We start from the raw sequence: 53850 nt of genomic DNA, 5'->3' as shown, positions 1-53850 counted from the left end.
TCTCGCCTCTGGCGATGGCCCTGGCCTGCTTGGCGCTGCGGAGAAGACGCTCACCGAGTTTGCTCATCAGATCCTCCGTCTCATCTTGGCGAGCTTAGCGGCGACTCCGGACCGGTAGTCGTCAGCCAAGCAGGAAAGTTCGGCAGCAAGCGCGTTGCGCTCCGCCTTGGTCAGATTGTCCCGCTCGCCCTTATCGATGAGGGCCAGAAGGAACACGGGCACGTCTTCACCACCATAGTAGTGGACCGTCCGGTAGCCGCCGCTCTTGCCTTGACCCTTACGCGCGAACCGGACCTTCCGGGCCCCGCCCGTTTCCTTCATGAGAGCACCGGCCTGCGGGTTGGCCGACAGCCACGCAACCATGTCCGCAATCTCGTCTTCAGACAGGCCGGCATCCTTGGCGTCGCTCTCGAAGTCCGGCGTGGTCAGGACGCATGTGCATGGACCGTAAATACGGCAATGCCGTAGCTTAGTCAAGCGCAATGTACGGCAGTGCCGCATACGGCGCGAGCATGATCGAAGAGCGTCTTACCATGCTCGATTCGCGCCCTCGGCCGCCGGCCACCCTCTCCGACCTCTGGCAACTCTACTGGTGCGCCTCGGAGATCATGGCGCTCACCGCCATCGAGATGCCGGGGGCAGTGATGCGGGAGATGGGGCGGTGACCGGTCTCACCTTCCACGGCGACGGACTGCTGGGGCGTTTCTCGAACCAACTGGGCGAGCTCGGCGCGAAGGCACCCATCGCCCTGGCCCGCGCCCTGAACCACACCGGCACCAAGGCCAGGACGCAGGTTATCAAGGCGCTGACCCAGCAGAGCGGCCTGAAGCGCTCCGTCATCGTCCGGGCCGTCAAGGTCAACAAGGCGACCGCCGCGGCCGAGCAGTTCGGGTATGTGGGCAGCCTGACCTACACGCTAACCACGCACGGCGGCGACATCAGCCTGAAGTTCTTCGCGCCGAAGGAGACCAGGGCGGGCGTCTCGGCCGCACCCCGCGGGCGTCGTCAACTCTTCGCCGGCACCTTCACCAAGGGCGGCCGCTTCCCAAACCGCAAAGGCCCCGTCATGGGTGGCCAAGTGTTCCGGAACGTCAGCCCCAACCACGATTGGCGGGGCAGGGCGCAGTTGCAAAACTCGGGCGTCTACATCCCGGACGAGATGCTGCAGGGTGCCACAGCCGCCACCTTCGAGCAGGTCATGGGCGCCGATCTCGAGAAGCGTGTCAGCCACGAGATTGGCTTCCTGATGGGGATGCCGGGGCTGTGACGATCCTGCTTCCAGGGAGCGAAGTCGTCGATTGCTGAAGGTCGCTCAGCCGGAAGTCGGCTGCAGAGTCAGTTTGCCCGTGAACGGGGCGTCCTGCTTGCGGGTGCTGGTGCAGGCATAAGGCTGGCTGCCCACCTGCATGGTCCGTAGGCGCAGCGTGCCCTGACCGTTCTGCTTCACGAGGTAGCCCTTCTCGCTCATGACGTGAACGAGATCGCCATCGGCGTGCAGCACGCGCCCGTTCTCGAACTGCTCGCCCATCGTGATGGTGACAGGCGCATCCACGTGGCTGACGACGTGAAGCTCTACGTTGGTGTTGGCCGGAAGCAGCAGTTCGGCGGGCGCGCAAACCGGCTTGCCACTGTCGGAGTTGATGGTCAGCTCCACCGGTGGCATCGCATTGGTTGCGGGTGGGGGGAGAGGCTTGCCCTCGGCAAGAGCGCTGTTGGCCGAGAGAACGGCAGCGATCACACCGATCCCGAGAGTTTTCTGTCGCACGATTGTCGGTCTCCACTTCATTGAGTGGTGACCAAGGCTTCATGCGGAAGCCCGTTCCGACACGCGACTCCGCGCCGCTGCCAGGCCGAGGATGAGCAAGTCGCAGATGCCGTCTCGACCGCGCGGCGCCCCTCTCGGTGTGGCATGCCCGCAACGAATGGAACCCGGCGGGTCCTTCCACCCCCACCCCACCCATTGCGGGCAGAGTTGCTCCCGACTTCTGGCTCGCTGCAGGTTTAATTTTCGAGGTTCGCAGTGGGCGTCAGCCGGCGGGAATGCGCCAAGATTATCGGGGTGTCCGAGGCGGCGATCCGGAAAGCCATCAAAGCCGGCCGCATCACCGCACACCCGGATGGCACGCTCGATCCGGAGGCTGTTCGGGAGGCCTGGATCAGGAGCACGGACCCGGCGCGTACCGCTGTGCGCACCGGTTCGCAGGGTGCGCACGCACCCCTGGTAGCACCAGATATCCAGGCGCAGGCCGCGGCGAAGGCTCAGCTTGCCACTACGCGGGTTGGCGAGATCCTGCTGGCCGAGGGTGTGGTCGTCGAAGGCGAGCTCACCTTCAACCATGCCCGGACGGCCGAGAAGATCGTTCAGACCTGGCAGCGGGACCAGGCACACGCAAAGGAGCAGGGTCGCCTCATCCTCGCCGAGGAAGCCGAGCGCCGCTGGGCCGACGAGGTCGTGCAGATGCGGGCCCGCCTGCTTGCTATCCCGGGCGAGTGCGCCTTCGAGCTCTCCCACCTGTCGAAGCACGACCTGTCGGTGATCGACCGGATCGTGCGGGACGCCATGACGGCCGCGGCCGATGTCCAGCCTGCTTGATCGCACCGCCCGCGCCGCGCGCGCCCGGCTCGTGCCGCCGCCGCGCCTGCCGCTGTCGCAGTGGATCGAGCGCCACGTTCACCTGCCGCCCGAGGTCGCGGCGCGCCCCGGGCCGGTCCGGCTCTGGCCGTTCCAGCGCGAGATTGCCGACGCGATCAGCGATCCGACCCTCGAGCGCGTCACCGTCCGCAAGGCGGCCCGCGTCGGCTACACCACGCTTCTAACAGGAGCCACGGCCAGCTACGTCGCCAACGAGCCGGCGCCGATCCTGACGTTGCTGCCAACCGACGACAGCTGCCGGACCTACATCGTCTCGGATCTCGAGCCGATCTTCGACGCGAGCCCGGTCGTGGCGGGCATCCTGTCCACCGCGGCGGACGAGACCGGCCGCAATACCATTCGCCACCGCCGCTTCCCGGGCGGCTCGCTCAAGATCGTCGCTGCGCGCTCGCCCCGGAACCTGCGCGCCCACACTGTCCGCATTCTCCTCATCGACGAGGAGGACGCGATGGAGACGACGAGTGAGGGTGATCCACTCGACCTTGCCATCAAGCGGACCCAGAGCTTCCCGAACCGCAAGATCGTCCGAGGCTCGACCCCGACCGGCGCCGACACCTCGACGATCTGCCGGGCCTACGAGGCGAGCGACCGGCGCATCTACGAGATCCGCTGCGTCGAGTGCGAGGAGTTCGCCGAGCCGCTCTGGTCGCACATCGAGTGGGAAAAGGAGCGGGACGCCACCGGCGTCGTGACGGCGCACCGGCCGCAGACCGCGGCCTGGGCCTGCCCGAACTGCGGCGTGCTGATCCCGGAGCGCTTCAAGGCCGAGATGGTCGCAAACGGGCGCTGGCGGGCAACCCGGCCTGAGGTGCAGGGCCATGCTGGGTTCGCTCTCTCGGCGTTGATCTCGCCGCACGTGAACGCGTCCTGGAGCGTTCTGGCGGCCGAGTACCTCGAGCTTCACCACGAGCCCGAGCGGCTAAAGACGTTCCACAACACGCTACTCGGCTTGCCGTGGTCGGAGAGCGTCGAGACCACGACGCCAGATGCTCTGGCCGCACGAGTCGAAGCCTTTGGCCTCAACGTCCGCACTCCGGACGGCGAGGCCCTCGACCTGCCCGAGGCCGTGCTGCTGCTGACCTGCGGCGTGGACGTGCAGCCCGACCGGCTCGAGGTCGTGATCTATGGGTGGGATCGCGAGGGCACCGCCTACGCGCTCGGCCACTTCGTGATCTGGGGCAACGTGTTGGAAGGGCCGGTCTGGCGCGAGCTCGACGAGCTGCTGCTCCAGCGCTGGAAGCATCCGCTCGGCGGCGCGCTCGGTCTCGAGGCGACGAGCGTGGATTCGGGCGATGGCGGCACGGTCGAGGCGGTCTACGCCTTCTGCTGGCCGCGCTTGTCGCGCAACGTGCTGCCGATCAAGGGCATCGGCGGGCGCCGCCCGATCATCGAGCGCTCCAAGGGGCGCGTCACGGGCGGAGCGCTTGGCGGCGAGGGCCGGCTCTGGATCGTCGGCGTCGACGAGATCAAGCAGATCCTGGCCACGAAGCTGGCGCGCTACCCGGATCAGATCCGGTTCTCGGCCAGCCTGCCGCTGTCCTGGTTCTCGCAGCTCTGCTCCGAGCGTCGCGTGATCCGCCGGGAGGGTGGGCGGCCCGTCCGCAGGTTCGAGCGCGTTCGCAACGAGGCGGCCGAGGCGCTCGATGCCACCGTCTACGCATTCGCGGCACGCTACGGTCTACCGGCCGTGGACTTCGAGGCGCGGGCCAGGAAGCTCGCCGATCGAAACGCGCCGAACACGGCTCGGCCGGCCATGCCCACCCGCATGGTTCGGCGCTCAAGCTACATGGGACGTTGAGCATGGCCGGGCAAACCCGCGAGGAAAAGCTCGCCGAGATCGAGCGGATCAACCGCACCCTGAACCGCGGCGTCACCGAGGTTCGGGAGGAGGATCGCACCATCAAGCGCGACCTCAAGCACCTTTACCGTCGCCGGGACGAGCTGCTCGCCGAAACCGGCGGCTTGGACGACGCCGGCCCTGTGCCGACGGGGCGGGTCCGGCAGGTCCGCATGATCGGCTCGAAGGGCTACTGACCCGTGGCCGGCAAGCGGAAGCAGCGCAAGGCGGAGGCCAGGGCGCGGCGCAATACAGCGCGCGCCACCTTCGCGCCAGGGCTCGGCTACGAGGGTGCGCGCACGTCGAGGCGCCTGCGCGGCTGGCTGGCCGAGCGCGTCACGATCAATGCCCTGCAGGCGCGTGGTGGCGATGTCCTTCGCGCCCGCGCCCGCCAGCTCGTGCGGGACAACGCCTACGCGGCGAGCGCCGTCGACACCTTTGTCGGCTCAGCGGTGGGAGACGGCATCACGCCGTCGCCCGTTCTGTCCGACCTAGGCCTCAAGGCCGCGATCAAGGAAGCTTGGCTCCGCTGGACCGACGAAGCCGACGCTGACGGCCTGACCGATTTCTACGGGCTGCAGGCGCTTGCGGCCCGTTCGATGTTCGTGGCGGGCGAGTGCTTCATCCGCTTCCGGCCACGCCGCGCCTCGGACGGCTTCAGCGTGCCGCTGCAGCTTCAGCTGATCGAGAGCGAGCAGCTCCCGCTGTCCTACAACGTCGAGCGCTCCATCGTCGGCAACGAGATCCGCCACGGCATCGAGTTCGACGCGATCGGACGCCGGGTCGCTTATCACTTCCTGCGGCGGCGCCCTGGCGAGGGCGAGCTCGCCTTTGGCTACAGCCCGACCGACATCACCGTCGTGCCGGCCTCTGAGGTGATGCACCTCTATCGGCCCCTGGAGGCCGGACAGATCCGCGGTCAGTCGCAGCTCACCCCTGCGATGGTTCGGCTTTACCTGCTCGACAGCTACGACGACGCCGAGCTCGACCGGAAGCGCGTTGCCGCGATGTTCGCGGGCTTCATCACCAAGAACGCCATCGGCGATCCGCTGCCGGTGCCGAGCCGCGGCGATGCGTTCGGCCTCACCGAAGACCCAGCCAGCAACGAGCCCGAGATCGAGACTACGCTGGCCGACCTCGAGCCGGGCACGCTCCAGGTTCTGAATCCCGGCGAGGACATCAGGTTCTCGAACCCAACCGAGGTCGGCGGCTCCTACGAGGCCTTCCAGTTCCGCAACCTGCTCGCCATCGCGGCGGCCTGCGGCGTGCCCTACGCTGCACTGACGGGCGACGCCTCCAAGGGCAACTTCTCATCCCAACGCAGCATCGAGCTCGAGTTCAAGCGCCGGGTCTCGCAGTTCCAGCACCAGACTTTGGTGTTCCAGCTGTGCCGGCCGGTCTGGGCCCGCTGGATCGCGACAGCGGCGCTGGCCGGCTCGGTGCCGGGGCTCACACCGACCGTGTTCAATCGCGACAAGCGGGCCCTGTCCACCGTGCGCTGGATGCCGCCGAAGTGGGATTGGGTCGATCCGCTGAAAGATCTCAGGGCGGACGAGCTCGCGATCAAGATGGGCATCATGCCCCGCTCGGATGCGATCGAGGCCCGCGGCGGCGACGCTGAGGAGATCGATACCCGCCGCAAGGAAGATCAGGACCGCGCCGACGGCTTCGGGCTCCGGCTCGACGGCGGCACGGTCGACGATCCGAACCCGGTTCCTGGGGCAGACGCGGCCGACGCCGCCTGAACGGAAGTTCACCATGGACTACTGCTACGGCCCCGGCCGCGACCTTCTGGTCGACGGCTGCATCGTGCTGCACGGAATGGTCGGCGGCTCCTTCTGGGATGAGGGGTTCACCGCCTCCGACGTGGTGCACTCCCTCGCCGCGCTCGGCCCGACCGCCGACGTCACCGTGCGGATCAACTCGAGCGGAGGCATCGCGCACGAGGGGCTTGCGATCCATGCCGTCCTGTCCGCGCACAAGGGTCGCGTGACCACTGTGGTTGAGGGGTTAGCGGCCTCGGCCGCCTCCATCATCGCGCAGGCCGGCGACGAGCGGGTCATGGCCGCCGGCGCCATGATGATGGTGCACGACGCGGCCGTCTGGACGGAGGGCAACGCCTCCGAGCACCAGAAGAGCCTCGCCTACCTCGAGGTCGTCTGCGCCAGCCTCGCGGCGATCTATGCCGACGCGACCGAGCGGCCCGTCGAGGAGATCCGGTCCGAGATGGCGGCTGAGACCTGGCTGACCGCAGAGGATGCCGTCGCCAAGGGCTACGCCGACCGGATCGGCGCGGCCAGCGACGACGAGCCCGCACCTTTCCCCTTCCGCGCCTACGCCAAGGCTCCGCAGCGTCTCGTTGCGATGGCCGACGCGCGCGGCTGGAGCAAACGACCGCTCCCCAATACTGCGACGGCCTCCGCTGCCGCAGTTCCGCAACCCGGCAACAAGGAGACCCCGATGCCGTCGACCAACGATCCGGCCGCGGGTGCTCCCGCCGCCCCGGCCACGCAGCCCGCTGCCGCTCAGTCGGCTCCGGCCACCGCTACGCCTCAGGCCACCAACGTCGTCAGCATCGACGATGCGCGCGCGGCCGGCCGCGCCGATGCCCTCTCCTATGTGCGGGAGATCAACGAGATCTGCACGCTCGCCGGAAGGCCCGAGCTCGCCACCGCCTTCATCGAGAAGGACGCGAAGCCGAGCGACGTCCGCAAGGAGCTGATCGACGCCCGCGCGTCGGCTTCCGCCGCTTCCACCGTCGCGACCCAGACCCTTGCGGGAACGGGCGCCGCCACCGCCGCCGGCTACGTCCCCGGCGGCCTCGCCGAGCGCATGAAGCGCGCCCACGCCAAGAAGGGAGCGTGATCCTATGCCCACGAACATCATCGAGCGCGATTACGCTAGCGACTGGCTCAAGCGGGAGGCGGACAGCCTCTACTCGCGCGACCAGGGCATCCTTCTGATCGGCCAGGGCGTGGTGAAGTCGGGCACCGTGCTCGGCCGCGTCACCGCCTCCGGCAAGCTGAAGGTCCGCACTCTCGCGGCCGCGGATGGATCGCAGAATGTGGCGGGCATCCTGCTCGACACGGTCGACACCACCAACGGCGACGAGCGCGTCGTCTTCATCGCCCGTGACGCCATCGTGGCGCACCAGGGCCTTACCCGCGGTTCGGACGTGGACACGGCAGCGGAGCGCGCGACGGAAAACGCCGCGCTCGCCGCGCTCGGCATCCTCGTGCGCGAAGGAGCCTGACCCATGCCCCTGATTGCAGATGTCTTCAACGGCGACGCGTTCAACGCGGTGGAGCTGACCTCCGCCGTCAACGTGGTTCCGAACACCTATGGTCGGCTGCAGGAACTCGACCTGATGCCGGGCGAGGGTGCGCCCACGACCAGCGTGGCAGTGCAGTTCGTCAATGGCGAGCTGAACCTGCTTCCGACCCGTGCCCGTGGCGGTCCGCCGTCGCTCGGCACCAAGGAGAAGCGGAACATCCGCTCCTTCGAGATCCCACACATTCCGCACGATGATTTCGTCCTGGCCAAGGATGTCCAGAACGTCGTCTCGCTCGGCGGCAACGTGCTGGAGAACGTTCAAGACATGGTGAACCGCAAGCTCGCCACGATGCGGCGCAAGCATGCGATCACCCTGGAGTTTCTCCGGATGGGCGCGCTCTCGGGTCAGATCCTCGATGCCGACGGCTCTCTGATCTACGATCTGTTCGCAGAGTTCGGGGTCACGCAGAAGACGATCAACTTCGACTTCGCGGGGACGAAGCCCGGCATCGCCGGCAAGTGCCGCCAGGTGACCGGCTATCTGGAGGACAATCTCCTCGGCGACGTCATGACCAGCGTGCACGCGCTGTGCAGCCCGGAGTTCTTCGACAGCGTCGTGTCCGACAAGGACGTGCAGGACGCCTACAAGTATTTCTCCTCGTCGCCCCAGGCCAACCCCCTGCGCGACGATGTCCGGCGCATGTTCCCGTTCCAGGGAATCATGTTCGAGGAGTACCGCGGCTCCGCCACGCAGCTAGCGGAGGACGGCAGCAAGGTGCGCCGCCGCTTCATCCCGGCGGGCGAGGCGCGCTTCTTCCCGCGCGGCACGACGGAGACCTTCTCGACCTACTTCGCCCCCGGCGACTTCATGGACGTGGTCAACACGCCCGGCCTTGAGGTCTACGCCCGACAGGCGATGGATCTGGAGTTCTGGCGCTGGGTGAAGCTGCACACGCAGTCCAACCCGCTCCCGCTCTGCAAGCGCCCGTCGCTGCTCGTCCGCGGCACCTCGGCCGCGTGACCCCCGCAACCCTGCGCCGCGCGGCCTGACCGCGCGAGCGCCACGGGAGAACAGCCATGAAGGTCAAGTACATCTTTGGCGACGAGAAAGGCGAGATCGCGCATCTCGGCTTCCATGAGGCTCAGGCGGCCCTGGTCGCCAAGGCAGTCGAGCCGGTCAGGGAATCGGTTCCCGACTTCCCGACCGGCTCTAATGAGACCGATGCCGTCGAGGCGAAGAAGCCCGACGACCCCGACTACGACGCCATGACCCGGCCCGAGCTCGACAAGCTCGCGGCCGAGCGCGGCGTCGACGTCTCGCAGGCCAGGAACAAGGCCGACGTGATCGCGGCGCTGAAGGCCGCGTAGCAGGCCATGGGCGCCTTCGCCGACCTCGACGATGAGATGCAGGATGCACTCGACGACGCCTATGGCGAGCGCATCCGCGTCCTGCCGCAGGCCTCGGCGGGCTGGCGGGGCGCGGCCGGCACCGACCCGACCCGCCCGGTCCGCGAGATCATCGGGCGCTACCGCTCGGCTCCGAAGCCCACCGAACTCGAGGGCAACCGGGAAGGCTCGAAGTTCCAGAGCATGACCCGGATCAACACGGCTTCGCAGACGGTCCGGATCTCGCCCGCGCAGCTCACGCTTCTGGGCTACGTGCCGGCGGCTGGCGACAAGGTCGTGCTGCTCGACCGGGTCGATGCCCCGACCTTCACCATCAGCTGCGCGCCGCCGGCGCGCGACAGTGGCGAGCTCCAACTCGAACTCGTCGCCGGAGGCTAGAGCGTGAGCATCATCGCCTACGCCATCCGGACCTGCCTTGGTGCGGCGCTCGTCGACAGGACGCTGGCCGAGGGCCGGGTCTACGACTCGGCCGTCCAGCCGATCGAGGAAATGGTCAACAAGCAGGGCGCCAAGCCCTTCATCGTGATCTCGACCGACGACGAGAAGCTCGAGGTCAAGGGCTGGGCCGCGCTCGACGCGCCGCGCACCATCAACATCGTCATCGAGGTTGCGGTCGGCGGCATCGTGCGGGTCGATCTGCCGGTCGAGGAAGGCGGCGGCCAGGCGCTGCGCCTCGACATCCCGCACACCGACGAGGGGCTGGAGACGGCCCTTAACATGATCGGCCGCCAGATCTGGCGCGAGATCCAGGTCGGTGGTGCCTGGTCGGACCTCCTGCGCGAGATCGCCTTCTGGCCGAAGGAGATCACGATCACCCGCGGCGCCAATGCCGAGCAGGGTATTCGCTACGCAGCGCGCCAGTACGTGATCCAGGCCGACACGATCGCCGAGCCGGACTTCGGCGCTGCGCCTGACGGGCCGATCGCCCGGCTGCGCGGCATGATGGCGGCCGATTCCCGTCTTGCGGCCGACGTACCGCTCCTCGAAGGCATGATCGTCGGCGAGCCGTTGCCCGAGTGGCGCCGACGGCAGGCCGATCTCGGTCTGACAGACGCCTCGTACCGCGCGCTAGGCCTGGGCCCGCTGTTCGCGCCGGAGGGCGAGCCACTGGCGCAGCGCATGACCATTGAGCGCCCGGACCGTACCACCGCCCTGGAAGCCGAGCCCTCGCCGTGAGCGACTTCGACGATCTCCTGCGGGAGGTGATCCGGCTGGGTCAGCGTCTAGCCGAGGTCGAGCACAAGAACACCAACATGCTCCGGGTCGGCACGATCGAGCAGGTCGACGGCAAGAAGGGCTACCAGATCAAGTTCGCTGAGGAGGATGGCAAGGCCGTCCCGAGTCCGTGGTTTCCGCACCCGGAGCAGGGCGGCGCCTACAAGACGTGGCGGCCGCTGACCAAAGGCCAGATCGTCTACGCCATCTGCCCAGACGGAGACCCGCGCCAGGGCTTCATCATGCCCAAAGGCGGTTTCTCGGACCAGAACCCTCAGCCCTCCGAGAGGACCGACGAGAACGTCGACACGTTCGGGGACTGGAAGATGACGCTGACCAAGGACGGCCACGTCATGTCCTGGGGCGAGAACAACAGCATCACTTTCGGCAAGGACGGTGTCGTCGAGAAGATCGGCGATCACGTCCGGCGCACCACGAAGGACGGGACCAAGTTCGAGAACGGCAAGGTCCAGCACGACGACCGCAACATCGGCAAGGACCACGTCCACAGCGGCGTGAAGTCGGGCGGCGAGAAGTCCGGCAACCCGGAAGCCTGAGCTTCGGAGATCTCCCATGAAGAAGACTGCTTACCGCGTCGGCGAGGGCGCCAACCTCGCCGCGTTCCCGCACGGCACGAAGGTCGGCGACATCGTCAAGCTGACCGAGGCGCAGGCCATGTACGAGCGCGACATGGGCCGGATCACGCCGGCTTCGGACGACGACGGCGGCTCGCCCCAGGCGAGCGATGAACCCAAGCTGCCCACGCTGGCCGACGAGATCGACAGGATCGAGCCGGAGACGGATGCTCCGCGCAAGCCCCGCCGGGCCCGCTGACGCCGTCATGACCTCTTGCGGCATCAGCCGGTTCACGGGCCGGCCGCTCTCGGATTGGGATCATGTCTTGCAGAGCGTGGACGTGATCTTCGAGACGGAGATCGGGGAGCGGGTGATGCTGCGCCACTTCGGCGGCGGCATGCGCCGGCTTCTTGGCCGCAAGCTGACGCCCGACCTCCTGGCGCTCGCCACCGCCGTGTTCGCGCTCGCCATCACGATCTGGGAGCCGCGGCTGCGCGTCGTGAAGGTGTCGGTGGCGCCCTCCGTCGAGGAGATCCGGCAAGGTGCCGTCTCCTTCGTGATGGAGGTGATTTATCGCCCGCGCGGGCACCTTGGCGACATGACCGAGGAGCCTGCCTTCATTGGCGTCGGCTTCACTGAGGCCGGGACGCTGCAGGCGACGAGGGTGGCGGCATGAACGCTCTGTCCTACGCGCCGACCGTCGTCTCGCTCTCCGATCTCGCTCCGCCCGACATTCTCGACGCGCTGAGCTTCGATGATGTCGTAGCCGAGATGAAGGCCGCCTTTGCCGCGCGCTGGGCAACGGTGCGGGCGAAGGATCCGAGCCTGCCGGCCTATGACGTCACGATGCTGGAGACGGATTCCGCCGTCATCCTGATCGAGGCCTTCGCCTATCGCGAGCTGCTGGTCCGGGCCCGGGTCAACGATGCCGCGCGCGGGTTGCTCCTCGCCTATGCGGCGGGCACGAACCTCGACCACCTCGCCGCCCTGTTCGGCGTGACGCGCCTCGACGGCGAGGGCGACGAGCGCCTCCGCCGCCGCGTGCAGCTCGCGCCCGAGACCTTCTCGACTGCGGGCGCGCAGGGCGCCTACATCTTTCACGCGCTGAGCGCGGATCTCGGCATTTTCGATGCCTGGGCCTACAGCCCGAAGGCCGGCCGCGTGAACGTGGTCCTGGCTGGGCCGGACGGCACGCTGGTCTCGGATGATGTCGTCGCCAAGGTCGTCGACTTGTTTCAGCGCGAGGACATTACCCCGCTCACGGACGAGGTCGCGGTCGTGCGCGCCGAGGTGCTGCGCTACGGCGTCGAGGCGACACTGCTGATCCCTCGCGGGCCGGATCCGGGCACGCTGAAGACGGCGGCCGAGGCTGCAATCCGGGCCTACGGCGCCTCGCGCTACAAGATCGCGCAGACGCACTACCGCCTCGGGCACGAGACTGCTGCCAAGGTGCCGGCCGTCGAGACCGTGCTGATGGGGGCGCCGCTCTCTGATATCCGCCCGACGGACAAGCAGATTGGCTATCTCGACCCCGCCGCCGTGACGCTGCGCACGCAGGTGCTACTGTGACGAGCGCCCGGCCTGGCGCCACGAAGCTGCTGCCGACGAACCACACGCCCTTCGAGGGCCGACTTGCGGAGACGAGCGCGCGCGTCAGCGATGTGCCGGTTCCGCTCGACACGCTGAGCCAGCCGACCGCCGTCACGGGGCGCTTCCTGCCGTTCGTGGCCTGGGGCCTCTCGGTCGATGTCTGGCCGGGCGCCGGCGACGACACTGCTCACCGCGCGGCTGTGGCCGCCTCGCTGCCGCTGCACCAGCGCAAGGGCACGCCCTACGCGCTCCGCCGCTACGTGGCGCTGACCGGCGCCGAGGTCACGAAGTTCCGGCGCCCGCCGGCCACCGCCCATCTCGGGCCGAGCTTCACAGCCGCGGATCGCGCCGCCTGGCTGACGCACTATCCCGAGCTGCGGATCTATCCCTACCGGGGCAAGGCGAAGCGCAAGCGGTCGTTCTTCCTGCGTGCGAGCTTCCTGACGGCCAAAGGGGCTGCGCAGCGCGGCCTGCTGCCCTCGTCCGCGGAAGATCGGGCCGGGCGCGTTGCTACGCTCTACGACCGCGGCGTTGAGGTGCCGCTGCGGGTCACGGTAACGACCCGGCTCGACGAGAGCCGGATCGCGATCGTCGAGGAGCAGGTGCACCTGCTGAACCTGCGGCCCCTGACAGCCTTCCTGGGTTACGAGGGACGGCGGCGCTTCCTCGGTGGCGGGGCGCAGTCGAAGACGGTGCGGCTTACCCATTCGGTCGCCTACGCGGCGGCCACTACCGGCCGCAAGCGCCTCGTCGTCTCGCCGAGCCAGACCCCGATTGATCCGACGCCTGTCGAGGTGCACGGTCATACGACGGCGCCGCGGGCGAAGCTCTTCCTCGGCAAGGGCCTGGGCCGCTTCCTCGGCGTCAACGCCAACCCGGCGCCATCAACCTCGTATCTCCGGGTCTACGATACGGTCTGGCTCTACGAGCCCGGCCGGCACGTCCCGCCCGGCCGAGGCCGCTTCTTCCTCAGCCGTACTCGGCTCGGACAGCCGCCTTTCACGGCCGACGTCAACGTCCGGATCACGCGCCCTGTCACGCCTCGCAAGGCCTTCGTGGGCCCTCGCCAGTACCTCAACCGCAAGCACCTTCTGCCGGCTGATCGCAGCCGGCTCGACGAGGCCTTGCGTGCCATCCGCTCGGCCCGGTCGCTGCGCGATCAGGTCTACGTCGACCTCGACCATCACGCCATCCTTAGCCCCGGCCCGAACCTGCTTTGCGGGGATGCGGTCTGCGGCGATCAAGTGGAGATCAGCCGATGAGGCGCGTTGCCCTACAGGACTACCAGGAGCTCACGGGCGCCGACGCCTCGAACATCGGCATCTTCGCGCAGGGTCACGTTGACGCGGCCGTGCGTGACGGCATCGGAGCCGGCAACTACTACGTCGACTGCGATGTCGTGCAGAACGGTGCGGCGGCGATCACCGTGGCGCCCGGCCGGGTCTATCTGGGCGGCAAGATCTATTACCGCGATGTTGCCACCGGCTACACCCTGACCGCCAATCTGCCGGTTACGACACAGAAGATCGCCACCGTGCTGATTTGGGGCACCGAGATCGACACCGATCTGCAGCCGCGCGACTTCATCGTCAGCGAGGCGACCGGCGAGGCCGAGGCGCGCACCGTGCCGCTGGAGCGCCGCCGCGCCCTGCAGATGGACGTCATCTTCGGCGCCGAGAGCCCGAACCCGGTACGCGGCGCGGTCGGGACTGGCCTCGTGGCGGTCGCCGACATCTTGCTCACGCCGACCGGCATCGAGCGCATCACGATGCTGGCGGAGACCGAGCTCCAGTCGGCCGAAGCCCTGCGAGTGCGCGCGGACGTTTCCGAGGCCTTCCAGGAAGGCGCCGGCAAGCGCATCGAGACGCTCGCCACCGACATCGCCAACCTCGCCGAGGGCCAGAAGGGCATCCCGTCCGCATCGACCCTGCGGTCGCTCTTGATGGACGTCGCGCGCCTGAAGCGGCTGGAGAAGATCCCAACCGTGCAGGTCGGCTACGGCTTCGACTACTTCCAGGACGATGATGGGTCTGATCCGGCGCATCCGTCCTGGCTCGCGCTGCGGCAGGAGGGCGTGCGCTTCCCGCCGGCCGCCATCGTCATCGCCCAGATCCGTCCGCTTAATCCCTCCGAGCCGAAGATCACCAAGACGGGTGACTTCATCCTGCCGGCCTATACCGAGGAGAAGCGGATCTCGGTCGTCGGCAACGATGCCCAGATTTCGGCAGCAGACAATCAGTATCAAGTCACGACGATGGTGCAGCGCAGTGTGTCGCGCTCGGCGACGAGCTACGGCACCAGCTATACGACATGCACCAACCGACCGGAGTTCTACACCGGCACTTATAACGCCACGTCGCAGGTGCTTACGAAGAACGGCGAGACCTTCGCTGTCGCCTTCACCGGCAAGGATTGGGGTGCGGAGACCGGCACGGCGGGCGATCACAGAGAGGTGCGTCTGACCCAGTTCTGGACCGACACCTGGACTGAGACCTATTGGGATGCCGTCGTCACGACGGAAGGGCTGAACGGCTCACAGTGTGCGCAGACCTTCCTCAACAATGCGGCCGGCTGGCTTACCGGCATCAACCTTTTCCTTTCGAAGGCCGCCTCTGCCGGCTCTGTGAAGCTCGTCCTATGCGAGACGACGGCTTCGGCCTCACCTGATCTCACCAAGGTTATCGCGGTCTCGGAGGTGCCTGCGGCCAATCTGAAGACCTATCCGGCCGCGACCCGCTTCGCCTTCCCGCCGCGCTATCTCGACCCGGGCAAGCGCTACGGGCTCGTCGCAGTCACGAGCGGGCAGCACTTCTTCTGTCAGGTCTCGAACAACAAGTACGCGCAGGGCTCCTTTTTCCAGGGCTCGGACGGCGGCTGGTTTCAGGGCTCGCTCACGCTCGACCTCGCCTTCGAGGCGATCTATGCGAAGTTCGCGACCACCCGCGTCGAGGTCGATCTCCAGCCGCTCTCTTGCCAGAACGGCATCTCGAACCTGAAGACGCTGATCGCCGGCAAGGTCCCGGACGGCACGAGGCTTACCCTGGAGGTGAAGCCCGCCACCGGCAACGCCTGGTTCCCGATTGCGCCCGACACCGGCATGACGCCCTTCAACGGCTTGCCGCCGCTGATGCAGTTCCGGGCGGTGTTCATCGGCACCACGGATCTGATGCCCGGTATCGACTTGGCGCAGTCGGAAACGTGGGCATGGCGCCCGCGCACTGATTTCACCTGGATCTCGAAGCTGTTCACGCTGCCGGCCGGCGTGACCACGACGAGCGTCAAAGTGGAGTTCCGGCTGGAGAACTTCGACCCGGCCCATCACACTTTCACGCCGACGATGATCGTGGGCGCGAGCAATATCAACCCGTCGAGCATCGTGAAGACGGTCGATGGCTACGACCCGAAGGCGTTCGTCTGGACCTGCACGTTCCCGATCGCGGCCACGAACAGCTTCCGCTTCAAGAGTGTGGGCGTGACGGACGCGGCCGCCAACACGTTCATCATCTCGACGGACTTCTGGTTCGCAGCCTGACGGCTGCGCGCCTGCCCCTACCGCATCCGGAGCTGGTCCCATGCCCCTGCCGAAGACCATCAAGGCCGACGCAAAGTATGCGGTCACGGTCACCCGTCCGGTCCAACTGCCGGACGGCACCTATATCCTGCCCTCGCACGACGAGATCTTGCTGTCAGGCGAGGTGCTGAATGCGATCAAGGATCAGGTCGCCGACGCGGTGGAGCGCGCCTGAGATGGCCGACGCCGTCGACTTCGACGCCGAGTATCGGTTTTTTGACGGCAAGACGCGCCTTAATGCCGAAGAACTGACGCGGCGGTTCCTCTCGCTGCACATGCGGACCGTTGCGCTTGAGCAGCGCGGCCTGACTTTCGACGCGCTCGTCGCGGAGGGGATCGGCGTCGCGCTTCAGCGCATCACGGAGGGGATCAATCCCCTCGTTCTCGACGCGCAAACGAAGCTCGAGATCATCCGCGCGGCGCTCGAGGAGATCGAGTCGACCGGCGTCCCGGCCGACCAGGTAACGGAGACGCTGACGCGCGTCTTCGTCAGCCGGACGCAGCGCGACAATATCGACACGGCCGCGCAGCAGGCCGACCTTGACGCTCTGAGTACCGGTCTGTCGGCGGGTATCACTGCGGCACAGACGGCGGCCAACAACGCGCAGACGGCGGCCGACACGGGCGGAAAGCTCACCAGGGTGAACCGCACGGGCAATACGCAGCTCGTCGCGGCCGACCGCGGCAAGCTCATCGATATTACGGGCACCGGCAACATCAGCCAGACCTTCGACACGCCGGCCAATCTCAAGGCTGGCTGGTGGGTCATCCTCCGCAACGGCACGAGCGGCTTTATACAGATCGGCAACAACGTCTCGGACGGTGTGGTGTCGTTTTGGCGCATGTATCCCGGCGAGGAGCGCCGCTTCTCCTCAGACGGCTCCACGATGGTCTCCGAGCTGCTCAAGGGCGGCTCAATGATATTCACATCGTCGGACACCTTCTATTGGGGTCCGCATATCAAGTGGTGCCTGGCCGACCTGATCGGCGGCGGCCAGGGCGGAACCCAAGGTTCCTATAGCGCGGCCGGCACGGGCGGCAGCGGCGGCAGCGGCGGCGGTCGCTGGTTCGGAGCCGTCCCGGTTCAGACGGCTGGCGTGGGCTCAACTATCACGGTTGGGTCTGGCGGGACCGGCTCGACCGGCGGAGATGGTACCGCGGGTGGATCCGGTGGCAATACAGGCTTCCTCAATCACTTCGCTTACGGCGGCTTTACCACCAGCACACCCGGCGGGGCCATGGGAGGCGGAACGTCCGGTGCGCTCGACGCGGGCGGCCTTGGCGGCGCCGGCAGCACCGGAGCCGGGGCTGGCTCTGCGGGCGGAACCTCGAAGCTGGCCGGCGCAGGCGGTGGCGGTGGAGGCCCTGGCCAGAGCGCTAACAGCGGAGCTGGCGGGACAAGCGGCGTCAATGGGACGGGGCCGCCTGGCGTGGCCCCGACCACGACGACGCCCAACAGCGGCGTCAGCGGCATCGTGCAGCCGAACGGTATGGGCGGCGGAGGATCCGGCGGCGGCGGGACAAGCGCCGTCAGCACCCGCGGCGGCAGGGGCGGCAACGGCGCCGCGCCCGGCGGTGGCGGAGGCGGCGGCGGCGGCGTCCAGACCAATGGCGGCTTTGGCGGCTACGGCGGCGATGGCGGGCGCGGCGAAGTCCGCATCTATTACGGGTGAGATCCATGCGAACCGCAGTCATCGACCCTGCGACATCGCGCGTCGTCAACACCATCCTGGCCGCCGAGGGATTTGTCCTCGACGGCTTCCGTCTCGTCGCCAGCGAGACCGCCTCGATCGACGATCTGCACGACCCGAAGAAAAACACCTTCGGGCCGCCGCCGGTCCCGCTCGACGAGCGCAAAGCAGCGCTCAAATCTGCGATCGACGCGCGGGCCGGGGCGGGGATGCGGGCCGGCTACCCGCACGATTTCGGGGGCGCCTACGGCGTCCAGGTCCTGCAGAACCGCGACACTAAGGACCAGACCAACTGGCTCTCGGTGGCATCCGTTGCCAACACCTTGATCGCACAAGGTCAGGCCAACGCCCCCCTTGGATCGCTCCGCACGGAGGCCAACGTCAACGTGCCTGTCACAGCCGCGCAGGCCGCTTCGGTCCTGACCGCGATGCAGGCCTACCTCGGCGGCTTCATCGCCCGCGCTTGGGCGCTCAAGGACGCCGTGGCCACAGCTGACGAGACGGAGCTCACCGCCATCGACATCAACGCCGGCTGGCCGGCCTAAGGGGCGCCCATGTCCTCCGAAGTGAAGCGCCCCACCGAGACGATCCGGGTCACTGATGTGTCGAAGATCCTGGTGACAGAGATCGTGGCCGACAACGGTCAGCAGCTGCGCGCCATCCGCGTCTGGGGCTCGGCCGGCGCAGAAGGCCTGCCCATCCTCGGTTTGCAGGCCGCGGCCGACACGTCCGACGCGATCAAGATCACCACGCCCGAGATCAAGTTCTGAGGGCCGGCGCTGGATGCGCCGCCTCGATCTCTCTCCTCCATCCACCTCGACACCTCCGGCTGCCCTCTCGGGCCGCGCCGTGCATCTCCCTGCCTGAGAGGATTCATCCATGGCCACCGCACCCGTTTTCGGCACCATTGACCAGCGTTTCTCGGACGAGCCGGTTGCGCTCGGCCCGGTCGACTTCTCCAAGATCGCCTTCGTTTCGACCTCGACCGGCGCGGACGACACGCTGTTCCCGGCCGGCACGGCTGGCGACGCCTCATCGTTCAAAGCGGTCCGGTTCTCCTCCTCGGATGTGACCTTCACGTCGAAGCTCGGCACCGGCTACCTCGCCGACGCGGTGGCAGCCGTGAACGCGCAGATCGCACCCGGTTCGCAGGCCGCCGACATCACTGTGATCCGGTGCGCCGAGGGCACCGGGGGCGATACGGCCGCGAAGCTCGTCACGACGCAGGCCAACATCGTCGCCGGCCTGCAGGTGCTGAAGGCGGCTCCGTCCAGCATCAACGCCACCCCGCGCCTCGTCGGCTGCCCGGGCTACACCGCGCAGCGCACGGGCACCGATGCCAACCCTGTCGTCGCGGCCCTGCCCGAGGTGCTCTCGGCGTTGCTCGCTATCGCCGTGGTCGATGTGGATGACAGCAACCGCGATGCCGCGATTGATGCCCGCGAGACGATCGGCTCGGACCGCATCATGCCGGTCGGCGTCGCGGCCCGCGTCTTCGATACCGACGGCGCGACCGTCATCACCCGGCCCATGGCGCCCCGCATCCTGGGTCTGATCAGCCGGGCCGACTTCCAGAACGGCGGCAAGCCGTTCGAACCCTTCGCCAACCGGCAGATCCACGGACTGGTGGGCGCCTCGCGCGACATCGCCTTCGATCTGCGCGACGGCTCGGTCGAGGGCCAGCAGCTGCTCGCGGCGGAAGTCTCGATCGTGGTGCGCGGCGAGGTTGACGTTGACGGCGCCATCGCGGACGGCGGCTTCGTTTTCATCGGCACGGACAACTGCGCCACTGATGGCGATGCGTGGCAGCAGATCCACCAGGTCCGCGGCGCTGACGCGATCGACGTCGAGCATCAGCGCGCGACCCGGCAGTTCCTCGGCCGCAAGATCAGCGCGTCGGACGCCGAGGCCTGGATCAACTCGCTCAAGTTCAACCTGCGCGACCACAAGGCGGGCAACGACATCCTCGGCTACAAGGTCGAGTTCAAGCCTGACGAGAACTCGCCCGAGCAGGTGCGGGCCGGACGTCTCACGGTCGATCTCGGCATCGAGGAGGCGCCGGTCTTCCGCGTCGCCAAGCGCAATGTGCGCCGTTACCGCCAGGCCGTCACGGATCTCGTCGCCGACATCGCGGCCCGGATCAACGCCTCCGCCATTCTGTGACCGGCTCTTCGGTCCCTCGACAGCCATGCTTGAAGGAGCGCCGCAATGGCCATCCAGTACCCCTACGTGATGGAAGCGATCGACGTGCGCCGGGCCGACCAGCCCGAGTCGTCGCGCCAGAAGATCATCCAGACCATGGCGCTGCCGGCGCTCACCCGGCGCACCTCCGAGCACATGGCTGGCGGCTCGGTGATGAGCCTCAATCTCAGCTTTCCTCAGATCGAAGCGCTCGAGCCGAAGTATGCCACCGGCGGCTTCGACCTCGACACGCTGCGCCACTTCGGGCTTGCGGCCGGCTCGTTCGACAAGTGGGTCTTTGCCGGCTCGGTGCGTGTGCGGCGCGGTGGCGTGGTGCCGGCCCGGGCTATCATCGAGGGCGTGGTCAACGCCTGGGAGCCGGACGAGAACACGCCGGGCGAGCTGATGAAGTGCAATCACACCATCGTGGAGGTCTCGCACTACGAGCTCGTCATCGACGGCGAGGAGATCTTCTATGTCGACGACGACGAGAACGTGGCGCGCTCCGGCAGCGTGGATTGGTTCGCGCCGACGCGGCGGGCACTGGGGATCTAACGCCGAAGCCTGTTGCTCAATACCCAATCGAGGAGCCGCTCTCGACCCCAAGCGGTCCTTGCGCGACGGCTGCTCAAATGCCCGCTGGGGGTCAGAAGCGCAGCTGGGGTGAATGCGCTGGAGTCCCGAGTAGAGTTCAAGCTCGGCTTTGACGGACTGCCGCCGCGATGGTGTAACGCCGGCAGAGTCAGCAAGGCTCGCAGCTGAAGACAATCCGCCAAAAGCGTAGCTGAAAGCCCGCACTGCCCCCGCCCCGAAGCTGGACGCACGCGACCACGCCAATGAAGTACTGAGCTTCGATCCAGTCAGCTCTCAATCATTGCCCGAATGCGGGTAGCGAGGGCTTCTACCGGAAAGGGCTTGGTGATCATCTGCATGCCCGGGTCGAGTTGACCGTTCCCGAACATCGCGTTCTCGGCATAGCCCGTGATGAACAGCACCTTCAGCTCCGGGCGGGTCTCGCGGGCTTGGTCGGCGAGCTGGCGCCCGTTCAGGCCCGGCAGGCCCACATCCGTGACAAGTAGGTCGATGCGCTCGCGCGATTGCAGAACCTTGAGCCCCGAGGGGCCGTCCTGCGCCTCCAGGGCGCGGTAGCCGAGATCAGCGAGTACCTCGACGATGAGGTCGCGTACCACCGGCTCATCCTCGACGACGAGCACTGTCTCGCCGGCCTCCGCCCGAAGCGCCTCGGTGAGGCCGGTGGCCTCAGCCTCCTCGGCCGCGAGCGCACCCCGGTGGCGCGGCAGGTAGATCTTCACCGTCGTGCCTTGGCCAACCTCGGAGTAGATCTTGGCGTGCCCCTCGGATTGGCGCGCGAAGCCGTAGATCATCGACAGGCCAAGCCCCGTTCCCTGGCCCATCGGTTTGGTCGTGAAGAACGGGTCGAAGGCCCGCGCGATGACGTCCGGCGGCATCCCGGTGCCCGTGTCTGTCACGCAGATGCAGATGTACTGGCCAGGCTCTACACCCGGGTGCAGCTTGGCGTAGGCTCGGTCGAGGTGCGTGTTGCAGGTCTCGATCGTGAGCTTGCCGCCATCCGGCATTGCATCGCGCGCGTTGATGGCGAGGTTCAAGATCGCGCTTTCCAGCTGATGCGGGTCGCACAGGGTCGGCCAGAGCCCACCCGCCGTGACGATCTCTAGGCTGATGGCCTCGCCGATGGTCCGGCGCAGCAAGTCCTCCAGCGAGGCTACGAGCGTGTTGGCGTTGACCGGCTTCGGCTCCAGCGGCTGACGGCGGGCGAAGGCGAGGAGGCGGTGCGTGAGCGCCGCCGCCCGGTTGGCCGAGGACATCGCCGCCTTGGCGTAGCGCTCGATCGTGTCGGTACGGCCCTGCGCGATGCGGGTCTGCATCATGTCGAGAGAGCCGACGATGCCGGTGAGCAGGTTGTTGAAGTCGTGCGCGATGCCGCCCGTGAGCTGGCCGACTGCCTCCATCTTCTGGGCCTGGCGCAGGGCCTCTTCGGCGTGCCGCTGCTCGGTGATGTCGCGGCCGAATCCGTAGAGCAATCCGTCCTCAGGCACGATCGTCCAGAGGATGCGCCGCGTGCTGCCGTCGTGCGTGACGCAAGACAGTTCGGTGTCCTCGACAGGCTTTGCAGCCGCAAGGCGACCTAGGAGGACCGAGGTGGCTCCTCGCTCCTCAGGCGCCACAAAAATCGAGAAGTCTCGTCCGACCGTCTGACCCTCGGACCAGCCCAGCGCGCGGGTCCATGAGGGGTTCACACTCTCGATCCGACCGTTTGGCGCCGCGACGACCTTCAGCACTGGCGACAGGGTCCAGATCCGGTCGCGGTCCCGCGTCTGAAAGGCGACCTGCGCCTCAAGACGATTGGCCCGGGTTTGAAGCAGGTCCTCGACCCTTTTGCGGTCGCTGACGTCGTGCACGAAGACGTAGAAGCCGTCGACCGAGCCGGCGGCTGCGAAGCGCGGCATGTAGCGGATGTCGGCAACCCGGACCTGGCCGTCCGGGCAGGCCCAGTTGTGCTCGAACCGCACCTCCTCGCCCGCGAGCGCTCGCTCGATCTGTGGGAGCCGGGCCTCAAACTCGCCTGCGCTGAGCACCTGCCAGATGGTGCGGCCGACGACATCTTCGGGCGCACGCCCGGTCCAGGTTTGATAGGCGGCGTTGGCGAAGCGGTAGGTGAAGCTGCGGTCGATGAAGCCGATCAGGACCGGCATGGCATCGGCCACCAGCCGGAGTTCGGCCTCCCGCGCCCGCAGGGCAGCCGCAGAGCGTCGGCTCTCCAGTTGCGCCATCACGGTTCGGGCGAGCGCCTTCAGGATGAACTCCTGCTGCGCGGTCAGAGTGCGTGGCTCGCGGTCGAGCACGCACAGCGTGCCGATGGCCCAACCATCCCGCGTGACCAGCGGGACGCCGGCGTAGAAGCGCAGGTGCGGCTCGTCGGTGACGAGAGGGTTGGATGCGAGCTCCGGCTCTCGCTTGAGATTTGGCAGAACGAGAATGCCATCCTCCGCCAGAGTCTGGGTGCAGAAGCCGAAGTGGAGCGGCATTTCGCGCGCATCGTGCCCGACGGCTGCCTTGATCCACTGCCGATCGGCATCGATGAAGTTGATGTGAGCCATCGGTGCGTCGCAGGCCTGTGCGGCCATCTGCGCGATGTCGTCGAACTCCGGCTCTGGTGAGGTGTCGAGGATGTCGTAGCTGCGTAGCGCGGCAAGGCGCTGAGGGTCGCCGGGTCCGAAGCGCGGCGGGCAGTGGTTGCTTGATGTCCGTGTCACGAGCACCCTCATAACTCACGACACCAGCAAGCCCTATCGTAAGAGCGCAACGCCGGATCAGGAACAGGGAGGTCCGCTACACCGAAGGGCTTGGAAGCAGACTATTTCAAGGGCTGGTATGGGTCAGGTCCGGCCACTTACGACGCGAAGGGCACGGCTGCTTCCCACTCTCAGCGGACCTCGCGAGTGGATATCGAGCGTCGAATTCTATCCACTAGCGCCCGCCCGTCGCGCGCCATCCTGCCCTCTCGGCTTCCTCCGCCGAACAGAACCGGCGCTCGCCCTTCGCCTCGTTGATCCGGGTGCGCTCGTAATCGCGGCTCCCCGGCTCGTGGTAGATCTTGGCGCCCTTGGCGTTGATGTTACCCTTGATTTTGCAGCCGCCGGGCGCAGCCTCCGCCGGTGCGGTTTCAAGGGACTTCGGCATCGCTGGTCGGGTCTCGACACCGTTCGCACGCCTGGCACGCCGCCAGTCTGAGGGCGGCTCGAATGTACCAGCCCAGATCCCGCGCTTTCGTGTCCGGGCCGCGCCTTCAGCCTGCACGTAATCCTCGGAGTAGCGCCGGTAGGCGATGGCGTGACCCTCGGAGACCATCCAGGCGTTCAGGTTCTCGCTGCCCATCTGGCAGACGGCCACAGTCCTTCCGTAGCGGTCAGTGTCGCGTGGCTCACAGGAGACGGTCGCCTCGCCAATCTTGTCCGCCAGGGCCAGCGCCGCCTTCTGGCCGCAGCGGTAATCTTTCCCAGCAGCATCCTGACAGACCTGCGCGCTCTCCGGCGCGTCGATGCCGTGCAGGCGGATCTTCGTGTTTCGGATGACGAGCGTGTCGCCGTCAGTGACGGAGGCACGGCCGCTGATCGGCTCGGCTGCGAGAGCGGAACCGACGAGCCACAGCACTGTGAACAGCAACCCAAACGCGCCCGATACCTGTCTCACGTACCCTCCTCAGCCGACCGCGTCGGCGCAACCTGTGATCGCATATCATGCCGACCGTCACGCTGAAGAAGCCCATCATCCTCGGTGATCGCCAATTCGCGGTGATCGACATCGACGAGCCGACGCTGGGCGGCATCGCGGCGCATGAGGTGTCGCTCGCCTCGACCGGCTCGGAGACCGCCGCCCTGATGGCGATGCTCGTCGCGGAAACCGGCTGGCCGATGGAAGCGGTGCGCAAGATCAAGGCGTCCGAGATGGAGGCGCTCGCGGAGATCCTGCTCCCTTTCGCGAAGAGCGACACGTCTGGTCCGACTGGCGAGGCATCGCCGCAGATGTCGCCCATGTCCTGAACACGCCTCTCTCGACACTTCTCACCGAGCGCTGGTCAAGCCTGATCGCTTGGCACGCCGAGGCCGTGCGCCTCGCCAGCCGCCACGCAGCCTGACGGAATCCGATGGCCTCACGTACCGCCCATCTCATCGCCAAGCTGACGGACGAGGTCTCCGGCCCGGCCAAGGGCATGGCGGGCGCGCTGAAGGGCGCGGCTGCGGCCGGGAAGGATCTCGGCAAGATCGGCGCGGGCTCCGCGCTCGGCAAGCTGACGAAGGAGCTGGAGGAGGCCCGCCGCCAGGCCGAGCTTCTCACGCAGCTCCAGAACCGCATGAGGACGTTCGGACAGGCCCGGACGGCATTCAGCGGCGCACGCGAGAACGTCGAGAAGCTCAGCAAGGCGCTGGAGCAGGCACGTAAGACCGCCGCGCAATTCGACGGCATCCGCAGCTTCTCCCGCAGCGGCGCCATCGCACAGGAGATGGAAGCGGCTCGCAAGGCGGTCGGCGATCTTGAGCGAGACCACAAGCGGGCGCAGACCGCCATTCGCTCTGCCGCCCGGGACATGGACACCGAGAAGTCGGCGGCGGTTCGCCTCAAGCGCGCCCTAGCGGAACTCGGTATCCCCACCACCACGCTGGCCACCGCGCAGTCGGCGCTCGCGGCCCGGGCGCAATCCGCAGCCAACGCTCTCGACCGTCAGACGCGCGCAGAGCGTCGCGCCAAGCGCGAGCAGTCCTCTGGGGGCGCAGCCGCATTGGCAGCCGGCGTCCGCAGCGCGGGGCGCCACGCGCGTTCACTGGGGCCGCTCAGCGGCGCGATCGGCGCCTACGGGGTCGCGAGCGCCTACAAGGATGCCGCCGCCTTCGACCGACGCCTCACGATGATCGGTCAGACGGCCGACGCGAGCCGTGCAGACATCAATGCGATGGGTGCGAGCCTGTTCCGGCTGGCACAGCAGACCGCCACCCCGATCGACAAGCTGACCGGCGGCCTGGAGTCGCTCGTCGCGCAGGGGCGCAGCCTGAAGGAGGGGCTCGACTTCCTGCCCTCCGTCGCCCTTACCGCCGCAGCGTCAGGCTCCCAGGTCGAGGACATTGCCAAGACCGCGGATTCCGTCAGCACGAACTTCGGCATCGCCGGCAAGCAGATGCAGAACGCCTTCGACATCATGGTCGCGGGCGGCAAGGCCGGGCAGTTCGAGCTGAAGGACATGGCCCGCTACCTGCCGAGCCTCGCACCGGCCGCGTCCGCGGTCGGCATGAAGGCCGAGAAGGGGCTCGCGGACGTCGTCGCGATGCTGCAGACGATCCGCAAGGGCACCGGCACGACCGAGGAGGCTGCGACCTCGCTGACGAACATCTTCCAGAAGATGGAATCGGAGGAGACGGCCAAGAAATTCAAGAAGATGGGCGTCGACCTCGAAGCGGCGATGAAGAAGGGCCGAAAGGAGGGGCGCAACCTCATCGAGGTGTTCGAGGAGGCGGCGCAGAAGGCCACCAAGGGTGACCTGTCTAAGCTACCCAACCTCATCGCCGATCAGGAGTTCGGGCGCGGCGTGCGTGCGCTGCTAACCTATCGGGGCGAGTGGCAGAAGCTGTCCGCGACCCTGCAGTCCTCCTCCGCCGGCTCGGTGATGCGCGATCTCGTGCAGGTCACGAAAGATTCGCAGGCCGCGGTCGACCGGCTCAACAACTCCTGGGAGCAGTTCAAGCTCAACGCTGCACGGGCGGGCGACGCACTGGGCGCGACCTCGTTCCTCGGCAGCACGGGCGAGGAGCTGCAGACCATCGCGGCGGCGATGGAGCGGATCAACCAGGCCTACCAGCAGGGCGGCCTCTCGGGCGCGCTCGGCGAGGCCAGAGGCGTGATCGCCGAGCGCTTCCGCGAAAACAAGAAGGCTTGGCTCGACAAGGACCGTGAGGATCAGGTCGCCCGGATTAAGGAGATGGAGGAATCCATCGCCGCGACCCGCAAGACGCTCGCGGACAAGGGCTACTCGCCGGAGCGCATCGAGGGCGCGGTCCGCTCGCAGGAGATGCTGCTCAAGGCCGAGCGCCGGACCCTGGAGAATATCAAGGCCAACCGCGAGCTCTTGGCTGACAAGGTCCCTCTGCGAATGGGTGTCGATCCCACTGCTCCGATCCAGGGGCAAGCCGGCGCCATTACGCCCGGCATTGCAAGCTGGCAGCAGGCCTACCCGCTCGATACCTCTGGCCGAAAGCCTCTGCCTTCTGCGACGCCCCTGCCACCCGCACGCCCCGGCGGGCTGCCGCGCAGCATCGACAACATTGACGACGTGCTCGGGCCGAAGAAGCTCGAGATCGATGCCAGCGCGGCAGAGGGCGCTCAGGAGAAGGTCGAGCAGCTCGGCACCAAGATCGACGAGGTCGGCCAGAAGATCATCGCGCCATCCGTGAACACCGCGCCTGTCGACGGTCTGCTCGACAAGCTGATGAAGGCGATCGGCCTGATCTCGCAGATCGACAGCGGGGCCGGAGCTGCTGCCGCGAAGGTTGACCGACTGGCCGCGGCCGCCTCGAACGCGGGCGGCGCCATGGGCCGCACCGGCAAGGTCGCGTCGGCCCTATCAGGCTCCTTCGCCGACAGGGGGATGGGCTGATGCTGTGGCAGGTCGGACCTCTCACGATCTCGCGCCGCCCCTACAACATCGAGGAGTGGAGCCGAGAGGCGTCCGCGTCCTGGGCGAAGAAGGAGTTGCTCGGCCGCCGGCCGGAGCGCGAGTTCACCGGCGAGGGCGAGGAGACCCTGACGCTGAAGGGCACGCTGCATCCGTTCAACCGGAACGCGATCGGCGGACTCTCCAGCATCGAGCTCGCTCACTCGCTCCGCCGCTCGGGCCAAGCCGTGTTCGTCACCCGGGGCGACGGCACGGTCTACGGCTTCTTCGCCATCGAGAGCGTGCAGGAGCGGCACGCCGAGATCGGCCCGCACACCGGCGGCGTCGGCCAGAAGATCGAGCACGAGCTGAAGCTGGTGCCGGTCGGCCAGCCCGGTACGGGCCAGGCAACCGACATGCTCTCGGCCCTCATCAGTCTGTTCGGATGACGCGATGGCGACCACGGTGAAAGTCTCAGGGGTTGGCATCACGCTGGAGCTGCTGCTTTGGCGGCACGGCAAGCGCCGCGGCGCAACCTCGGCTCGGCTGTCCGAGACGCTCGCGCTGAACCCCGGCCTCGCCGCACTCGGCCCGTTCCTGACGCTCGGCACCCTGGTGACGATCCCGGATCTGCCGCCCGTGACGGAGCGGGCCCGCACGACCGCGCCTGCCGTCTCGCTGTTCGACTGATCCCATGCCGCTGACCGTCGAATGGACCGTCACGATCGACGGCATCAACGCCACGAGCCGGATGAACCCGTTCGTGATGGAGCTGGAGGTCCAGGATCATGCCGGCACGACGAGCGACACCGCCCGGATCACGCTGGCAGACGATGGCCGGATCATCATGCCTCGCAAGGGCGCGATGATGCACGTCTCGATCATGGGCGAGCTCGTCTTCACGGGGAAGACCGAGAGCTCGCGCTTCTCCTTCGCCAAGGGCGACGGCGGCCGGCTCATCCTCTCGGCCAAGGGCTTCGACGCCGAGGCCGGCGCGAAGGAGGGCCGACACTTCGCCAAGGAGGACGCGACCCTAGGCGATTACGCGCAGGACTTCGCCAAGCGAGCAGGGCTCACGATCAAGGTCGATCCGGATCTGGCCAAGATCAAGCGCGCGTGGTGGGGGCCGGAAGGCCGCTCATTCCTGCACGAGATGCAGCGCTTGGCGCGAGAGCACGGCGCCACCTTCAAGATCCAGGGCGACAAGGCGGTCCTCGCCAAGCGCGGCAAGGGCTCGACGCCCTCGGGCCAGTCGCTGCCGACGATCTACGCCACGAACCCGGGCAACCTGCTCAACGTCGACATTGAGCCGTTCGAGGCGCGAGAGGTGTTTCGCGACGTGCGCGTCAGCGGCTTCGACCGGAAGACGGCCAAGTTCTTCGAGGAGAAGGTCGACATCGAGGGCGGCTCGGGCGGCGGCGCCTCGGCGGTGCTGCGCGGCAAGCGTGCCGACAAGGACGACGCCAAGGCCCGTGGCGAGGGCCGGAAGACGGAAGCCGAGCGCGACAAGGGCGGCGGCACTGTCGAGATCGACATCGAGCCACGTGCACGCGCTGAGGGCACTTGCATCCTCTCCGGCGCCCGGGCCGGCGTCGATGGCACCTACCGGATCGAGAGCGTCACGCACACCCTACGGCCGGGCGACAGTGGCGGCGCCACGACGAAGCTCGAACTGAAACAGCCCAGCGACAACACCGGCAAGGACAGCCGGAAGGCTGGCGATACCGAGAGCAAGTAGGCTCCAGACGTGCCGGGCTCCTCAGCCGCGCGTGCCCGCAGGAACAGACTTCCCAAGAAGCGCGCCGCTCGGCTGCTTCGGGCCGATCGAGCCCGTCGTCACCGGATCCAGCGCCCGTACCGCGAGCGTGCCGAGGCCTTTTCGATCCATTCGATCGGCTGAGTAGAACGCCGCTCCGACACGGGCACCGATCGCCAGCGTGGCCTTGGTCGTCTGCCACACCCATCGAGCCGCGTCGCGCATCGCCGATCACTTGAGACGCCTCAGATTGCGCGATCCCAGTTAGCGCTCCGCTAAGATTGCTTGTCGACGGACCCCGCTTTTCGAACCTCAGGTTCCGAACAGGCGCGTATCCTCCACGTGCGGCAGCCGGACCTCAGCCGTTGCAGTGGACTGACGCGGTACTGCATCGACGCTGACCTGCGCGGCTGAGGATGATGCCGCGACGACTTCGCCGTTCGTCGGCAGCGCCGGACCGGTGCTTATCGCGGGGCTCACCTCCTGCTGACGCGTCGCCCGGGCCTGCGTTGAAGTGGCTCTCTCAAGCTCTGCGCTGACAGCGACGAAAGCCTCGCCAGCCAGACGGTTATAACGGCGTGATCGAACGAGGCTCACGGCGAGTATCAGGCACAAGCCGAGAGCGATCGCCAGTGCAATCTGCGCATCGAGCGGCCATTCGGCAGGCCGATGCAGCCAGTTCAAGACGTCATCCCGCAAACCCACACTCCCGATCAGGGGGCGCCGCGTGCGTATGAACCAGCACAAGTGGCAAATGGTTCATACGCACCAGAGTAGGACACCAGGCTGCGGCTCATTTGGCGCCGGCGTCGGCGCTCATCCTTTTGAACGCAGGGACTATGTCGCCATCGATCAATCCCGAAGGAGCGGCAAGCTCGGCTTGGCGATCGGGATGCTCTTGGCCCGGTTCGGCCGACAACGAAAGCCGAGCTGAAAGCATTCCCGAGGGCAAGGGCCGCGGCGAACTGCCGGCCGTTCACCAAGCAGCTGCCACGATCACACAGACCCATTCAACGGTGAGCGCGGCGGCGAAGACTAGCGCATACTACCTCAGCCGATCAGATTCGCAGGAGGGATCCCAGTCTTGCTCAATCCTTGCATTGCCCCATTTCATGGAAGCCCCCTTTTGATTCGTTATGGTCAAGCATCGGGATCAAATCGGCCCAAACAATCCGCGAAAATGGGGTAACGCGATTGTTCCACCGCTCAGCGCCGATAGAGTGCGATTGGGCGCTGGGCAACTAATCCACCTGCGGCATCGACCATGTGATCCCGAGCGTGATCCTGTCTGGCGCATGGGGGTCGAGCGTAAGTTCGATGAGCGGATCCAACTGAGGCGCGAGAGACCGCGCCGATTCCAGCGCAGCATCGCGAAGTTCGCTCAGGCTGCTGGGATGAAGCACGGCGAGATCCGAGTGGACGGTCGCCGTCAGTTCCGCGCAAAGCGCTTCTGCCTCGGTCATACTCAGACCCTCCAGGCTAGCGACAAGGGTAGCACGCGCATCGACCGCAGACAGGATGGCTAATCCTCATGCCCCGCGACATCGAGGCCGCGCGCCGCCATGAGCTGATCACGCATGCTCTGGCCGCTGTTGTGGCGCTGCTGATCGCGGCTGCCGTGATGTGGGCGAACCTGCCGGCGGGTGCAGATCACCGAGGCGGACAGGCAATCAGCCCCCCGCGAGCTCGGCCACGAGGCCACCCGCGCGCAGATGGTCCGGCAGATCCGAGAAGTCGTAGTAGCCAGCCTCGTGCGCCATGGCGTCGAGAGCCGCGATCTCATTGAACGCCGCGCCTACCCACAAAATGTGCCCCGTCGCGCATTGCCGGACCTGAAACCGCCTCATCAAAATCTCCCGAGCCGCTCGAGCCGCTGAGGCGAGTATTGATCGGGTCGTGCGTTCCGCGCTGTGAGGCGGGTCACTCTAACTGTTTGGAACCTGACATCACCGCTGCCCTCGGCCGGAAGCGGTGATGTGGGCCAACCTGCCGGGCTGGTCGGCGGCGCCGTAATCCGCCGCTCGTTTACCAAGCGGCAGCGACAATCACGCCTAGCCATTCGACGGCAAGAGCAACGGCAAGGAAAGCCGCTGATAGCTGCAGCCGATCCGACCAGCGTTCGAGATCCAAATCATGATCTATCGTTGAATTGGCTTGCGACATCGCAGCCCCCTTTTGATTCGTTATTGCTAAGCATCTGCAACTAGGCCTCCGCTGCACAGCCGCGCAAAGGAGGTAGTGCGATGGGTTCACCCCTCGCCCTGGAAGGGCGCGCATGCTCATACCGGCCGCTATTCTCGCCGCGACCGCGCTCCTGTTTTTCGTCGTCGGCGGGCTGCTCTCGAAACACGGGCATACGGACGGCGAACGCAAAGCCGGCGCCTTCACGGCCATGATAGGACTGTGGTTCGGGCTCATGGCGGTGACGCTGACGCTGGCTGTTTAGCTCGGTGTGTTTTGAAGCGAGATCGACGGCGAGCCGGCCACGAGTCACATCGACTGCGGCCAGCTCGCCCGCCGTGCGCCAAGGCTCAGGACGGCGCAGCAACGTCTGAGTGAACGGGCTGCAGAGGGCGTATAATCTAGGCGTCGCACGGCGGTGCATCCATGCTGTTCCCGGCCGCCTTGTTCGCTGCCTTCTCGCTGCTCCTGATCATCTGGGGTGGCCTGCTCGGAGAGCGTCCCCGCACGAATGCTGAGCAAGCGGCCGGCGACCTCGCTGTCCTTGTCGGCGCCTGCTTCGCGCTGACAGCTATCGCGCTGATGCTCGCGACGATCATGGGCGATTTCTGACACCCGCCGGCCGGGCCAGCCGCGCACCTCCTGTTTGACGAGGCCGCACGCTGAGCAGCCATCAGATCAGCTGCCCGGTCATGAACGTTGTGACTGCCACCAGAAGAACGCCGCCGATGATCAACGCAATAGCACCATCGGTCGCTCATAGGGCTTGAGCCCACTCTCTTTCTTCCGTCACCGGCGCACCTTCGTCCGTTCCCGGCCTGACCTCGCGCATCTCTGTTGCGGGCTGATGTCTGCGGGCGAGGGCGATGGCGCCGCTCGGCGGCAATTCTTTGACATCGTGGAGATCCGGCATGGCCTCATCAGCCATCATGACGCCGCTCGGCATAGCGGCTCTCAAGTCGCGCGAGGGCGTGCGGCTCAAGGCCTACCTCGACAGCGTGGGTGTGCCCACGATCGGGTACGGGCACACCAAGGGCGTGCAGGTCGGGCAGACCATCACGCAGGCGCAGGCGGATCTCTTCTTCCTCGAGGATCTCGCGAGCCACGCCCTGCCGATCCTGTCCTGCATCAAGGTGCCGGTCGCCGACCACGAGCAGGATGCGCTCATATCGATCGCATTCAACATTGGGGTGAACGGGTTCAAGGGCTCGACTTTCCTGCGCCTGCTCAATGCCGGCGACCGGTCAGGCTGCGGCAGCGCCATTATGGCGTGGAAGAAGCCGTCCGAGATCATCAGCCGGCGCGAGGCCGAGCGTGATCAGTTTCTGACGCCCTACACCGCGCGCGCTCCCAAGGCCCGCAGCACTGATGCGCGACCGGTCAGCGTGCCGGTCTCGGTTGAGACGCCGATCCGCGTCCCGCCTGTCGTGGCGCCGCCGCCAGCCGTCACCCCGCCGACGCAGCCCGCGCCCGCCCAGCCGCCCAAGACGATCATCGGCGCGCTGATCAACCTGTTCCGTGGAAAAAAGGACGCCGCATGATGGACTGGACCAACCTCGCCGGGCAGTTCGCCCAGATCGGCCTGCCGGCGCTCGGCGGCCTGTTCGGTGGGCCGCTCGGCTCCGCCATCGGCGGCATTGTCGGCAAGGCTGTGGCCGGCGCGCTCGGCGTCGAGCCGACCCCACAGGCGGTCTCCGCTGCCGTGCAGGCGGACCCGTCCGGCGCCCAGTTGCGGCTCGCCGAGATCGAGGCCGAGACGAAGCGGCGCCAGGCCGAGCTCGATGACGTGGCGAGCGCCCGCGCGATGGAGACGGCCGCGATCCAGTCACACCACGAGGTCGTGTGGGTGCCAGTTGTGTTCTCGGCCCTGAACTACATCTTCGTGGCCGGCATCATCGCGGGCGTGGCGATGGGCTGGCTGCGCGAGGACGGCATCATCGTGGGCTGGGTGCTGGGCGCCGCCACGACCGCCTACCAGTTCTGGCTCGGCTCCTCCTCAGCCTCGCGGAACAAGGATGCGCAGCTCGGCGCGGTCCTCCAGCAGGCCGCGGCGCCGCTCGGGCGGGCCGTGGCGAACGCGGTTCGGCGCTGATGCCCTACCACGCGAAGCTGTCCCCCAGGTCTGGAACGGGGAAGCGCATGCTGATGTATGACCCCGATCCCGTCATCAACGAGCGCATCCGCCGGGCCGTCCGTTACGGCCAGACGCGGTGGGCCGAGATCTGGCTGTCCTGGATCGCGGTGGGAGTCGGGCTTGTCCTTTTGGGGCCCACCGACACGTTCAGCAATCCAAGCTTCAGGGTGATCGCCTCGGTGGTCGACGAGAAGGTGGCGGGCGGTTTGTGCGCCTTCTTCGGGGCTGTCCGGCTGCTTGCCCTCTGGATTAACGGGCTCAGAGGGCGCGAAACCTCGCTGATCCGCACACTCGGCTGTCTCGGCGGCTTCTTCTTCTGGCTCGCAATTGCCATCGGCTTCCTGATGGCGGCACCACCGGTCGTCACGGGCGTCGCCGTCTACGCGATCCTGGCCCTTGCCGAATTGCACGCTTCCGGCCGGGCCGCCAGCGACATGGCGGCCGAGGACACCTTCGGGCTCAGATCACGCAGGAGACGGAACGGTGGCGGCTCCGGAAGCACTACAGCAACTTGATTCCTGGCCCGCCATCCTCGGCGCTGCCGCTGCCGCTGTCGCCGCCGTCCTCGTCCCGCTCAATGGCTTCGTGAAGACCCTCCTCGACTACAGGACGGAGGCGAAGAAGGCTGAAGCTCTCAAGCCCGAAGTGGCCCGGGACGTGGCGCAAGCCTGCACCGGCGCAGCACTCTTCGACAGCATGGCGCTCGCAGATCTTACCAAGGCGGTGAATGGTCTGACGGCTGCGATCGTCGCGGACACAGCCTCGGAAGAGGCATACCACACCAGCCAGATGACGGCGGCCCTCGCGCGGTTCACGGAAGTGATGGACCGTTTCGACCACACGAACGGTCAGCCGAGGCCGCGCCGATGAGCCTCTCCAGTCCTGTCGTCATGGCGGTCTCCGCCGAAATCGTCATCGGCCTCGCCATTGCGGCGGTCGTGCGTGACTTGCAGCGGCTGAATTGACCTCCACCGCGCCCGCTCCAGATTCCCGCCCGGCAGCAATGCTGGAACTCCATGGAACAAAGCAGAGCCCGTCTGGCCCCTCGCCAAGCGGGCGTCTTTGTGTCTGGACGGCGGTTGAACAAAGCGCGGCGCCACCGGTTGGTCTGAGCAGTGATCTTTAGACCTTCAGCCCGCCCGGATCTGCCGAGGCGGGCATTTTCCCGTCGGCTTCCTGCCGGATCAGCCGGGCGCAACGCACGTTAATCTGTTAGGCGCGGGACAGCGAACCTGACGCCAGTCCACGACGATGGAAGAAATCCCAATGAGGAACATAGCCATCCTCGGCATCTGCGCCGCCATGATGTCTCTTAGCTCGGCAGCCTCTGCAGAGGGTACGACCACAGGAGGGGGGACCGGAAAGCCTGCTGCGGCGAGTAAAGACCATGGCGGGCCGAGCACAACCGGCACAGCACCGGGCGCCAATGTCGGAGGCGGAGCGCCCGGCGTCGCAGGGCAGCCCGGCGGCCGGGCCGACCCCGGCCACCCGCCCGGCCCAGGCGAGCGCCCTGAATCTAAGAAGAAGTGAGATGCACGCGGCGTCGTGTCACTGATCCGTGCGAGAATACTGTCACTGACTCGCCTTCCCACCCGGTTCCCCGCCGGCGCGTGCTTTTTATAGGATTAGCAGGGCACACCCGTGCGTCTGACAGATGACCCCCAGCCCCCGGGGCCTCGAGACGACTTCAGCCCGCCCGGTTCGCTGCGGCGGGCTTTTTGCAGCGCGCCACCTTGCCTCGCGCGCAACTGTTCAGACCGCGATCCGTTGAGCTCCATCAGCCGACATGATGTCGGCAAGGAGTTTCCATGACAAAGCTCTTCGCACTCAGCGCACTGGCGCTGTCCGTGGCAGGTTCTGCGCATGCGCAGACTGCACCGCCTGTCCGTGAGCCTGTTCCATCAACCGGACCGGTGATTCAAGGACAGCAGAACAATACAGGGAACGATCCGAGCGTCTCGGTTTCACGCGGTGCGACTGGTGCCGGCACCGCTACGACCGACTCCGCAGGTGGCGGCAACGCGGGCCAGCCGGAGCGTGCCGTGCCGCAGGGTGGAAGCAGCGGAAGCGGCTCTCGCTAACCGACGATCTCCATTCATCAGATCGGCCCCGCGGTCTCGGCTCGCGGGGCTTTTTCATGCGCTTCGCACCTCATCAATGCGTGAGGCGGCTCATCTAGAGCGGCATCCGATCAGATCGCGTCATAGCCCGCGCATACTCCGCACATGCTCTTCGTGCAGGCAGCGTCCGCAGATCACACGGCAATCCTATGCAGGACTTCGCCGCTCTCGATCACTTGAAAGCCACCGCCTTCAAGCTCAGCCACGCCCTTCCCATTGGGCAGTGAAAACCGGTGCTGTCCTTTCAGGATGTGCGATCCGCTGAGGCCGCCGGTTCGTGTGAATGTCTGCCAAGCGATAATGGTGCGAACGGTGCCGTCCTCAGCCCGGGCCTGGAAACGCTCCAACTCATGGTCCATGGCTCACCTCGCATCCGAACGGGAATTCGCGAACGTTGGATCATGCTCCCGGCACACTCGGGCGTCGAGAGTGCCTCTCGATGACACGAGCGCAGTTGCGGGTGAGAATGCGCGCCAGCACCGAGCCTCACAAATCGTACCCGATCCAACCTGATCGGCTGCGGCTCTAGCTCGGCTGCTCATCGGTCTCGGATCCGTCCGCGCCCGACTCTCCCGAAGGTATCGTTCGGCGGCCGGCCTCAGATTCACCCGCCGGCAGATCGCTGTCCGGTACCGGCTTGATGTCCGGCCCGGGCGGGCTGCCCTTTCCTGGATGGCCTTGCAGATCGTCGATGCTGCCAAGGCCGACGCCGCCACCGGGCGAATCCAGGGGTTTCGGGTTCATCGGGCTGTCTGACGGTGTCATGTTTCCTCCGAACATTTAGTTGTCTAGGCAAACCAAACGGCGAAGTGCAGGCGTGTTCCGTTCGCGCGCATTGGCGACCGCCGAGGGAACCCTTCGTGCGTCTCCCACCACACCTTCGCGAAGGCGCGGCGGCCGGCAGGGTCGAAGATCTAAGGGTCGGCACTCCGAGTGGCACTGGCGCCGTCGATGGAAGTCACCCCTGATCGACGCTGGCGGAGCCGGATTTGATGCCATCCATGCCCGGCTTGCGGGGCAGTCTCTCCCTAATTTGGAGCGGTGGCGCGCCGGATCTGCGCGAGCGTCGCCGGGTTGTTTTGCCGGGGGCGGAAGCCAGAGACATCGTTATGGCAGACACCTGTCACACCCCTGCCGATCCAATTGAGCAAGGCGCCTGGGCGCGCATTCACGGCCGACCGAAGGACGCATGTCCCTATCCGCTTGCCAGCGAGGAGCGAGCCGCATGGATGGAAGGCTATGACGGCGCTCCGCGCGATCGAGCGCCCGACCTACCGTTGGCTGCCAGCTGATCTGAGGGCGCCGAGGGCCTCCGCGGTTTGACCGTAGTGCCGAGTACGCATGGCCGGCACAGGTTGCGCATACGAGGACATCCCTGCACTCGTGCCGACATCTCCTTCGCCCCGCAGCCCCGGCTCGCGGGGTTTTCTTTCGGCCGCGTTTCACCTGCGTGAGTGTGCCGCATCGAACGACGGCGCAGCATGTGTGGGTCGAGGTTAGGCACCTCGATGCGGCCCCGTTAGACCCACTCTCGGGACACTGCTGCCGGGGCGCTCCCGTTCATTGTCGTGCGGCCTTGGCCCGCAGCCTCACGGATCGCGGGGCCTCTCGTTTGCGCGCCGACAATGCGACAACAGCCCGCTCGCCGCCATCCACTTGGCTCCCGCGCTTGGGCTCACGTCCCTTGTTTGCGGCGCGCGCCCGAGACGAGCGGAGTTCAAGCGCGATCGAGCGGCATAAAAAATTTTTGCGGAATTCAGCTTTCCACAAACCCAAAGTTCAAGGCTGAAAAAATTCCGCAGGCTCTACAGACCCCTGCGTGGTTGTGTGGCCTTCTCGCCTCAACCGAAACCTTCGCGGCGAGGCGTATGAAATCCACTGGACGAACCCGGGTTTCGTGAACTACAAACGCCGCCGACCGTACCAAACCGGTCCGAGGCTCCCGGGGGGATCCGACCAGCGACCCGGCTGGCGGAGGCTTCACGGCACCGCAAGGGAACGACCATGGCCCTGACTGCAGATCAACTCAATACGATTTACCAGAACGTTCTGTTCCGGAACGTCGATGCCGGTGGCATTTCGTACTTCGCGAATCGCACCGACATCTCCGACGCCCAGGTTCGTCAGCAGATCGAGCTTTCTGCTGAGGCCAGCACCTACGTCACGCCCGTCGTGCGCCTGTACCAGGAAGTCCTGGGCCGCGTGCCGGATCAGGCTGGCCTGCGCTTCTTCTCGACCGAACTGCGCAACGGCTTCACCCTGGAGCAGGTCACCCAGCAGTTCCTGACCTCGGCTGAGTTCACGGCCAAGAGCACGGCCACCGCTGGCGCCGTCGATGCGACCGATACGGGCAACCAGCTTGTCACGGACGCCTTCCAGTCGATCCTCGGCCGCGCTCCGGCTGCTTCCGAGTTCGCCTTCTTCGCCGGCAAGTCTGCGGCCCAGGTACTGTCGCTCGTCGCGAACTCGCCCGAGGCTGCTAACGCCCAGGCTGCGAACGTCACCACCTTCCTCGACGCGGTCGCTCAGGGCACCTACCCGACCGGCTCGCTCAGCAACCAGACTGGCTCGGGCGGAACGGGCGGCACGAATGCCGGCCTGAACGTCACCCTTTCCCCGAACGTTGATGCTCCCGGCGCGGCTTCCCCGTCTGTTAACACCCAGGGCGGTGCTAACAACGACACGTTCAACGCCGTGCTCGATGCTCCCGGAGGTGCGTCCACGCTGAACACCGCTGACTCCATCAACGGTGGCGCCGGTACCGACACCCTCAACGTGCGCATCGTCGGCAATCTCGGAACTGCTACCCCGGTGATCCAGAACGTCGAGAACATCGTTCTCTCGAACGTCACGACGGGCAACACCGGTACGCTGGACCTCGGTTCCTCGAGCGGCTACACCACTGTGTCCGTTAAGGACTCGGTTGCGGGCACCACCACGAGCTTCACGAACGTTGCTGCTGGCACCACGCTGAGCCTCGACAACGCTGACGGCGTCTCGACCTTCCAGGTCAATGGCGCTGCGAACCGCACTGGTACGTCCGATGCGGTCAGCATCAACGTTGCCAACGGCACCGGCACCAAGGCTGCTCCGGCCACCCTTTCGCTGCTGGCCGCTGGCGGTGGTGCTGACACCACCTTCGAGGTTGCCAACATCACCACGAGCGGTGCTAACTCGTTCGTCAACGTCGCCAACGGCTCTGCGAACTTCAACACGATCAAGGTCACCGGCTCGGCTGGCCTGACCCTGACCTCGGCGACCGACTTCGCCAACGTCAAGTCGATTGACGCCTCGGGCCTGACCGGTACCTCCGGCCTCAACGTCACGGTCGATGCCTCGCAGGACCTCACCTTCACGGGTTCGGGCGGCGATGATCGTCTGGCTGTCACCTTCTCGACCAACCTGAACGCGAACGACAAGCTTGCTTTCGGTGCTGGCACCGACACGCTCGCTTTCACGGGCGTCACGGACGAGACCGCCTTCACTGCTGCGATCAAGGGTTCGATCAACGCTGCGACGGGTCTTGAGGTCATCGAGTTCTCCGCTGCGAACGTTACTGCGGTTAATGCCAGCGACTTCACCTCGGTGAACACCTTCGACTTCAGCGGTGGCACGACTGCTGCAACTAACCTCGCCATCACTGGCGTTGAGTCTGCCGACCTGTTCAAGTTCTCGGCCGACCATACGGGTACCGTGACGTTCACGGGTGCGGCGGTCGCTCAGAACGCCCACATTGCTCTGTCGGGCGGCACGGACCTCGTTGGCTCGGCTGGTGCTAGCGCACTCGCTTTCGGTGCCAACATCACCACGCTGACCATCGACTCGAACGGGACCACCGCTAACACCATCACGGGCGCTGCGGGTACCGTTGGAGCAAATGCGCTGCCCGCATCCGGCCTTCCCGGCGGAGCAGGTGGTGCCGGCGGAGATGCGATTGCGAACGGCACTGCGGTTCAGTCCGTCACAATCACGGGTGCTCAGAACCTGACAATCGGCGGCGGCGCTGGCGGTGCCGGCGGTGCTGGTGACGGTGCGGGCGGCGTTGGCGCTACCGGTGCTGCGGGCAACGGCTTCAGCGGTGCTGTGAGCGTTGATGCGAGCGCTATGACTGGTAAGCTCAACATCTCGGGCTCGACCGGTAACGACATCATCAAGTTCGGTACTGGTACCGCTGGTGATGCGACGCTGACCCACAACACCTTCGTCGCTGGCGGCGGTAACGACTCGGTCACGCTCAACACGGGTGCTGATTGGCTGGACTACCGCACCGGTACAGCGGCTTCGTCGGCCACTGCTATCGACACCGTGACGAACTTCACGGCTGGTTCGGACAAGTTCGTGGTCGGCACGGCAGTGACGGGTGTCTCCACGACCTCGTTCAACGGCACGGGCAACCTCGGCAACGACATCACCAACTCGCTGACGCTTAGCGGCGGCAACGGCTTCGGCGCTGGCAACAACGCTGCGGTGGTGACGATCAACGGTGGCGCCGATGCTGGCACCTACCTCGTCGCCGACACGAACGGTGGTGGCTTCAATGCGGCCAACGATCTCGTGGTGAAGCTGGTCGGCCTGACCGGTACGGTGACGACCGCCGACTTCACGACGACGCTCACCGCCTAAGTCACTTAGGTATGATCAGCGTCTCATCGCTGATCAAGGGAAGCGAGCGGGGGGCCTTCGGGCCCCCCGTTTCGTTTAAGCAGCCCTTCGTCTAGACCTGCCCACCGCAATAACCCGGCAAGCCCCTGCTCAAGGAACTCGTATGACCGCTTGGACCGAAGGCTACGTGGCCGACATTCCCTACGCCCTAGGCTTCTACCGGGAGACGGTGCCGGCCCACATCGCCTTTGCGGCGGCCTGCGTGGGCAAGCATCCTGGTCTGTCGCTCCGGCCCAAGCGTGTGCTCGAACTCGGCTTCGGCATGGGGCTCGGCTTCGTCATCAACTCTGCGGCCAACCCAGCCACCCATTTCGAGGGCGTAGATTTCAATCCGCTCCACGTCGCTCATGCCCGTGGGCTGGTGGACGAAGCCGAGCTTGCGAACGTCAGTCTGCGAGAAGCCAGCTTTCAGGACCTCGCTCGAGAGGCGCAGGAAGGCCAGCACGACCTCGACCTGATAGTCCTGCATGGCATTCTGACCTGGGTCTCGGCCGAGGCGCACGAGGCCATCGTTGAGATTGCCCGTAAGCGGCTGAAGCCCGGCGGCCTGCTCTACGTCTCCTACAACTGCATGCCGGGCTGGGCATCGGTTCTGCCCTTGCAGCGGCTGATGCGGGAGAACGCCAAGCGTGTGGCTGGCCGCTCCGATCAGCAGACCGGGTCAGGGCTCGAACTCGTCAAGGCGCTGATCAGCGAGGGCGCAAGCTACTTCAAAGCCAACTCTGGGCTAGAGCAACGTGTCGAGAAGATGGGTACGCTCGACAGGAACTATCTCGCCCACGAGTACCTGAACGCCAACTGGTTCATCTTCCACTTCGCCGATGTCGCCGAGATGTTCGGCCGGGCCAAGCTCGGCTTCGTCGGGTCAGCCACTCTCGTCGAGAACATGGACGGACTGGCTGTGCCGGAGGGTACCCGAGCAAGGATCGGTGCAGAGACCGACCCAATCTTCAAGGAGACGCTGCGGGACGTCGCCTCCAACAAGCAGTTCCGGCGGGACCTGTTCGGGCGAGGGGTTTCTTCCACGACGCCGCCTGAGCAGAACGCCATCCTTGGCGGAATGCGGTTTGCTCTGGCCGTGCCGCGCTCCAAGGTCACGTTCAAGATCCCGAGTCCAGTGGGCGACCTCGACGGCAATGCCGAGATGTATGGTGCTGTGGCCGATCTGCTAGCGGAAAAGATGGCGAGCCTCGCCGAGATTATCGCGCTGCCGGTGTTCCAGAAAAGCGGGGCTGGCGCCGCATTGCAGGCGGTCAGCCTATTCGTCCATAGCGGGCAGGTGCTACCCGTTCCGGCTTCCAACAGCACTGACCCCGAGTTCAATCCAGAGCCGGGCCAGCGGCTCAACCGGGTTATCGCCGAGAAGATGCTGCAAGGGCGGGTCTACAACTTCCTGGCAGCGCCGAACGCTGGCTCCGGCATACAGGCCGCCCACAGCGACCTGCTGATGTTTGCCGCTGTCCTAGCCGGCCACGGTGCGAGCACCGACACGATATCTGCTCACGTCATTGAGGCGATGCGGCGGATTGGCATCAACTGGGTCAAGGACGGCAAGCCGGTCACCGACCCGACAGAACGTCAAATCGTCGTCCGTGCGGATGCCGAGACCTTCCTATCCGAGAAGCTGCCGGTCTGGCACCGGCTCGGCATCGTTTAGCCGCATTGCTGAGGCTGGCAGGGCTGCTCGGATAAGCGAGCAGCCATGAGCCAGATCCAGCCCGTCAGCCCTGAACGTCACGGCCGCCTGCGGTGGCGCCGCTACAGCAGCTACGCCTTTGCTGCGTCGACGGCTGTGGTACCGCTCGCTGCCGCAGAGATCAGCCAAGCGGCCCTGGCTCTCCCGCTGGCGTTCATCCAGCGGGATGAGCACTGGAGTTTGGCTGCTGTGCTGGGCCTCCTGCCGGGGCAGAACCTCTACGTGGACGGGAACGGGTCGTGGCAGGCCCGCTACATGCCGGCTTCCTTCCAGGGCTATCCTTTCCTGATCGGTGCTCGGGCGAATGGCGAGCCGACTCTCTGCGTGAACGAGGCGAGCGGCCTCCTGACGGAAGGCTCAGAGGGTGAGCCCTTCTTCGAAGCCGGAGCACTGAGCCCTGGTGTGGCGCAGGTCTCGAACTTCCTGATGGAGACCGCCCGGAGCGAAGGTGCCCTGATGGAAGCCTGCACCCTTCTAGTGAGGGCGGGGGTGGTCGAGCCCTGGCCGATTACGGTCCAGGGCGAGCAAGGCGCCCAGCAGGTGGCTGGCCTGTACCGGATCAACGAGGCTGCTCTGAACGGGCTAGCTGATGCGGCTTACAACAACCTGCGTCAAAGCGGTGTGATAGCCATCGCCTATGCCCAGCTTCTCTCGATGGGCAACCTGCCCCAACTCGGGCAACTCGCCCAGGGTCGGGCTCAAGCTGAAGCCGCGGAGCGGGCGCGCGCTGAGGTGAAGCCGATGATCAATCTGCCCGAGGACAGCACCATCGATTGGGATTGGAGCAAGGTCGGGCGGTAGCGGCGTTACTCCTCTTTGGCGCTCGTGCTTTCAAGAAGCGTCAGACCTATCTCCGCTTCCACGCCACGGTCTATGCGCTGCCTTCGGGCACGATGCCGCGCTCGGACGCCCACTGGAAGACATACACAACAGCGGTGACGAAGAATTGCTGAAACTGCTTCGGTTCGAATAAACCCCGTCAGATTAGCTCCAGCACAACCCGGTTCTCTCGATCCTGGAACTCATCCGATAGCGTAATATGCCGCACCACCTCGGCCGGTCCAATTTCCGAAAGCCTCTTTACCCAATACGCCACATCGGGCGCAGTCGGGTGCCGCCGCAACAAAGTCCGGAATAATCCCTCCACGAACGATCCGGCATTGAAGCCTTGCTCTAGGGGCTGTGAGTTCCGATAACGCTCCAGATATGCGCTCGCCCACTTGTTGTTCGAGATCGCAGTCCGCAGTTGTTCGCGCCCGGCCTGCTCATACGCCTCGTAGGCTTTCTTAACAAAATCGACGAGCGGCATGGCTACGTGAAGATGAACGAACAGCCCTCGCTCCGGCACAGCAGACACGTCCATCCCAAGAGATGTTACCGCCGAAGGGTAAGGGATAATCCGAGTGTTATTGAGATAACACATCCCCACGAGCGGAAGCGTCACCGGTTGCCCCGCCGCGGCCATCAATTGCTCGACAACACTGACGAGGATGCGCCGGTTCGGGTGGTTAAAGGTGTGAAAGAGAAGCTCCTGGTCCATCCGGGTCGCCAGGATCGGGCTCACGCGCGCATGCGAACCCGTGACATCCTCGCGTCGAATGAGTTCACGCAAGTTTGTCATCGCCTCGCTCAGGACGAACGCTCGCGTGAAGAACATGGGTGAGGTAATACGATCATGACACTCTTCTACCGAGAGACCGGATGCATACATGTCGGCAATATGAACGTCGTCATACCCAATTTTATACGCCTCGATTCCAAGGCCAAAGATCTGGGGATTGTACCCGCGATAATGGATCGAAGGAAATACGCAGAGTTGCCCGTCGGGGCGCTTGTGGGCCTTGAGCCACGACAACGACAGAAAATCCACACCGCGGTAGTTATCCGAAACCGGCTGAGATAGAATGATGTCAGCGCTTCGGATGTCGTCACAATACTGTTCAAATTGAGTCGGCTGAAGAATGTCGAAATTATGGACCTCGCGGCTCTTGATCGTCCAGTTCGGCTTGATCTCGGCAAGCAACCAGCCTAAAGCACTCGCCTGACAGTTTCCGTGACAATAGACCCGCATCTCTACCTTACTCTGTCGCGGCGCTCGATATCGTAGAAGTTGCGAAGGGTTTGGTTTCTACGCGACCATGGAAATGGTTGCAAGCGCCTCATCGACGAGATCGCTTACCGTTCGACTTCCCAGCATTCCGGAATCTGCTATCGCATCGTCTCCATGTTCTTAAGATGCATCGGACGTATCGCCACCTCCACGCCTCAATCTATGCGCTGCCTTCGAGTATAAGGCCACGCTCGGATGCCCACATGGCCGCCTGCGTCCGGTTGCCCAGCTTCAGCTTGCGCAGAACGGCCTTGACGTGAACCTTCACGGTGGCTTCAGCCAGATCGAACTTGCGGGCGATCATCTTATTGGTGGCGCCTTCGGCAAGGCACCGCAGCACCTCGACCTCACGGTGCGTCAGCCTGTGAACCAGGAACGTATCCGCCTCGAACTTCCTCATCGGCGTGCTTGCGCCGACATGGATCGGCTCCTGATCTGCAAGGACATCGAGCGCCGTAGTCGGTCGCTTGAAAAGCAAGGGGTGCAGATCCGAAGATTGCACCGTCGCACCTGACATGACGACGTGCAGCACACCGATCAGCGTCTCCCGGCTGATATCGCTGTTAAGGAGGGCCTGGGCTGCGAGGCAGAGATCTTGTGGCCAGCCCGCCGGGCCGGTTCCATGTCCGAGGAGAACGAGCTTGGCTTCTGGGCAGGTCGCCCGCAGGCTACGAAGTGCCTCGACGCTGCGGCTGTCCTCGGGAGCAGCGAGGATGAGCGAAGGGACAAGCTGGCCACTTGCCGAATCCCTGGATGCACTTGAAGCGGCGTCGATCTTCATGACCCGGAAGCCCACCCCGTCGAGGATCGAGCTCAGCCCCTCCCGGATCATTGGATTCGATGCAATCACTGCCGCCGAAACATCGCCGCCGCAGACCATCTCGACTTCTCCCGGGCAGAAGCACCAAACTCTCGGCTAAGGTTCTCAATCTAACCCGGGATGCGAAATCTAATCCGATCAATTTAGTACTCCACCGAACAGGTTACCCCTCTCGCCTCCACATTGATGCTGCGTATTACACGGAAGTCTCGTCCGAGCCCACGCCACCGAGCGCGCTCGTGCCGAGGTCAGCCGACGATCAGCCCGCCCGAGGGCAACACGGCCGACCGCGACGAGGGCAAGATCGGGCGGTAGCGTGGTCTCTACCCGATTCGCTGCCGTCACCTGCACGGTCCGCCTTGCTGCGGTGAGGGCGGTCTGCGAAAGACACCCAGCATGACAGTGTCCCTTCCCATCCTCGCTATGCGCCTCCGGTTCGCCTACTCGGAAACCGAGGATCGGTTTTCCCTGATCGCCTGGGACGCCGAGCGCGAGGGCATACACGCTGTCATGACCCGGCGGCTGACGAACCGGCTCGTCAATGGATTGGCCCACCTGCTGGAGCAGTCCAGCCCGATTGCGAGCACGGCCCCGGCGGATCTGCGCGACGACATCATCCTGCTGGAGCATCAGGACGCGCTGTATGGGCAGAGGCAGGCGCCGTCATCCAATCAGTCTGGGACAGCGGAGGGCACGCCCACGAACCTGCCGGCATCTCGGCTGGTGCACTCCATCAGTGTGAACATCACGCCACGGACGTTCGAGGTGCTGCTGCGCGATGCACAGAGCCCGCTGATCCGCCTCAGCCTCACTCGGCCGGAGGTGCACCGGGTCGTCGAGTCGCTGAGCCAGAGGGCACAAGCTGCAGGGTGGAACATGTCTGTTGAGGCAGCGTGGCTGGAGCCGGGGCAGACGCAGATCGTGTTCAACTGACCGGCGGCTCCCGGACCGCTCCGAGCCGAGGCGAAGCCGATGGCCAGCCTGCCCGAGGATAACACCATCGACTGGGACTGGAGTAAGATCGGGCGGTGATCAGCTGCCTCGCCACTGACAGGGATTCACCTACCTTCCAGGACAGCCTATGTCCTAAGCGGTACGCTCAGGTAGAAAGCGCGCGATGTCGACGAACCCACAGAAGCTCTCCTCGCCCGAGACGCAAGAGCTCCGCCGCGATGCCGGCAAGCTCTTGAAGCACCTGCGCGAGAAGGCCGGCTACTCGCAGCGCACCTTCTCGGCCGAGATCGGCTCTCCAACTTACGCCTTTGTGTCGCAGATCGAGACGGGCCGCGGACGCGTACCACCGGATCAGATCCGGGTCTGGGCCAACGTCTATGGTATCGAGGCACGCAAGTTCCTGCAGATGATCATGCGCTTTTATGATCCGGAGACCTTCGCGGTGCTGTTCGATGAAGAGCCAGAAGTGCGCGATGGAACGGCGTTCCCGGATCTCGCTGAAGCTGGTGCTGCTGCCGAGCCTGTTGAGAGCGACGGGGAGGGCGCGATCGAGCCGGAGACGTCCGCTGATGACGCAGAGCCGTCGAGTGGTCGGCGCTAGCAGAGCGACTCTCTGTGTACACGCATAGGCAGAACCTCTCCGAGCCTGAGATTCAGGAGCTTCGTCGTGAGTGCGGTCATTTTCTGAAATATCTGCGTGAGTGCGCTGGGCATTCGCAGCGCTCGTTCGCAGCTGCGGTCAATCAGAAACGTCACCTCTTCGTCTCACAGGTCGAGAGGGGGGTCGCCCGCGTGCCGCCGGACCAGCTCCGCGTCTGGGCGCAAGCCTACGGCATCAAGCCGTCCAGCTTCACCCGGATGATCTTGCGCTACTATGACGCTGAGTCGTTCGCGATCCTATTCGAGCATGACCCTGAGATTTTCAGCGGGGAAGCTTTTCCGGAACTAAAGACGTTTCTCGCGATGAGGGCTGCGGACACGGCCGAAACGCCTCCTATTCACCGTGTGCCGACGGACTGTTAAAGAAGCAGGTGTCCATCTGCGGAGGACGACTGCGCGGCTGGACCTGCGGGCCGAACGATATCCTCCTCCTTGCGGTATCGCTCGGCCCACTGCTCAAGATCCTCGAACTCGGAATTTGCCCGCAATACTACAGCAACACCATCGCGCGATTATTGGCCGCCGCGCTGTTCACCCCCTCAAACGGCGAGGCCGGCGGGTTGGGCTGCGAGGGCCATCAACTGCCCGACCCGCCGCCCTAAGTTCTGCGATCCAACCGCCCGTCTATGCGCGAAGCCGTACACGGCGAGGGTTATGGCCTGATCAGTGCCTGAGTAGGCTGTCGCGCTGCTTGGGCACGGGCAACAGTGCGGCCGGCGGGCTGGGCACCGCGCATTCCTCGCCTGGCCCGCCAATCTTGCCGCCCACACAATTGGCCCCTACCGGTTCGTATGACAGGGTCTGGCAATGCGTCTGCGTCTCGCTCATCCATTCAGCATCACCGTGAGGCCGAATCGGCTTGCGCCGGGCACTTTCTCGTGGCGGATCAATGAAGCGGGCGGAGGCAGCCAGCCCTGCGCACTAACCTTTCCTACCTTTGAGGAAGCTCGCGTTGCCGCGAAGGCGCGTCTGGAGATTGTCGTCGCAAAATGGTGCGCAACACAGGCAACAGCAGCCTTGTGCGCGGCAAGCAAGGCTTAAGAGGCACTGCATAGGAACGCCTTGTGCTCTCCCGGCATCTCGCGCAGATCCGGTGGCGTCGCGAAATCTGGAGCACCCGCCACGAAGCTTTCTCGACGTCAGGCCGCTGCTCGTCCGCCTACATTGTACCAGCCGTCTCTATCCACAGGCGTCCACAGGCATCGTCGAGGTGGTGCGCGCACCGGATTGAACCCGACCCGCCAGTCCTGTTTGTTCCCGGTGTGTTCTCGCGAGAGAAGTGGCCGGAAGGGGTGCGATGCGCTGCCTGCGCGATGTTCCGTCAGAGCGTCTGATGATCGAGTGCGCGGCCTGCCGGCGGCGCGGTTCGTACCGGCTCGATCGCCTGACGACGCGCTATGGCGAGTTCGCCGAGCTGCGCGCGTTCCTCGCCCAGATGCGCGAGCGCTGCGGACGGGCGCCGTGCCAAGCGCATCTCGTCGTACCGATGCGGCTGGATCTCGACCGGCCGGCCGAGCCGAGCAACCGGTTCGATCTAGACATCTGGACGAGCGGGACCTCGATCGAGATGAAGCTCGGACAGGTCTGGAACTTCGACGTCGCCGCGGCGGCCTTCGACAAAGCCGTGACGCTCTGGCCGCACTCCATCATGACGGTCCGGCTCGGAGCGCAGGTCATGCGCGCGCACAACCCGGGTGAACAAAAGGCACGCGTGGCACAGAACGCTATCGTCTCGCGGCTCGGGCTACGGTAGGCGATCTCCCATCTCGACGACCTGCCAGGGTGCGGCGGACCGGCGGGGCTCGATCATTGGTACAACCAGGCCATCATCAAGCAGCAGAGCACGAATGCGGCTGCTCCTAGAACCGTGCCAAGCACGGGCCGGTGATGTCGATTGGGCCGACGGCCACTCACCGCCTCACCGGCCGCGCCAGCAGGATCGCGGTGCGCACTACACCTCTTCGTGATGCGGCCGACGCACGCGCCCGAGCCAAGAGGCGATTAGCGACGAGCGAGTTATCAACGGCAATGGAGACGTTCAGCCTGTAGCCGTCTGCAATGGCGAACGCCGTCGTGTCATCTCCCGCCAGGTACGCATCGACCGCGACGCCCACGTCGTCATCCGTGATGGCTCCTTTGGTGACGAGCTCGCCGGTCGTAGGTGCTTCACTCATCGGGCACAGTAAGCAGTGCGGTGCTCAGCCGGCAAGGCGCATGGCCACACCAGGCGCAGCGAGCCGCGGGCGCGCCGACCTGCGCCTTCGCCTCGGCACGGCTCGCGGGGTTTTTCGTTGGTTGGGCGGCCCGGTCTCGCCTTGACGCAATTCGTCATCGCCCGACCGCCCGTGCCCCGGGCGCCACACCGCCAGGATCCCATCTTGCGCCCATTGCGATCATGCGACCGACGCGCGCGACATCTCCACAGCTGCCGAGCAGGTGGTGGGCAAAGCCAGAGCGCGGCGTTACTAACAGGTCTCACAGCAAGTCAGCGAAGGTTGAGTCGGACCATTCTGCGGACCCCGGCGGACGCGCAGGAACTGCTTGGCGTGAACATCGCGGTGGCGGAGGTCGGGGAATAGATTTGAAGGCTCCGCCTTTACGTGTCGGCTTTCCTGGACCGCGAACGGCATCGGATTCGAACAGAAGGCAATGACCCTCCTCATCGATAATCCAGCCGTCTATCAGCCAGCCTATGAAGCGGCCGGAGAATGCAAATACCTCGTCGTCGAGGAGATAAGCAACAGCGCGACCTTCCCAAAGATAGATGGTCCGTCCATCGCAAAAGGCGGTAGCTCTACCCTGGTCGTCGTATAGGTCGATCATAGCTACCTCAGTTCCGCGCGAGGTTTGCAGCGAAGGTGCAGGGAAGACCGTTGCTGCCCCTCAGACACCACATAGTGTCGCCGATGAGGAACCCAGCACGATCCCGAATGGCCTACCGTGCCGGCTCACCGGATCGAATGGTGATCTTAGATCGACCGGCATTCTTGCCGATGCCTGCCTCCAAAGAGTCTTCGAGAACGCCGAGATCGTTCTGGCTCTGAAGGTAACTGGCGACGTGCCGAATTTGCCGTAGGGTGCCCAGAATCAACTATTAAACTGCTGCGTTCTCTTAAACGTGTGCTCTAGGCCCAATGCGGCTCGTGTTCTAGCCTAACCGCTATTTTGTCTCCGTTTGATCTTTGACTTTGACTCAGACACCAAGTGAACAGCAGCTTCTGCATCAGCCGCCAGCTTTGCGAGCCGCAACGTCCTAAGATGAGCCATCTTCTCGTCGCGAGCTAGAAGGCCCGCGTTGTGCGAAGCCCAAGCCTCTGCGCGCTCCTGTGTCCAACGCTTCCGCCGGTCTGCAAGAGGCTCAAGGCTAAGTGGCACGTATCCGGTTAGATTGCTCAGGACGAACTCCTCATTTGGTCGTAGACCTTAGATCTGCCGAGCTGAGACACAAGCTGACAGCCGATAGTCTATGAATCAATGCAATTACAGCCTCTTCTCTGCGTCCCGCATCAGGCGTAGAGTTTTGAGATAAGAGATTTTATTGTCGAGCTGCTGGATCGCTTCGTCTTGCTCCGCCTGGTGACGAGCAAGTTGATCCGCATGCAGTTTCAGATCCATGTCAGATTTTCCGCTTTGCCGGGCCTTCGTAAGCCGATCCATATTCATTTCATCAATCCCTGCCGTTCCAATTAGTTACTAGCTATGACTGCCTTGGTATGAATGCCTTGGTATGACTGCCTTGGCCTTTCCAATAAGCCATTATCATAACCGAATTTATGAATTATTCGCATCGCATTCTCCTCGGAAATATCATGGCAACTTTTGAGTGATACTATCACGGTTGCGAGATTAATCGGCGTAAATGTTTTAGAATTTATGCTATCCATTAAAGCATCTGTTGCGGCCATCAGCTTAAGCTCGTGCTTGATCTGCAAAATTGAAGGTGTGGGAATTTTCTGCCCAAAGCGCATCGAGCGTTTCATCAACGTGCTCCTAACATAATCGCGCTTCGGCTAAAATTCTCGTCGAGATTCAACAAGAAAAAATCTAATGCCGGCTTAGGTATAATCGCCGGACATTCAGCTGGTTCCAAAATATTATTTTGCTACCGGTTTTCATGTCGCGAATTTCGAACTAAAATCCCCCGTGAGATGAGCCGCTCTCTGCGCTCAGAATTCACGCGCACCATCATCGGGAGCGTAGAGCGGCTAAGTTTCTGTAGCTTCGTTTCGGCGATCAATGGCTCGGATTCGAATAATTTCGCTATGTCGAGAAATAGCAATTTCCCTTTGATCGGGTTACTGGTGGTAATGTTGGTCATAAAATCCGGATAAATTTGCGCGACTCGATCAAGAATGTATTACTGATCATAGTCAGTATCACTAAGGTAAGCCTGAAATGTATAGGAGCTATCCATGAGAAATGTTGCTGCAGCCTCATTCCTTCTTCTTGCTGGATCTGGCGTTGCGCTCGCGCAATCGGCAAATGATCATTTGCAGATCTGCGATCAAGCGGATTATCGCTGTCAGGAGACACAGAGAAAATTCAAAGATTCTTTCCCGGAAGCCCTTGCTGGAGGCCGCGAAGCGCAGCGCAATGTGTCATCTTGCTTGACGAACGGATGCGAGGACGCAGTCCAGAGAGATCGTGTGCTAGGCTGCGCTTGGAGGCTAGTCATGATCAAATTCACAGCAAGAACATCGGCTAATGTGGACGAAGACTATTTTAGTGCACATTGCACAGGCAGTCTCACCGATGCAGATGTTGCTTATATGAATAAACAGGCTGATGGTTTGTTCCGCACAGTTTATAAGAAAGCAATGCCCTGAAAGAGTGACCATTCGTTCGATTGATGCGGCCATCCTACGTTTGCCGCAGCCCCTCGACCTGTGCCCCATGTTCGCGGATCAACCAATTTTGTAGGCCGGGCGTTCGTCCGTGCTCCGCCCAAGGTCGTGGTTGGATTGGCGGGCCGGGCCTTTGTGCCCCCTCCTAGGCTTGGTCCGCCGCCATCATCTCGCGCAGCTGCTCCCGCAGGTCAGGCAGCAGCGCGAACGCTTCCGCGAACTTCCGCGCCTCCTCGCGCGACATGCGTTGCATCGTGGTTCGGCGCTGACCTTCACGCGCTCCTCAAGCTCTACGATACGCCAGGGTGTGGGGAAGCGGCGGGATTCGGTCATGGGCCGGTGTAGCCCATCTGAGCTGCGGCTTCCTTCAGACGGGCGAACGACGTGGCGTAGCGCTCCCGGAGCCCGGCGCCGTCGGGCAGGGTCCGGCTCGGGCAGAGGTTGTCCTCATTGTCCGACATCTTGATCAGGATGGCGCCGAGATCGCCGCTCTCGATCACCGACGTGATCCGATCCGAATAGGGGATGCGCACGGCGGGTTTCGTCAGGATCGCAACCGCCTTGATGACGCTCGGCGCAAAGCCAGCAGCCCGCAGGCCCTCTGCCGTCGTCGGCGTGTCCTCCAGGACGTCGTGGAGGATGGCGGCCTGCATCACCTCCATCGGGTCGATCGCGATCCGGTCCACGGCCCGTGCGTGACCGGCGCGTGCCACGGCTGCGTTCGCCACCCGCTCAAGATGCCGGATGTAGGGCTGGCCGCCCTTGTCGATCTGGCCGGCATGCGCCGTGATGGCGAGGCTGTGCGCCTCGAAGATCGTCGGCATGGCTCATCGCTTCTCCACCCGCGCCTTCAGAATGACTTTGCGCAGGGCCGCCTTCTTCAGCCCCTCGCTCGCCTCAGGATCTCTCAGCGTCTTGGCCACGAAGGAATGGCTTCGGAGGAAGGCGATCATGTTCAAGGCATGCGCCGCCCCTACGTTAAGGCGCCCGACCGATGGGTCGGCCGCAGCTGCGTCAACAGCGGCGTCCACGTCCAGCTGAGTGAGGCTTCCTTGCCGCAGCAGCTCGTCGATGGTTTCGTTTGGGGCCATACCGAACTAGCTAGTGCGCAGCTGCGATTCGGGCAGGGCCGCGTGCGGCCGGCAGGCTCACCGCTTCTCCGGCCGAGCCAGTAGGATCGCGGTGCGCACCGCGGCGCGCTTTGCGCCCTTGAACACCGTCTTGTCGCGCAGCACAGCCGAGGCGTGCCGATCGGCCTTTACGGCGGCGGCAAGATCCAGCACGCATTCATCGGCGAACTGGAACAATGTCGTTGTCGGATCCGCCATGTAGGCATCCACCGCAGCCTCAACTTGCCCGGCAGTCACCGCCTTGGCCTTGACCAAGTCGCCGATTGTTGCGGAGGCTTCGGCCATGGCTCAGTTCAGAGGCTCCGCGCCGCTCATGCCGAGCAGATACGCGCCGGTGATGATCTCCTCGGTAGTCAGCTCGCGGCCCTCCAGGCTGTAGTGCAGCGTCCCGGCCTCATCGACGATCTCGAGCGGCAACCCGCCCGCGATCAGAAAGCGGATCGCGTTGCTCAGAAGTGCGTCGAGCGGCGACGTTTCGGCCATGCCTGGCAGGGTACAAACGGCGCCGATGGTCTGCAACGGATCCTGAAGTCGCTACTCACCATCGGAAATCCCAGACTTGGACCCCAACCCCGGCGCCCGGCACGTTCCGGTAGTAGGTCACAAGCCCGAGGCTGATCCGGTCAGCCGCCACGCCGGTCGCCTTCGACCCGCTCAGCACCAGAGCGCCGCAGCAGTCCACCCGCGTGGTGCCGAGCTTCGGGTGCACGCCGAAGCTCGGTCCAGCCATGCGCGACGGCTTTGCCGCCGAATCGGTCGAGGAAGTCGAGCGCGGCTTCGTGCACCTTGCCCCAGACGATGCTCGTCAAGCCCGGGCAGGGCGGCGAGGTCGGCTTCATGCGTACCAAGGCCTCATGCCAAGCCTGAACATCGGAAGGCACGACCGAAAGGGCGGCTGAGGCTGACATGATTCCCGGCGGCTCGTAAGGGGAGCGCCGGGATAGCGCCGGACCTGCGCGAGTCGCTATGCCTGGGGTGCCACAGGGGAGCGGTGCTCGGCCGGCAAGGCGGGCTCAGAACCAGAGCCGTTTTCGGGACGGGATTTCAGGAAGCGTTCTCGGACGCCGGCCCTGCGGCGCTCGCCTCGCGCGCTCTGCGGCGTCCTGGTGAAGGCCGTTATTGAGACGGGGCTACCACTCCCCAAGCGGCGCGAATTCCCGTTCGGCCTCTGCGTCAGCGGCGCTCTGTAGCCGAGCAACCTCGGCCTCTAGGTCGCTAAGTAGGCGGGCCGCACGATCCAAGAGGCGTGGGCTTGTCTCCTCCCGTGCTGCCGCTCGGGCGAAGCATTCGCGCACAAGCTCGGTGGTCTCCTTGTTCCAATCTCGCATTGTCCTCTCCCATGATCGCTCGTTATTCGGACGGCTCTCGGAAGGCCCACGCGCATGCCTCGCCGGCCGAGGGGCAGGCGCGTGAACGGGCGCGGAGGGGAGGGCCGTTGGGAATTTCGTTGGGACTCCCGGTCCCAACGGGTGCCATCTGTTTCCTTTGCGTTCCGACTGGGGGCAATCGCGGCGGTTGCGCGGAAACGGGCAAAACGGTAGAGCCACAAGGCCCTAACGGGGTGTCGGGGTGTAGCGCAGTCTGGTAGCGCACCTGGTTTGGGACC

Annotated in this window: 67 protein-coding genes (1 of these 67 only partly in view); 45 read left to right on the top strand and 22 right to left on the bottom strand. The window is 65.2% G+C overall.

Features of this window, described 5'->3' with window-relative positions; genetic code table 11:
• Together WDW90_RS15550 and WDW90_RS15545 are read right to left on the bottom strand one after the other, a co-directional pair.
• Nucleotides 1-67: the start of a helix-turn-helix domain-containing protein gene (locus WDW90_RS15550; RefSeq protein ID WP_336488307.1), read on the bottom strand. The gene continues 224 nt to the left of window position 1, outside the view; only the first 67 of its 291 coding nucleotides appear in the window; the start codon lies at nucleotides 65-67; its stop codon lies off the left edge, out of view.
• A complete protein-coding gene (locus tag WDW90_RS15545; RefSeq protein WP_336488306.1) occupies nucleotides 67-477 on the bottom strand; it encodes a type II toxin-antitoxin system RelE/ParE family toxin in 411 nt (136 codons plus the stop codon). Before WDW90_RS15545 ends, WDW90_RS15550 begins: the two co-directional genes overlap by 1 nt.
• A 56-nt stretch (nucleotides 478-533) precedes the next feature.
• Here WDW90_RS15545 and WDW90_RS15540 point away from each other — a divergent pair, with 56 nt between their 5' ends.
• Together WDW90_RS15540 and WDW90_RS15535 are read left to right on the top strand one after the other, a co-directional pair.
• The gene (locus WDW90_RS15540; RefSeq protein ID WP_336488305.1) at nucleotides 534-665 is read left to right on the top strand and encodes a hypothetical protein; all 132 of its coding nucleotides are present in this window, start codon (nucleotides 534-536) and stop codon (nucleotides 663-665) included.
• Nucleotides 662-1267, top strand: coding sequence for a hypothetical protein (locus WDW90_RS15535; protein WP_336488304.1), 606 nt, complete (start codon nucleotides 662-664; stop codon nucleotides 1265-1267). The genes WDW90_RS15540 and WDW90_RS15535 overlap by 4 nt, the downstream gene beginning before the upstream one ends.
• 45 nt (nucleotides 1268-1312) lie before the next feature.
• On the opposite strand, the gene WDW90_RS15530 is transcribed toward WDW90_RS15535, so the two are convergent.
• Nucleotides 1313-1768 carry a cupredoxin domain-containing protein gene (locus WDW90_RS15530; RefSeq protein WP_431311046.1) on the bottom strand — a complete coding sequence of 152 codons (456 nt, stop codon included), beginning with the start codon at nucleotides 1766-1768 and terminating at the stop codon, nucleotides 1313-1315.
• Between the two features lie 252 nt (nucleotides 1769-2020).
• On the opposite strand from WDW90_RS15530, the gene WDW90_RS15525 reads away from it, so the two are divergent.
• The 22 genes from WDW90_RS15525 (at nucleotide 2021) to WDW90_RS15420 (ending at nucleotide 20549) form a co-directional block, all read left to right on the top strand.
• Entirely contained in the window at nucleotides 2021-2593 is a 573-nt protein-coding gene (locus WDW90_RS15525; RefSeq protein WP_336488302.1) for a hypothetical protein, read from the top strand.
• Entirely contained in the window at nucleotides 2577-4451 is a 1875-nt protein-coding gene (locus WDW90_RS15520) for a phage terminase large subunit family protein (protein WP_336488301.1), read from the top strand. The genes WDW90_RS15525 and WDW90_RS15520 overlap by 17 nt, the downstream gene beginning before the upstream one ends.
• Nucleotides 4452-4453: 2 nt before the next feature.
• Nucleotides 4454-4687, top strand: coding sequence for a hypothetical protein (locus WDW90_RS15515; protein ID WP_336488300.1), 234 nt, complete (start codon nucleotides 4454-4456; stop codon nucleotides 4685-4687).
• Nucleotides 4688-4690: 3 nt separating this feature from the next.
• Nucleotides 4691-6235, top strand: a complete 1545-nt coding sequence (locus tag WDW90_RS15510) for a phage portal protein (protein ID WP_336488299.1) — start codon at nucleotides 4691-4693, stop codon at nucleotides 6233-6235.
• A gap of 13 nt (nucleotides 6236-6248) precedes the next feature.
• Nucleotides 6249-7355, top strand: a complete 1107-nt coding sequence (locus WDW90_RS15505) for a head maturation protease, ClpP-related (RefSeq protein ID WP_336488298.1) — start codon at nucleotides 6249-6251, stop codon at nucleotides 7353-7355.
• Between the two features lie 4 nt (nucleotides 7356-7359).
• Nucleotides 7360-7743 (top strand): head decoration protein, encoded by a 384-nt coding sequence (locus WDW90_RS15500; RefSeq protein ID WP_336488297.1) that lies wholly within the window; start codon nucleotides 7360-7362, stop codon nucleotides 7741-7743.
• A gap of 3 nt (nucleotides 7744-7746) precedes the next feature.
• Nucleotides 7747-8784 carry a major capsid protein gene (locus tag WDW90_RS15495; protein ID WP_336488296.1) on the top strand — a complete coding sequence of 346 codons (1038 nt, stop codon included), beginning with the start codon at nucleotides 7747-7749 and terminating at the stop codon, nucleotides 8782-8784.
• 56 nt (nucleotides 8785-8840) lie between these two features.
• Entirely contained in the window at nucleotides 8841-9131 is a 291-nt protein-coding gene (locus tag WDW90_RS15490) for a hypothetical protein (protein ID WP_336488295.1), read from the top strand.
• Between the two features lie 6 nt (nucleotides 9132-9137).
• Nucleotides 9138-9548 (top strand): hypothetical protein, encoded by a 411-nt coding sequence (locus tag WDW90_RS15485; RefSeq protein ID WP_336488294.1) that lies wholly within the window; start codon nucleotides 9138-9140, stop codon nucleotides 9546-9548.
• A 3-nt stretch (nucleotides 9549-9551) separates the two neighbouring features.
• Entirely contained in the window at nucleotides 9552-10346 is a 795-nt protein-coding gene (locus WDW90_RS15480; RefSeq protein ID WP_336488293.1) for a hypothetical protein, read from the top strand.
• A complete protein-coding gene (locus WDW90_RS15475; RefSeq protein ID WP_336488292.1) occupies nucleotides 10343-10942 on the top strand; it encodes a baseplate assembly protein in 600 nt (199 codons plus the stop codon). Before WDW90_RS15480 ends, WDW90_RS15475 begins: the two co-directional genes overlap by 4 nt.
• 16 nt (nucleotides 10943-10958) lie before the next feature.
• Nucleotides 10959-11219 carry a hypothetical protein gene (locus WDW90_RS15470; protein WP_336488291.1) on the top strand — a complete coding sequence of 87 codons (261 nt, stop codon included), beginning with the start codon at nucleotides 10959-10961 and terminating at the stop codon, nucleotides 11217-11219.
• A gap of 67 nt (nucleotides 11220-11286) precedes the next feature.
• On the top strand, nucleotides 11287-11637 hold the full coding sequence (locus WDW90_RS15465; RefSeq protein WP_336488290.1) for a GPW/gp25 family protein: 351 nt from the start codon (nucleotides 11287-11289) through the stop codon (nucleotides 11635-11637).
• The gene (locus tag WDW90_RS15460) at nucleotides 11634-12530 is read left to right on the top strand and encodes a baseplate assembly protein (protein WP_336488289.1); all 897 of its coding nucleotides are present in this window, start codon (nucleotides 11634-11636) and stop codon (nucleotides 12528-12530) included. Before WDW90_RS15465 ends, WDW90_RS15460 begins: the two co-directional genes overlap by 4 nt.
• The gene (locus WDW90_RS15455; RefSeq protein ID WP_336488288.1) at nucleotides 12527-13813 is read left to right on the top strand and encodes a phage tail protein I; all 1287 of its coding nucleotides are present in this window, start codon (nucleotides 12527-12529) and stop codon (nucleotides 13811-13813) included. Before WDW90_RS15460 ends, WDW90_RS15455 begins: the two co-directional genes overlap by 4 nt.
• The gene (locus WDW90_RS15450) at nucleotides 13810-16083 is read left to right on the top strand and encodes a hypothetical protein (RefSeq protein ID WP_336488287.1); all 2274 of its coding nucleotides are present in this window, start codon (nucleotides 13810-13812) and stop codon (nucleotides 16081-16083) included. The genes WDW90_RS15455 and WDW90_RS15450 overlap by 4 nt, the downstream gene beginning before the upstream one ends.
• Nucleotides 16084-16123: 40 nt before the next feature.
• Nucleotides 16124-16297, top strand: a complete 174-nt coding sequence (locus tag WDW90_RS15445; RefSeq protein WP_336488286.1) for a hypothetical protein — start codon at nucleotides 16124-16126, stop codon at nucleotides 16295-16297.
• 1 nt (nucleotide 16298) lies between these two features.
• Entirely contained in the window at nucleotides 16299-17795 is a 1497-nt protein-coding gene (locus tag WDW90_RS15440) for a hypothetical protein (protein ID WP_336488285.1), read from the top strand.
• Nucleotides 17796-17800: 5 nt separating this feature from the next.
• Nucleotides 17801-18358, top strand: a complete 558-nt coding sequence (locus WDW90_RS15435; protein ID WP_336488284.1) for a DUF4376 domain-containing protein — start codon at nucleotides 17801-17803, stop codon at nucleotides 18356-18358.
• Nucleotides 18359-18379: 21 nt separating this feature from the next.
• Nucleotides 18380-18583 carry a hypothetical protein gene (locus tag WDW90_RS15430; RefSeq protein WP_336488283.1) on the top strand — a complete coding sequence of 68 codons (204 nt, stop codon included), beginning with the start codon at nucleotides 18380-18382 and terminating at the stop codon, nucleotides 18581-18583.
• Between the two features lie 109 nt (nucleotides 18584-18692).
• A complete protein-coding gene (locus tag WDW90_RS15425) occupies nucleotides 18693-19976 on the top strand; it encodes a phage tail sheath family protein (protein ID WP_336488282.1) in 1284 nt (427 codons plus the stop codon).
• Between the two features lie 45 nt (nucleotides 19977-20021).
• Nucleotides 20022-20549, top strand: coding sequence for a phage major tail tube protein (locus WDW90_RS15420; RefSeq protein WP_336488281.1), 528 nt, complete (start codon nucleotides 20022-20024; stop codon nucleotides 20547-20549).
• Between the two features lie 305 nt (nucleotides 20550-20854).
• Here the strand turns inward: WDW90_RS15420 and WDW90_RS15415 are convergent, their stop codons facing one another.
• Nucleotides 20855-23302 (bottom strand): PAS domain-containing protein, encoded by a 2448-nt coding sequence (locus WDW90_RS15415; protein WP_431311044.1) that lies wholly within the window; start codon nucleotides 23300-23302, stop codon nucleotides 20855-20857.
• Between the two features lie 202 nt (nucleotides 23303-23504).
• The gene (locus tag WDW90_RS15410; protein WP_336488279.1) at nucleotides 23505-24227 is read right to left on the bottom strand and encodes a thermonuclease family protein; all 723 of its coding nucleotides are present in this window, start codon (nucleotides 24225-24227) and stop codon (nucleotides 23505-23507) included.
• Between the two features lie 47 nt (nucleotides 24228-24274).
• On the opposite strand from WDW90_RS15410, the gene WDW90_RS15405 reads away from it, so the two are divergent.
• The 5 genes from WDW90_RS15405 to WDW90_RS15385 all read left to right on the top strand — a co-directional run bounded on the left by WDW90_RS15405 (nucleotide 24275) and on the right by WDW90_RS15385 (nucleotide 28915).
• Entirely contained in the window at nucleotides 24275-24577 is a 303-nt protein-coding gene (locus WDW90_RS15405) for a phage tail assembly protein (RefSeq protein WP_336488278.1), read from the top strand.
• Between the two features lie 104 nt (nucleotides 24578-24681).
• Nucleotides 24682-27180 carry a phage tail tape measure protein gene (locus tag WDW90_RS15400; protein WP_336488277.1) on the top strand — a complete coding sequence of 833 codons (2499 nt, stop codon included), beginning with the start codon at nucleotides 24682-24684 and terminating at the stop codon, nucleotides 27178-27180.
• Nucleotides 27180-27626, top strand: a complete 447-nt coding sequence (locus WDW90_RS15395; RefSeq protein ID WP_336488276.1) for a phage tail protein — start codon at nucleotides 27180-27182, stop codon at nucleotides 27624-27626. Before WDW90_RS15400 ends, WDW90_RS15395 begins: the two co-directional genes overlap by 1 nt.
• Before the next feature lie 4 nt (nucleotides 27627-27630).
• The gene (locus WDW90_RS15390; protein WP_336488275.1) at nucleotides 27631-27867 is read left to right on the top strand and encodes a tail protein X; all 237 of its coding nucleotides are present in this window, start codon (nucleotides 27631-27633) and stop codon (nucleotides 27865-27867) included.
• Nucleotides 27868-27871: 4 nt separating this feature from the next.
• Nucleotides 27872-28915, top strand: coding sequence for a phage late control D family protein (locus WDW90_RS15385; protein WP_336488274.1), 1044 nt, complete (start codon nucleotides 27872-27874; stop codon nucleotides 28913-28915).
• A gap of 21 nt (nucleotides 28916-28936) precedes the next feature.
• Here WDW90_RS15385 and WDW90_RS15380 read toward each other — a convergent pair whose 3' ends face one another.
• The 4 genes from WDW90_RS15380 to WDW90_RS15365 all read right to left on the bottom strand — a co-directional run bounded on the left by WDW90_RS15380 (nucleotide 28937) and on the right by WDW90_RS15365 (nucleotide 30780).
• Complete coding sequence (locus tag WDW90_RS15380; RefSeq protein ID WP_336488273.1) at nucleotides 28937-29158, bottom strand: hypothetical protein; 222 nt, start codon at nucleotides 29156-29158, stop codon at nucleotides 28937-28939.
• Nucleotides 29159-29245: 87 nt separating this feature from the next.
• A complete protein-coding gene (locus tag WDW90_RS15375) occupies nucleotides 29246-29617 on the bottom strand; it encodes a hypothetical protein (protein ID WP_336488272.1) in 372 nt (123 codons plus the stop codon).
• Nucleotides 29618-30174: 557 nt separating this feature from the next.
• Nucleotides 30175-30396 (bottom strand): hypothetical protein, encoded by a 222-nt coding sequence (locus tag WDW90_RS15370; RefSeq protein ID WP_336488271.1) that lies wholly within the window; start codon nucleotides 30394-30396, stop codon nucleotides 30175-30177.
• A gap of 207 nt (nucleotides 30397-30603) precedes the next feature.
• Nucleotides 30604-30780, bottom strand: coding sequence for a hypothetical protein (locus WDW90_RS15365; protein ID WP_336488270.1), 177 nt, complete (start codon nucleotides 30778-30780; stop codon nucleotides 30604-30606).
• Between the two features lie 428 nt (nucleotides 30781-31208).
• On the opposite strand from WDW90_RS15365, the gene WDW90_RS15360 reads away from it, so the two are divergent.
• The 6 genes from WDW90_RS15360 (at nucleotide 31209) to WDW90_RS15335 (ending at nucleotide 34118) form a co-directional block, all read left to right on the top strand.
• Nucleotides 31209-31379 (top strand): hypothetical protein, encoded by a 171-nt coding sequence (locus WDW90_RS15360; protein WP_336488269.1) that lies wholly within the window; start codon nucleotides 31209-31211, stop codon nucleotides 31377-31379.
• Nucleotides 31380-31540: 161 nt separating this feature from the next.
• Nucleotides 31541-31726: a hypothetical protein gene (locus WDW90_RS15355; protein WP_336488268.1), complete on the top strand. Its 186-nt coding sequence runs from the start codon at nucleotides 31541-31543 to the stop codon at nucleotides 31724-31726.
• Nucleotides 31727-32025: 299 nt separating this feature from the next.
• Nucleotides 32026-32655, top strand: a complete 630-nt coding sequence (locus tag WDW90_RS15350) for a lysozyme (protein WP_336488267.1) — start codon at nucleotides 32026-32028, stop codon at nucleotides 32653-32655.
• Nucleotides 32652-33206, top strand: coding sequence for a hypothetical protein (locus WDW90_RS15345; protein WP_336488266.1), 555 nt, complete (start codon nucleotides 32652-32654; stop codon nucleotides 33204-33206). The genes WDW90_RS15350 and WDW90_RS15345 overlap by 4 nt, the downstream gene beginning before the upstream one ends.
• Before the next feature lie 47 nt (nucleotides 33207-33253).
• Nucleotides 33254-33763: a hypothetical protein gene (locus tag WDW90_RS15340; protein WP_336488265.1), complete on the top strand. Its 510-nt coding sequence runs from the start codon at nucleotides 33254-33256 to the stop codon at nucleotides 33761-33763.
• Nucleotides 33732-34118: a hypothetical protein gene (locus tag WDW90_RS15335; protein WP_336488264.1), complete on the top strand. Its 387-nt coding sequence runs from the start codon at nucleotides 33732-33734 to the stop codon at nucleotides 34116-34118. The genes WDW90_RS15340 and WDW90_RS15335 overlap by 32 nt, the downstream gene beginning before the upstream one ends.
• Before the next feature lie 1384 nt (nucleotides 34119-35502).
• Here the strand turns inward: WDW90_RS15335 and WDW90_RS15330 are convergent.
• Together WDW90_RS15330 and WDW90_RS15325 are read right to left on the bottom strand one after the other, a co-directional pair.
• Entirely contained in the window at nucleotides 35503-35727 is a 225-nt protein-coding gene (locus WDW90_RS15330) for a hypothetical protein (RefSeq protein WP_336488263.1), read from the bottom strand.
• Between the two features lie 166 nt (nucleotides 35728-35893).
• Nucleotides 35894-36133, bottom strand: coding sequence for a hypothetical protein (locus WDW90_RS15325; RefSeq protein ID WP_336488262.1), 240 nt, complete (start codon nucleotides 36131-36133; stop codon nucleotides 35894-35896).
• Between the two features lie 344 nt (nucleotides 36134-36477).
• Here WDW90_RS15325 and rmf point away from each other — a divergent pair, with 344 nt between their 5' ends.
• The 4 genes from rmf (at nucleotide 36478) to WDW90_RS15305 (ending at nucleotide 42527) form a co-directional block, all read left to right on the top strand.
• Nucleotides 36478-36660 (top strand): ribosome modulation factor, encoded by a 183-nt coding sequence (gene rmf, locus WDW90_RS15320; protein WP_336488342.1) that lies wholly within the window; start codon nucleotides 36478-36480, stop codon nucleotides 36658-36660.
• Between the two features lie 712 nt (nucleotides 36661-37372).
• The gene (locus tag WDW90_RS15315; protein ID WP_336488261.1) at nucleotides 37373-39991 is read left to right on the top strand and encodes a DUF4214 domain-containing protein; all 2619 of its coding nucleotides are present in this window, start codon (nucleotides 37373-37375) and stop codon (nucleotides 39989-39991) included.
• Nucleotides 39992-40133: 142 nt separating this feature from the next.
• Entirely contained in the window at nucleotides 40134-41687 is a 1554-nt protein-coding gene (locus WDW90_RS15310; RefSeq protein ID WP_336488260.1) for a class I SAM-dependent methyltransferase, read from the top strand.
• A 45-nt stretch (nucleotides 41688-41732) separates the two neighbouring features.
• Nucleotides 41733-42527 (top strand): SapC family protein, encoded by a 795-nt coding sequence (locus tag WDW90_RS15305; protein ID WP_336488259.1) that lies wholly within the window; start codon nucleotides 41733-41735, stop codon nucleotides 42525-42527.
• A 178-nt stretch (nucleotides 42528-42705) separates the two neighbouring features.
• Here the strand turns inward: WDW90_RS15305 and WDW90_RS15300 are convergent, their stop codons facing one another.
• The gene (locus WDW90_RS15300; RefSeq protein ID WP_336488258.1) at nucleotides 42706-43797 is read right to left on the bottom strand and encodes a WcbI family polysaccharide biosynthesis putative acetyltransferase; all 1092 of its coding nucleotides are present in this window, start codon (nucleotides 43795-43797) and stop codon (nucleotides 42706-42708) included.
• Between the two features lie 199 nt (nucleotides 43798-43996).
• Nucleotides 43997-44716, bottom strand: coding sequence for a response regulator transcription factor (locus WDW90_RS15295; RefSeq protein WP_336488257.1), 720 nt, complete (start codon nucleotides 44714-44716; stop codon nucleotides 43997-43999).
• 363 nt (nucleotides 44717-45079) lie between these two features.
• Here WDW90_RS15295 and WDW90_RS15290 point away from each other — a divergent pair, with 363 nt between their 5' ends.
• From WDW90_RS15290 to WDW90_RS15270, 5 genes are all read left to right on the top strand, one after another.
• Nucleotides 45080-45589, top strand: a complete 510-nt coding sequence (locus WDW90_RS15290; protein WP_336488256.1) for a hypothetical protein — start codon at nucleotides 45080-45082, stop codon at nucleotides 45587-45589.
• 253 nt (nucleotides 45590-45842) lie between these two features.
• The gene (locus WDW90_RS15285) at nucleotides 45843-46211 is read left to right on the top strand and encodes a helix-turn-helix domain-containing protein (RefSeq protein ID WP_336488255.1); all 369 of its coding nucleotides are present in this window, start codon (nucleotides 45843-45845) and stop codon (nucleotides 46209-46211) included.
• Nucleotides 46212-46225: 14 nt separating this feature from the next.
• The gene (locus WDW90_RS15280) at nucleotides 46226-46633 is read left to right on the top strand and encodes a helix-turn-helix domain-containing protein (RefSeq protein WP_336488254.1); all 408 of its coding nucleotides are present in this window, start codon (nucleotides 46226-46228) and stop codon (nucleotides 46631-46633) included.
• 8 nt (nucleotides 46634-46641) lie between these two features.
• Nucleotides 46642-46872 (top strand): hypothetical protein, encoded by a 231-nt coding sequence (locus WDW90_RS15275; RefSeq protein WP_336488253.1) that lies wholly within the window; start codon nucleotides 46642-46644, stop codon nucleotides 46870-46872.
• 695 nt (nucleotides 46873-47567) lie between these two features.
• Nucleotides 47568-48023, top strand: coding sequence for a hypothetical protein (locus WDW90_RS15270; RefSeq protein ID WP_336488252.1), 456 nt, complete (start codon nucleotides 47568-47570; stop codon nucleotides 48021-48023).
• Between the two features lie 157 nt (nucleotides 48024-48180).
• Here the strand turns inward: WDW90_RS15270 and WDW90_RS15265 are convergent, their stop codons facing one another.
• From WDW90_RS15265 to WDW90_RS15250, 4 genes are all read right to left on the bottom strand, one after another.
• Nucleotides 48181-48444 carry a hypothetical protein gene (locus WDW90_RS15265; protein ID WP_336488251.1) on the bottom strand — a complete coding sequence of 88 codons (264 nt, stop codon included), beginning with the start codon at nucleotides 48442-48444 and terminating at the stop codon, nucleotides 48181-48183.
• A 301-nt stretch (nucleotides 48445-48745) separates the two neighbouring features.
• Nucleotides 48746-49093, bottom strand: coding sequence for a 4-fold beta flower protein (locus tag WDW90_RS40715; protein WP_431311043.1), 348 nt, complete (start codon nucleotides 49091-49093; stop codon nucleotides 48746-48748).
• Between the two features lie 657 nt (nucleotides 49094-49750).
• Entirely contained in the window at nucleotides 49751-49885 is a 135-nt protein-coding gene (locus WDW90_RS15255; protein WP_336488249.1) for a hypothetical protein, read from the bottom strand.
• Nucleotides 49886-49956: 71 nt separating this feature from the next.
• Complete coding sequence (locus WDW90_RS15250) at nucleotides 49957-50250, bottom strand: hypothetical protein (RefSeq protein ID WP_336488248.1); 294 nt, start codon at nucleotides 50248-50250, stop codon at nucleotides 49957-49959.
• A gap of 432 nt (nucleotides 50251-50682) precedes the next feature.
• On the opposite strand from WDW90_RS15250, the gene WDW90_RS15245 reads away from it, so the two are divergent.
• Complete coding sequence (locus WDW90_RS15245; RefSeq protein ID WP_336488247.1) at nucleotides 50683-51096, top strand: hypothetical protein; 414 nt, start codon at nucleotides 50683-50685, stop codon at nucleotides 51094-51096.
• Between the two features lie 347 nt (nucleotides 51097-51443).
• Here the strand turns inward: WDW90_RS15245 and WDW90_RS15240 are convergent, their stop codons facing one another.
• Genes WDW90_RS15240 through WDW90_RS15220 form a run of 5 tightly spaced genes read right to left on the bottom strand, consistent with a single transcriptional unit; the run spans nucleotide 51444 to nucleotide 52974 of the window.
• Complete coding sequence (locus WDW90_RS15240; protein ID WP_336488246.1) at nucleotides 51444-51938, bottom strand: phosphohydrolase; 495 nt, start codon at nucleotides 51936-51938, stop codon at nucleotides 51444-51446.
• Nucleotides 51939-51941: 3 nt separating this feature from the next.
• Complete coding sequence (locus WDW90_RS15235; RefSeq protein ID WP_336488245.1) at nucleotides 51942-52205, bottom strand: hypothetical protein; 264 nt, start codon at nucleotides 52203-52205, stop codon at nucleotides 51942-51944.
• 57 nt (nucleotides 52206-52262) lie between these two features.
• A complete protein-coding gene (locus tag WDW90_RS15230) occupies nucleotides 52263-52529 on the bottom strand; it encodes a hypothetical protein (RefSeq protein ID WP_336488244.1) in 267 nt (88 codons plus the stop codon).
• A 3-nt stretch (nucleotides 52530-52532) separates the two neighbouring features.
• Nucleotides 52533-52763, bottom strand: a complete 231-nt coding sequence (locus WDW90_RS15225) for a hypothetical protein (protein WP_336488243.1) — start codon at nucleotides 52761-52763, stop codon at nucleotides 52533-52535.
• A 19-nt stretch (nucleotides 52764-52782) separates the two neighbouring features.
• On the bottom strand, nucleotides 52783-52974 hold the full coding sequence (locus tag WDW90_RS15220) for a hypothetical protein (protein WP_336488242.1): 192 nt from the start codon (nucleotides 52972-52974) through the stop codon (nucleotides 52783-52785).
• Nucleotides 52975-53850: the final 876 nt, after the last annotated feature.

The sequence above is a fragment of the Methylobacterium nigriterrae genome (assembly GCF_037106235.1).
Classification (GTDB): Bacteria; Pseudomonadota; Alphaproteobacteria; order Rhizobiales; family Beijerinckiaceae; genus Methylobacterium; species Methylobacterium nigriterrae.
The sequence above is the reverse complement of the archived record's forward strand: the minus strand, read 5'-3'. Positions and strand labels throughout refer to the sequence as shown.

What these genes read in the sequence shown, in the direction of transcription:
- WDW90_RS15270 (WP_336488252.1), top strand. Translation starts at nt 47,568, where the DNA reads ATGCGCTGCCTGCGCGATGTTCCGTCAGAGCGTCTGATGATCGAGTGC.
- WDW90_RS15340 (WP_336488265.1), top strand. Translation starts at nt 33,254, where the DNA reads ATGCTGATGTATGACCCCGATCCCGTCATCAACGAGCGCATCCGCCGG.
- WDW90_RS15435 (WP_336488284.1), top strand. Translation starts at nt 17,801, where the DNA reads ATGCGAACCGCAGTCATCGACCCTGCGACATCGCGCGTCGTCAACACC.
- WDW90_RS15385 (WP_336488274.1), top strand. Translation starts at nt 27,872, where the DNA reads ATGCCGCTGACCGTCGAATGGACCGTCACGATCGACGGCATCAACGCC.
- WDW90_RS15420 (WP_336488281.1), top strand. Translation starts at nt 20,022, where the DNA reads ATGGCCATCCAGTACCCCTACGTGATGGAAGCGATCGACGTGCGCCGG.
- WDW90_RS15295 (WP_336488257.1), bottom strand. Translation starts at nt 44,716, where the DNA reads ATGGTCTGCGGCGGCGATGTTTCGGCGGCAGTGATTGCATCGAATCCA.
- WDW90_RS15425 (WP_336488282.1), top strand. Translation starts at nt 18,693, where the DNA reads ATGGCCACCGCACCCGTTTTCGGCACCATTGACCAGCGTTTCTCGGAC.
- WDW90_RS15395 (WP_336488276.1), top strand. Translation starts at nt 27,180, where the DNA reads ATGCTGTGGCAGGTCGGACCTCTCACGATCTCGCGCCGCCCCTACAAC.
- WDW90_RS15445 (WP_336488286.1), top strand. Translation starts at nt 16,124, where the DNA reads ATGCCCCTGCCGAAGACCATCAAGGCCGACGCAAAGTATGCGGTCACG.
- WDW90_RS15255 (WP_336488249.1), bottom strand. Translation starts at nt 49,885, where the DNA reads ATGGATCTGAAACTGCATGCGGATCAACTTGCTCGTCACCAGGCGGAG.
- WDW90_RS15515 (WP_336488300.1), top strand. Translation starts at nt 4,454, where the DNA reads ATGGCCGGGCAAACCCGCGAGGAAAAGCTCGCCGAGATCGAGCGGATC.
- WDW90_RS15250 (WP_336488248.1), bottom strand. Translation starts at nt 50,250, where the DNA reads ATGAAACGCTCGATGCGCTTTGGGCAGAAAATTCCCACACCTTCAATT.
- WDW90_RS15400 (WP_336488277.1), top strand. Translation starts at nt 24,682, where the DNA reads ATGGCCTCACGTACCGCCCATCTCATCGCCAAGCTGACGGACGAGGTC.
- WDW90_RS15460 (WP_336488289.1), top strand. Translation starts at nt 11,634, where the DNA reads ATGAACGCTCTGTCCTACGCGCCGACCGTCGTCTCGCTCTCCGATCTC.
- WDW90_RS15345 (WP_336488266.1), top strand. Translation starts at nt 32,652, where the DNA reads ATGATGGACTGGACCAACCTCGCCGGGCAGTTCGCCCAGATCGGCCTG.
- WDW90_RS15380 (WP_336488273.1), bottom strand. Translation starts at nt 29,158, where the DNA reads ATGCGCGACGCGGCTCGATGGGTGTGGCAGACGACCAAGGCCACGCTG.
- WDW90_RS15365 (WP_336488270.1), bottom strand. Translation starts at nt 30,780, where the DNA reads ATGAGGCGGTTTCAGGTCCGGCAATGCGCGACGGGGCACATTTTGTGG.
- WDW90_RS15355 (WP_336488268.1), top strand. Translation starts at nt 31,541, where the DNA reads ATGCTGTTCCCGGCCGCCTTGTTCGCTGCCTTCTCGCTGCTCCTGATC.
- WDW90_RS15390 (WP_336488275.1), top strand. Translation starts at nt 27,631, where the DNA reads ATGGCGACCACGGTGAAAGTCTCAGGGGTTGGCATCACGCTGGAGCTG.
- WDW90_RS40715 (WP_431311043.1), bottom strand. Translation starts at nt 49,093, where the DNA reads ATGATCGACCTATACGACGACCAGGGTAGAGCTACCGCCTTTTGCGAT.
- WDW90_RS15330 (WP_336488263.1), bottom strand. Translation starts at nt 35,727, where the DNA reads ATGGACCATGAGTTGGAGCGTTTCCAGGCCCGGGCTGAGGACGGCACC.
- WDW90_RS15450 (WP_336488287.1), top strand. Translation starts at nt 13,810, where the DNA reads ATGAGGCGCGTTGCCCTACAGGACTACCAGGAGCTCACGGGCGCCGAC.
- WDW90_RS15305 (WP_336488259.1), top strand. Translation starts at nt 41,733, where the DNA reads ATGAGCCAGATCCAGCCCGTCAGCCCTGAACGTCACGGCCGCCTGCGG.
- WDW90_RS15265 (WP_336488251.1), bottom strand. Translation starts at nt 48,444, where the DNA reads ATGAGTGAAGCACCTACGACCGGCGAGCTCGTCACCAAAGGAGCCATC.
- WDW90_RS15220 (WP_336488242.1), bottom strand. Translation starts at nt 52,974, where the DNA reads ATGGCTGGACCGAGCTTCGGCGTGCACCCGAAGCTCGGCACCACGCGG.
- WDW90_RS15325 (WP_336488262.1), bottom strand. Translation starts at nt 36,133, where the DNA reads ATGACACCGTCAGACAGCCCGATGAACCCGAAACCCCTGGATTCGCCC.
- WDW90_RS15235 (WP_336488245.1), bottom strand. Translation starts at nt 52,205, where the DNA reads ATGGCCCCAAACGAAACCATCGACGAGCTGCTGCGGCAAGGAAGCCTC.
- WDW90_RS15350 (WP_336488267.1), top strand. Translation starts at nt 32,026, where the DNA reads ATGGCCTCATCAGCCATCATGACGCCGCTCGGCATAGCGGCTCTCAAG.
- WDW90_RS15415 (WP_431311044.1), bottom strand. Translation starts at nt 23,302, where the DNA reads ATGAGGGTGCTCGTGACACGGACATCAAGCAACCACTGCCCGCCGCGC.
- WDW90_RS15370 (WP_336488271.1), bottom strand. Translation starts at nt 30,396, where the DNA reads ATGACCGAGGCAGAAGCGCTTTGCGCGGAACTGACGGCGACCGTCCAC.
- WDW90_RS15440 (WP_336488285.1), top strand. Translation starts at nt 16,299, where the DNA reads ATGGCCGACGCCGTCGACTTCGACGCCGAGTATCGGTTTTTTGACGGC.
- WDW90_RS15240 (WP_336488246.1), bottom strand. Translation starts at nt 51,938, where the DNA reads ATGCCGACGATCTTCGAGGCGCACAGCCTCGCCATCACGGCGCATGCC.
- WDW90_RS15230 (WP_336488244.1), bottom strand. Translation starts at nt 52,529, where the DNA reads ATGGCCGAAGCCTCCGCAACAATCGGCGACTTGGTCAAGGCCAAGGCG.
- WDW90_RS15245 (WP_336488247.1), top strand. Translation starts at nt 50,683, where the DNA reads ATGAGAAATGTTGCTGCAGCCTCATTCCTTCTTCTTGCTGGATCTGGC.
- WDW90_RS15520 (WP_336488301.1), top strand. Translation starts at nt 2,577, where the DNA reads ATGTCCAGCCTGCTTGATCGCACCGCCCGCGCCGCGCGCGCCCGGCTC.
- WDW90_RS15290 (WP_336488256.1), top strand. Translation starts at nt 45,080, where the DNA reads ATGCGCCTCCGGTTCGCCTACTCGGAAACCGAGGATCGGTTTTCCCTG.
- rmf (WP_336488342.1), top strand. Translation starts at nt 36,478, where the DNA reads ATGGCAGACACCTGTCACACCCCTGCCGATCCAATTGAGCAAGGCGCC.
- WDW90_RS15495 (WP_336488296.1), top strand. Translation starts at nt 7,747, where the DNA reads ATGCCCCTGATTGCAGATGTCTTCAACGGCGACGCGTTCAACGCGGTG.
- WDW90_RS15485 (WP_336488294.1), top strand. Translation starts at nt 9,138, where the DNA reads ATGGGCGCCTTCGCCGACCTCGACGATGAGATGCAGGATGCACTCGAC.
- WDW90_RS15500 (WP_336488297.1), top strand. Translation starts at nt 7,360, where the DNA reads ATGCCCACGAACATCATCGAGCGCGATTACGCTAGCGACTGGCTCAAG.
- WDW90_RS15310 (WP_336488260.1), top strand. Translation starts at nt 40,134, where the DNA reads ATGACCGCTTGGACCGAAGGCTACGTGGCCGACATTCCCTACGCCCTA.
- WDW90_RS15360 (WP_336488269.1), top strand. Translation starts at nt 31,209, where the DNA reads ATGCTCATACCGGCCGCTATTCTCGCCGCGACCGCGCTCCTGTTTTTC.
- WDW90_RS15405 (WP_336488278.1), top strand. Translation starts at nt 24,275, where the DNA reads ATGCCGACCGTCACGCTGAAGAAGCCCATCATCCTCGGTGATCGCCAA.
- WDW90_RS15470 (WP_336488291.1), top strand. Translation starts at nt 10,959, where the DNA reads ATGAAGAAGACTGCTTACCGCGTCGGCGAGGGCGCCAACCTCGCCGCG.
- WDW90_RS15490 (WP_336488295.1), top strand. Translation starts at nt 8,841, where the DNA reads ATGAAGGTCAAGTACATCTTTGGCGACGAGAAAGGCGAGATCGCGCAT.
- WDW90_RS15540 (WP_336488305.1), top strand. Translation starts at nt 534, where the DNA reads ATGCTCGATTCGCGCCCTCGGCCGCCGGCCACCCTCTCCGACCTCTGG.
- WDW90_RS15315 (WP_336488261.1), top strand. Translation starts at nt 37,373, where the DNA reads ATGGCCCTGACTGCAGATCAACTCAATACGATTTACCAGAACGTTCTG.
- WDW90_RS15505 (WP_336488298.1), top strand. Translation starts at nt 6,249, where the DNA reads ATGGACTACTGCTACGGCCCCGGCCGCGACCTTCTGGTCGACGGCTGC.
- WDW90_RS15300 (WP_336488258.1), bottom strand. Translation starts at nt 43,797, where the DNA reads ATGCGGGTCTATTGTCACGGAAACTGTCAGGCGAGTGCTTTAGGCTGG.